This window comes from Streptomyces sp. BK239 (genome assembly GCF_004217285.1).
Lineage (GTDB): Bacteria > Actinomycetota > Actinomycetes > Streptomycetales > Streptomycetaceae > Streptomyces.
This window is the reverse complement of sequence record NZ_SHKS01000012.1, coordinates 56,005-113,675: the sequence shown is the minus strand read 5'-3', so window position 1 is coordinate 113,675 and position 57,671 is coordinate 56,005. Positions and strand designations below refer to the sequence as shown.

At 72.1% G+C, this 57,671-nt stretch carries 43 protein-coding genes (1 of these 43 running past the window's edge); 11 read left to right on the top strand and 32 right to left on the bottom strand.

Annotated features, from left to right (window positions below; translation table 11 throughout):
• Positions 1 to 33: 33 nt before the first annotated feature.
• On the bottom strand, positions 34 to 774 hold the full coding sequence (gene thyX / locus EV567_RS27675; RefSeq protein WP_130444878.1) for an FAD-dependent thymidylate synthase: 741 nt from the start codon (positions 772 to 774) through the stop codon (positions 34 to 36).
• 258 nt (positions 775 to 1,032) lie between these two features.
• Between thyX and EV567_RS27670 the strand changes: the two genes are divergently transcribed.
• Both EV567_RS27670 and EV567_RS27665 read left to right on the top strand, forming a co-directional pair.
• Positions 1,033 to 1,278, top strand: a complete 246-nt coding sequence (locus tag EV567_RS27670) for a hypothetical protein (RefSeq protein WP_130444876.1) — start codon at positions 1,033 to 1,035, stop codon at positions 1,276 to 1,278.
• Positions 1,279 to 1,369: 91 nt separating this feature from the next.
• On the top strand, positions 1,370 to 1,924 hold the full coding sequence (locus EV567_RS27665) for a hypothetical protein (RefSeq protein WP_130444874.1): 555 nt from the start codon (positions 1,370 to 1,372) through the stop codon (positions 1,922 to 1,924).
• Positions 1,925 to 2,018: 94 nt separating this feature from the next.
• Here EV567_RS27665 and EV567_RS27660 read toward each other — a convergent pair whose 3' ends face one another.
• The 5 genes from EV567_RS27660 to rpsO form a co-directional block, all read right to left on the bottom strand.
• Positions 2,019 to 2,462, bottom strand: coding sequence for a hypothetical protein (locus tag EV567_RS27660; RefSeq protein WP_130444872.1), 444 nt, complete (start codon positions 2,460 to 2,462; stop codon positions 2,019 to 2,021).
• Between the two features lie 11 nt (positions 2,463 to 2,473).
• Positions 2,474 to 3,226 carry a 4-hydroxy-tetrahydrodipicolinate reductase gene (dapB, locus tag EV567_RS27655; RefSeq protein WP_130444870.1) on the bottom strand — a complete coding sequence of 251 codons (753 nt, stop codon included), beginning with the start codon at positions 3,224 to 3,226 and terminating at the stop codon, positions 2,474 to 2,476.
• A gap of 59 nt (positions 3,227 to 3,285) precedes the next feature.
• Entirely contained in the window at positions 3,286 to 4,665 is a 1,380-nt protein-coding gene (locus EV567_RS27650; RefSeq protein ID WP_130444868.1) for a pitrilysin family protein, read from the bottom strand.
• On the bottom strand, positions 4,662 to 6,887 hold the full coding sequence (locus tag EV567_RS27645) for a polyribonucleotide nucleotidyltransferase (protein WP_130444866.1): 2,226 nt from the start codon (positions 6,885 to 6,887) through the stop codon (positions 4,662 to 4,664). The genes EV567_RS27650 and EV567_RS27645 overlap by 4 nt, the downstream gene beginning before the upstream one ends.
• Before the next feature lie 356 nt (positions 6,888 to 7,243).
• Positions 7,244 to 7,531 (bottom strand): 30S ribosomal protein S15, encoded by a 288-nt coding sequence (rpsO, locus tag EV567_RS27640; protein ID WP_130444864.1) that lies wholly within the window; start codon positions 7,529 to 7,531, stop codon positions 7,244 to 7,246.
• A 267-nt stretch (positions 7,532 to 7,798) separates the two neighbouring features.
• Between rpsO and EV567_RS27635 the strand changes: the two genes are divergently transcribed.
• Entirely contained in the window at positions 7,799 to 8,098 is a 300-nt protein-coding gene (locus EV567_RS27635) for a DUF397 domain-containing protein (RefSeq protein ID WP_130444862.1), read from the top strand.
• 61 nt (positions 8,099 to 8,159) lie between these two features.
• On the opposite strand, the gene EV567_RS27630 is transcribed toward EV567_RS27635, so the two are convergent.
• Positions 8,160 to 9,722, bottom strand: a complete 1,563-nt coding sequence (locus EV567_RS27630; protein WP_242621020.1) for a PQQ-binding-like beta-propeller repeat protein — start codon at positions 9,720 to 9,722, stop codon at positions 8,160 to 8,162.
• Positions 9,723 to 10,237: 515 nt separating this feature from the next.
• Here EV567_RS27630 and EV567_RS27625 point away from each other — a divergent pair.
• Positions 10,238 to 13,810 carry an SCO5717 family growth-regulating ATPase gene (locus EV567_RS27625; protein WP_207228864.1) on the top strand — a complete coding sequence of 1,191 codons (3,573 nt, stop codon included), beginning with the start codon at positions 10,238 to 10,240 and terminating at the stop codon, positions 13,808 to 13,810.
• A gap of 76 nt (positions 13,811 to 13,886) precedes the next feature.
• On the opposite strand, the gene EV567_RS27620 is transcribed toward EV567_RS27625, so the two are convergent.
• The 10 genes from EV567_RS27620 to rimP all read right to left on the bottom strand — a co-directional run bounded on the left by EV567_RS27620 (position 13,887) and on the right by rimP (position 26,488).
• On the bottom strand, positions 13,887 to 15,008 hold the full coding sequence (locus EV567_RS27620; RefSeq protein WP_130444858.1) for an IS630 family transposase: 1,122 nt from the start codon (positions 15,006 to 15,008) through the stop codon (positions 13,887 to 13,889).
• A 34-nt stretch (positions 15,009 to 15,042) separates the two neighbouring features.
• The gene (locus EV567_RS27615) at positions 15,043 to 15,987 is read right to left on the bottom strand and encodes a bifunctional riboflavin kinase/FAD synthetase (protein ID WP_130444856.1); all 945 of its coding nucleotides are present in this window, start codon (positions 15,985 to 15,987) and stop codon (positions 15,043 to 15,045) included.
• Between the two features lie 92 nt (positions 15,988 to 16,079).
• Positions 16,080 to 19,154 (bottom strand): trypsin-like peptidase domain-containing protein, encoded by a 3,075-nt coding sequence (locus EV567_RS27610; RefSeq protein WP_242621019.1) that lies wholly within the window; start codon positions 19,152 to 19,154, stop codon positions 16,080 to 16,082.
• A 274-nt stretch (positions 19,155 to 19,428) separates the two neighbouring features.
• Entirely contained in the window at positions 19,429 to 20,334 is a 906-nt protein-coding gene (gene truB, locus EV567_RS27605; protein WP_130444854.1) for a tRNA pseudouridine(55) synthase TruB, read from the bottom strand.
• Complete coding sequence (gene rbfA / locus EV567_RS27600) at positions 20,331 to 20,780, bottom strand: 30S ribosome-binding factor RbfA (protein WP_130444852.1); 450 nt, start codon at positions 20,778 to 20,780, stop codon at positions 20,331 to 20,333. Before rbfA ends, truB begins: the two co-directional genes overlap by 4 nt.
• Before the next feature lie 53 nt (positions 20,781 to 20,833).
• On the bottom strand, positions 20,834 to 21,127 hold the full coding sequence (locus tag EV567_RS27595; RefSeq protein ID WP_130444850.1) for a DUF503 domain-containing protein: 294 nt from the start codon (positions 21,125 to 21,127) through the stop codon (positions 20,834 to 20,836).
• A gap of 207 nt (positions 21,128 to 21,334) precedes the next feature.
• Positions 21,335 to 24,424, bottom strand: a complete 3,090-nt coding sequence (gene infB / locus EV567_RS27590; protein WP_130444848.1) for a translation initiation factor IF-2 — start codon at positions 24,422 to 24,424, stop codon at positions 21,335 to 21,337.
• 148 nt (positions 24,425 to 24,572) lie between these two features.
• On the bottom strand, positions 24,573 to 24,869 hold the full coding sequence (locus EV567_RS27585; protein ID WP_130444846.1) for a YlxR family protein: 297 nt from the start codon (positions 24,867 to 24,869) through the stop codon (positions 24,573 to 24,575).
• A 102-nt stretch (positions 24,870 to 24,971) separates the two neighbouring features.
• Positions 24,972 to 25,958, bottom strand: a complete 987-nt coding sequence (gene nusA / locus EV567_RS27580) for a transcription termination factor NusA (RefSeq protein WP_130444844.1) — start codon at positions 25,956 to 25,958, stop codon at positions 24,972 to 24,974.
• Positions 25,959 to 25,960: 2 nt separating this feature from the next.
• Positions 25,961 to 26,488: a ribosome maturation factor RimP gene (gene rimP, locus EV567_RS27575; RefSeq protein WP_130444842.1), complete on the bottom strand. Its 528-nt coding sequence runs from the start codon at positions 26,486 to 26,488 to the stop codon at positions 25,961 to 25,963.
• A 205-nt stretch (positions 26,489 to 26,693) separates the two neighbouring features.
• Here rimP and EV567_RS27570 point away from each other — a divergent pair, with 205 nt between their 5' ends.
• From EV567_RS27570 to EV567_RS27560, 3 genes are all read left to right on the top strand, one after another.
• Positions 26,694 to 27,329, top strand: coding sequence for a hypothetical protein (locus tag EV567_RS27570; RefSeq protein ID WP_130444840.1), 636 nt, complete (start codon positions 26,694 to 26,696; stop codon positions 27,327 to 27,329).
• Positions 27,326 to 27,841, top strand: coding sequence for a ferritin-like domain-containing protein (locus EV567_RS27565; RefSeq protein ID WP_165430502.1), 516 nt, complete (start codon positions 27,326 to 27,328; stop codon positions 27,839 to 27,841). Before EV567_RS27570 ends, EV567_RS27565 begins: the two co-directional genes overlap by 4 nt.
• A 144-nt stretch (positions 27,842 to 27,985) precedes the next feature.
• Positions 27,986 to 28,882 (top strand): aminoglycoside phosphotransferase family protein, encoded by an 897-nt coding sequence (locus EV567_RS27560; RefSeq protein ID WP_130444838.1) that lies wholly within the window; start codon positions 27,986 to 27,988, stop codon positions 28,880 to 28,882.
• Positions 28,883 to 29,009: 127 nt separating this feature from the next.
• Here the strand turns inward: EV567_RS27560 and EV567_RS27555 are convergent, their stop codons facing one another.
• The 3 genes from EV567_RS27555 to EV567_RS27545 all read right to left on the bottom strand — a co-directional run bounded on the left by EV567_RS27555 (position 29,010) and on the right by EV567_RS27545 (position 32,309).
• Positions 29,010 to 30,713 (bottom strand): proline--tRNA ligase, encoded by a 1,704-nt coding sequence (locus EV567_RS27555; protein WP_130444836.1) that lies wholly within the window; start codon positions 30,711 to 30,713, stop codon positions 29,010 to 29,012.
• 74 nt (positions 30,714 to 30,787) lie between these two features.
• Positions 30,788 to 31,321, bottom strand: coding sequence for a GNAT family N-acetyltransferase (locus EV567_RS27550; RefSeq protein WP_130444834.1), 534 nt, complete (start codon positions 31,319 to 31,321; stop codon positions 30,788 to 30,790).
• A gap of 139 nt (positions 31,322 to 31,460) precedes the next feature.
• On the bottom strand, positions 31,461 to 32,309 hold the full coding sequence (locus tag EV567_RS27545) for a GNAT family N-acetyltransferase (protein WP_130444832.1): 849 nt from the start codon (positions 32,307 to 32,309) through the stop codon (positions 31,461 to 31,463).
• Positions 32,310 to 32,455: 146 nt separating this feature from the next.
• Between EV567_RS27545 and EV567_RS27540 the strand changes: the two genes are divergently transcribed.
• The gene (locus tag EV567_RS27540; RefSeq protein ID WP_130444830.1) at positions 32,456 to 33,193 is read left to right on the top strand and encodes a GNAT family N-acetyltransferase; all 738 of its coding nucleotides are present in this window, start codon (positions 32,456 to 32,458) and stop codon (positions 33,191 to 33,193) included.
• Between the two features lie 351 nt (positions 33,194 to 33,544).
• Here EV567_RS27540 and ispG read toward each other — a convergent pair whose 3' ends face one another.
• The 4 genes from ispG to EV567_RS27520 all read right to left on the bottom strand — a co-directional run bounded on the left by ispG (position 33,545) and on the right by EV567_RS27520 (position 39,655).
• On the bottom strand, positions 33,545 to 34,702 hold the full coding sequence (gene ispG, locus EV567_RS27535; protein ID WP_130444828.1) for a flavodoxin-dependent (E)-4-hydroxy-3-methylbut-2-enyl-diphosphate synthase: 1,158 nt from the start codon (positions 34,700 to 34,702) through the stop codon (positions 33,545 to 33,547).
• Positions 34,703 to 34,913: 211 nt separating this feature from the next.
• Positions 34,914 to 36,206: an RIP metalloprotease gene (locus EV567_RS27530; RefSeq protein ID WP_207228868.1), complete on the bottom strand. Its 1,293-nt coding sequence runs from the start codon at positions 36,204 to 36,206 to the stop codon at positions 34,914 to 34,916.
• Between the two features lie 46 nt (positions 36,207 to 36,252).
• Positions 36,253 to 37,614 (bottom strand): 1-deoxy-D-xylulose-5-phosphate reductoisomerase, encoded by a 1,362-nt coding sequence (dxr, locus tag EV567_RS27525; RefSeq protein ID WP_407071628.1) that lies wholly within the window; start codon positions 37,612 to 37,614, stop codon positions 36,253 to 36,255.
• Positions 37,615 to 37,708: 94 nt separating this feature from the next.
• Positions 37,709 to 39,655, bottom strand: a complete 1,947-nt coding sequence (locus tag EV567_RS27520) for an acyl-CoA dehydrogenase family protein (protein ID WP_130444824.1) — start codon at positions 39,653 to 39,655, stop codon at positions 37,709 to 37,711.
• Between the two features lie 421 nt (positions 39,656 to 40,076).
• On the opposite strand from EV567_RS27520, the gene EV567_RS27515 reads away from it, so the two are divergent.
• Positions 40,077 to 41,090 (top strand): LacI family DNA-binding transcriptional regulator, encoded by a 1,014-nt coding sequence (locus EV567_RS27515; RefSeq protein ID WP_130444822.1) that lies wholly within the window; start codon positions 40,077 to 40,079, stop codon positions 41,088 to 41,090.
• Positions 41,091 to 41,186: 96 nt separating this feature from the next.
• Positions 41,187 to 43,229, top strand: a complete 2,043-nt coding sequence (locus EV567_RS27510; RefSeq protein ID WP_130444820.1) for a TIM-barrel domain-containing protein — start codon at positions 41,187 to 41,189, stop codon at positions 43,227 to 43,229.
• A gap of 64 nt (positions 43,230 to 43,293) precedes the next feature.
• Here EV567_RS27510 and EV567_RS27505 read toward each other — a convergent pair whose 3' ends face one another.
• From EV567_RS27505 to EV567_RS27480, 6 genes are all read right to left on the bottom strand, one after another.
• Positions 43,294 to 44,007 (bottom strand): GH12 family glycosyl hydrolase domain-containing protein, encoded by a 714-nt coding sequence (locus EV567_RS27505; RefSeq protein ID WP_130444818.1) that lies wholly within the window; start codon positions 44,005 to 44,007, stop codon positions 43,294 to 43,296.
• Positions 44,008 to 44,046: 39 nt separating this feature from the next.
• Positions 44,047 to 46,272, bottom strand: a complete 2,226-nt coding sequence (locus EV567_RS27500) for a glycosyl hydrolase family 95 catalytic domain-containing protein (protein ID WP_130444816.1) — start codon at positions 46,270 to 46,272, stop codon at positions 44,047 to 44,049.
• Positions 46,269 to 48,251 (bottom strand): beta-galactosidase, encoded by a 1,983-nt coding sequence (locus EV567_RS27495; RefSeq protein WP_130444791.1) that lies wholly within the window; start codon positions 48,249 to 48,251, stop codon positions 46,269 to 46,271. The genes EV567_RS27500 and EV567_RS27495 overlap by 4 nt, the downstream gene beginning before the upstream one ends.
• 156 nt (positions 48,252 to 48,407) lie before the next feature.
• On the bottom strand, positions 48,408 to 49,367 hold the full coding sequence (locus EV567_RS27490; protein ID WP_130444789.1) for a carbohydrate ABC transporter permease: 960 nt from the start codon (positions 49,365 to 49,367) through the stop codon (positions 48,408 to 48,410).
• Positions 49,364 to 50,398, bottom strand: coding sequence for a sugar ABC transporter permease (locus EV567_RS27485; protein ID WP_130444787.1), 1,035 nt, complete (start codon positions 50,396 to 50,398; stop codon positions 49,364 to 49,366). Before EV567_RS27485 ends, EV567_RS27490 begins: the two co-directional genes overlap by 4 nt.
• 27 nt (positions 50,399 to 50,425) lie before the next feature.
• The gene (locus EV567_RS27480) at positions 50,426 to 52,129 is read right to left on the bottom strand and encodes an extracellular solute-binding protein (RefSeq protein WP_130444785.1); all 1,704 of its coding nucleotides are present in this window, start codon (positions 52,127 to 52,129) and stop codon (positions 50,426 to 50,428) included.
• A gap of 384 nt (positions 52,130 to 52,513) precedes the next feature.
• Between EV567_RS27480 and EV567_RS27470 the strand changes: the two genes are divergently transcribed.
• Positions 52,514 to 55,384 carry a glycoside hydrolase family 3 C-terminal domain-containing protein gene (locus tag EV567_RS27470; RefSeq protein ID WP_130444782.1) on the top strand — a complete coding sequence of 957 codons (2,871 nt, stop codon included), beginning with the start codon at positions 52,514 to 52,516 and terminating at the stop codon, positions 55,382 to 55,384.
• A gap of 135 nt (positions 55,385 to 55,519) precedes the next feature.
• Here EV567_RS27470 and EV567_RS27465 read toward each other — a convergent pair whose 3' ends face one another.
• Both EV567_RS27465 and EV567_RS27460 read right to left on the bottom strand, forming a co-directional pair.
• Positions 55,520 to 56,965, bottom strand: coding sequence for an aldehyde dehydrogenase family protein (locus EV567_RS27465; protein ID WP_130444780.1), 1,446 nt, complete (start codon positions 56,963 to 56,965; stop codon positions 55,520 to 55,522).
• A protein-coding gene (locus tag EV567_RS27460) for a phosphatase PAP2 family protein (protein WP_130444778.1) crosses the window boundary here: on the bottom strand, positions 56,962 to 57,671 show its 3' portion. 112 nt of this gene lie beyond the right edge of the window; only the last 710 of its 822 coding nucleotides appear in the window; its start codon lies off the right edge, out of view; it ends in the stop codon at positions 56,962 to 56,964. Before EV567_RS27460 ends, EV567_RS27465 begins: the two co-directional genes overlap by 4 nt.

The following is a 57,671-nucleotide window of genomic DNA, read 5'->3' as shown; positions in this document are numbered from 1 at the left end:
TGATCCGCACATACGTCTCCCGCTGCGAGGCGGTCAAGGGGCGACACGGCCGTTGGCGTTGAAAGCGGCGTGGGTGAGGGGCATGAGGCTCGCCCACTCGGCCTCCATCCGCTCGCCCACCATCTCGATCTCCCGCTGCGGGAAGGACGGGACCTTCGCCAGCTCGTGCTGGGTGCGCAGGCCGAGGAAGTGCATCAGGGAGCGCGCGTTGCAGGTGGCGTACATCGAGGAGAACAGGCCCACGGGGAGCACCGCGCGGGCGACCTCGCGGGCGACGCCGGCGGCGAGCATCTCCTGGTAGGCCTCGTAGGCCTGCCGGTAGGAGTCCTCCATGGTGCGGGCCACGAGCTCCTGCTGGTCCTCGGTGCCCTCGACGAAGACGTACTTGCCGGGCCGGCCCTGCTGGACGAGCTTGCGGGAGGCGTCGGGGACGTAGAAGACGGGCTGGAGCTCGCGGTAGCGGCCGCTCTCCTCGTTGTAGGACCAGCCCACGCGGTGCCGCATGAACTCGCGGAAGACGAAGATCGGGGCGCTGATGAAGAAGGTCATCGAGTTGTGCTCGAAGGGGCTGCCGTGGCGGTCCCGCATCAGGTAGTTGATCAGGCCCTTCGAGCGCTCCGGGTCTTTCTGCAGCTCGTCCAGGGACTGCTCGCCGGCGGTGGAGACACGGGCGGCCCACAGCACGTCGGAGTCGGACGCGCTGTGCTTGACCAGCTCGACGGTGACGTCGCTGCGAAGGTGGATCTTGGTGTCGTCGGCGGGCCTGTCGGTCACGGTGCGGAGGTCCTTCCAGGGGCGTTCCAGGAGCGGCTTGCGAGCGGCGCCAACTCTACGGGGGTCCGCGGCGGGCGGGCGGGCCGGGGCACTCGGGCGGCCGATGGCCCGCCGCGAGAATTTTTTCCCGGAAGTCTCGTGACATGGGGCACCTTTTCGGGCACCCGCTCGTCTGAATCAGTGGCAGCGTCCACTCGTCATCGGTGGCGGCGTCCACTCGGTCACGCAGTTCGTCTACCCAGGGAGGAAGAACCCACCATGTCCCGTCGGCGCGAGCCCGTCCCCTTCGCCTTCGTCGCCGAAGCCGACACGTTCCGCAGTAACGTGGCCCCTCCGCCGCCCGAGCCGTCCTCCGCCGGACAGATAGCTGGGCGCTGGCTCCTGGCGGTCACCATCGTGGCCGCGCTCGTGGGCGCCCTGGTCATCGGGATGCCGGCGCTGAGCCTGGACCACACCGCACCGTCCCAGCAGTCCCAGGCCTCGCAGAGCTCCGAGGGGCGCTGACACCATCCGGCCCCCCGCAGGTGGTGAGCGGGGACACAGGCGGATAACCTCACCGGGCACAGCCCCAGCATGGATCGAGTGAGGACCAGCCGTGCCCCTGCCCTTCCTGACGGCCGACCGCGCATCCGAGGCAGCGGACGACGTCGCGTTGCCCTTCGAGGACCGTGAACGCTGGCGGCGCCCCTACCGTCCCGGGCCCTGGCGGGTCGCCGTGGCCGCGCTGAGTCTGCTGATCGCCTCGTACGTGCTGCTCGCCGCGGTGGTGATCGCGCTGACCGGCTCGCCGAGCGAGGCCGGTACGGTGTTCGGACTCTCGCTGCTGGTGATCGCCGCCGCGCTGCGGCTGCTGCGGATGGGCGTGTGGGTGAGCGAGCGCGGGCTGCGGCACGTGAGGTTCCTCGTGACCCGCACGGTGACCTGGAACCAGGTCGCGTCCGTGCGCACCGTGCAGCAGCCGGTGCGCTGGCTGGGGCTGCCGCGGACGCTGCAGGGCCAGGCCCTGACGCTCGTACGCCGGGACGGGTCCCCGCAGGACGCCGTGCCGTTGCTGACCACGCACGGGGCGGACTTCCTGGGTCGGATCGAGGCGTTCGACCGGGCGGCGGACACGGTCGAGGCGTGGGCCGACGAGTACCGGCAGCCCTGAGGGATCTTCACGGGCAAGCGGCGGGCCCGGCCGGCGTCATCGACGTGGGCCGGGCCCGCGCTTGTGTGCGTCGGGACGGTCGGGCCGCCGTGCGTCAGCGTGACGCCTGGTGCAGCGTGATCGCCCGTTGCATCGCCTTGCGGGCCCGCGGGGTGTCACGGGCGTCGTGGTAGGCGACGGCGAGGCGGAACCAGCTGCGCCAGTCGTCGGGGGCGTCCTCCGTCTCGGCCTTGCGGCGGGCGAACACCGCGTCGGCGGAGTCGCGGTCGATACGGCCGCTGGGGGTGCGCTCCAGCTCGTCGACGGGCAGACCGCCCTCGGCGTCGAGTTCGGCGGCGAGCTGGTTGGCCCTGCGGACGAACTGGGTGTTCTTCCACAGGAACCACACGCCGATGACCGGCAGGATCAGCACCGCCACCCCGAACGTGACGGTCAGCAGCGTGCCGGCCCGGATGAGCATGACGCCGCGGCTGCCGACCAGGACGAAGTAGAAGACCAGGACGGCGGCCGTGAGGGCGTAGGAGAGCTTGGCGCGCATGACGGTGGGACTCAGTTCAGGTCGAGGAAGTGTTCCAGGCCGAAGGTGAGGCCCGGGGTCGACACCACCCGGCGGGCGCCCAGCAGGATGCCGGGCATGAAGCTGGTGTGGTGCAGGGAGTCGTGCCGGACGGTCAGGGTCTCGCCCTCGCCGCCCAGCAGGACCTCCTGGTGGGCGAGGAGGCCGCGCAGCCGCACGGCGTGGACGGGGACGCCGTCGACGTCCGCGCCGCGGGCGCCGTCCAGGGCGCTCGTGGTGGCGTCGGGGGCGGGGGCGGAGCCGGCCGCGCGGCGGGCCTCGGCGATGAGCTGGGCGGTGCGCGTGGCGGTGCCGGAGGGGGCGTCCACCTTGTTCGGGTGGTGCAGCTCCACGACCTCGACCGACTCGAACCAGGGCGCGGCGATCTGCGCGAACTTCATGGTCAGCACGGCGCCGATGGAGAAGTTCGGCGCGATGAGCACGCCGGTCTCCGGGGACTGCGCCAGCCAGCCCTTGAGCTGCGCGAGCCGCTCGTCGGTCCAGCCCGTGGTGCCGACCACGGCGTGGATGCCGTGCCGTACGCAGAAGTCGAGGTTGCCCATGACCGAGCCCGGGGTCGTCAGTTCGACGGCGACCTGGGCACCGGTCTCCGCCAGGGTCTCCAGTTTGTCGCCCCGGCTCAGGGCGGCCACCAGCTCCATGTCCTCGGCGGCCTCGACCGCCCGGACCGCCTCGGAACCGATGCGGCCCTGTGCGCCGAGGACCGCCACGCGCAGCTTGCTCATGTCTTGCTTCCTTACCGAAGGTGACTTCCGAGGATGTCCGCCGTGGCCGGAGCGGGGTGTCAGGCCACGGCCTCGTGCAGGCGGGAGGCCTGCTTGTCCTTGAGCGGGCCGATGACCGACAGCGAGGGGCGCCGCCCCAGGACGTCGCGGGCCACCGCGCGGACCTCGTCCGGGGTGACGGCCGCTATCCGGGTCAGCATCTCGTCGACGGACATCTGCTCGCCCCAGCACAGCTCACTCTTGCCGATGCGGTTCATGAGCGCACCGGTGTCCTCCAGGCCGAGCACGGTGGAGCCCCTGAGCTGGCCGATGGCGCGGGCGATCTCGTCGTCGGACAGGCCGTGCTCGGCGACGTGGTCGAGTTCGTCGCGGCAGATCTTCAGCACGTCGTGCACCTGGCTGGGCCGGCAGCCGGCGTACACGCCGAACAGGCCGCAGTCGGCGAAGCCGGAGGTGTACGAGTACACGCTGTAGGCCAGGCCGCGCTTCTCGCGGACCTCCTGGAAGAGGCGCGAGGACATGCCTCCGCCGAGCGCGGTGTTCAGGACGCCCATCGCCCAGCGCCGGTCGTCGGTGCGGGCGAGGCCGGGCATTCCGAGGACGACGTGGGCCTGCTCGGTCTTGCGGCCGATCAGCTCCACGCGGCCGGCGGTGCGCAGGGCGCGCCGTCCGTCGCGGGGGGCGACGGGGGCGGCGTCGAGGTCCGAGAGGGCGCCGGCCTTCTCGAAGGCGGCGCGGACCTGGCGTACGACCTTGTTGTGGTCGACGTTGCCGGCCGCGGCGACCACGAGGTGGGTGGGGTCGTAGTGCTTCTTGTAGAAGCGGCGGATGCGGTCGGCGGTGAGGGCGTTGACCGTGTCGACGGTGCCGAGGACGGGGCGTCCGAGGGGGTTGTCGCCGAACATCGTGTACGCGAACAGGTCGTGCACGCAGTCGCCGGGGTCGTCCTCGGTCATCGCGATCTCTTCGAGGATCGCGCCGCGCTCGACGTCGACGTCCTCCTCGCGGATCAGCGAGCCGGTGAGCATGTCGCAGACGACGTCTATGGCGAGCGGCAGGTCGGCGTCGAGCACGCGCGCGTAGTAGCACGTGTACTCCTTGGCCGTGAACGCGTTCATCTCGCCGCCGACGGCGTCCACGGCGGCGGAGATGTCCAGGGCGCTGCGGCGGGAGGTGCCCTTGAAGAGCAGGTGCTCCAGGTAGTGCGTGGCGCCGTTCAGCGCGGGCGTCTCGTCGCGGGAGCCGACGTGCGCCCAGATGCCGAAGGTCGCGGAGCGCACCGAGGGGAGGGTCTCGGTGACGATACGAAGGCCGCCCGGGAGGGTGGTCTTGCGGACCGTGCCGATGCCGTCGTCGCCCTTGATGAGGGTTTGGGTACGGGCGACGGCCCGCGCCTTGGTGGAGGTGCGGGCCGTCGCCTTGGAGCCGTGGGACGTCACTGGTCGGCGTCGTCCTTCTTGTCGTCAGAGGCTGCTTCGTCCTCGCCCTCGATCACGGGGATGAGGGAGAGCTTGCCGCGGGAGTCGATCTCGGCGATCTCGACCTGGACCTTCTGGCCCACGCCGACGACGTCCTCGACGTTCTCCACGCGCTTGCCGCCGGCGAGCTTGCGGATCTGCGAGATGTGCAGCAGACCGTCCTTGCCCGGCAGCAGCGACACGAACGCGCCGAACGTGGTCGTCTTGACGACCGTGCCCAGGTAGCGCTCGCCGACCTCCGGCATGGTCGGGTTGGCGATGCCGTTGATCGTGGCGCGGGCGGCCTCGGCGGCCGGACCGTCGGCGGCGCCGATGTAGATGGTGCCGTCGTCCTCGATCGTGATCTCGGCGCCGGTGTCCTCCTGGATCTGGTTGATCATCTTGCCCTTCGGGCCGATGACCTCGCCGATCTTGTCGACCGGGATCTTCACGGTGATGATCCGCGGCGCGTTGGGGGACATCTCGTCCGGCGTGTCGATCGCTTCCATCATCACGTCGAGGATGTGGAGGCGGGCGTCACGAGCCTGCTTGAGGGCGGCGGCCAGGACGGAGGCGGGGATGCCGTCCAGCTTGGTGTCGAGCTGGAGGGCGGTGACGAACTCCTTGGTGCCGGCGACCTTGAAGTCCATGTCGCCGAAGGCGTCCTCCGCACCGAGGATGTCGGTGAGGGTGACGTAGTGCGTCTCGCCGTCGATCTCCTGGGAGATCAGGCCCATGGCGATACCGGCGACGGGGGCCTTCAGCGGCACACCGGCGTTCAGCAGCGACATGGTGGAGGCGCAGACCGAGCCCATGGACGTCGAGCCGTTGGAGCTCAGCGCCTCGGAGACCTGGCGGATCGCGTAGGGGAACTCCTCGCGGGTCGGCAGGACGGGCACGAGGGCGCGCTCGGCGAGGGCGCCGTGGCCGATCTCGCGGCGCTTGGGGGAGCCGACGCGGCCGGTCTCGCCGGTGGAGTACGGCGGGAAGTTGTAGTTGTGCATGTAGCGCTTGCGGGTCACCGGGGAGAGGGTGTCCAGCTGCTGCTCCATGCGGAGCATGTTGAGGGTGGTGACGCCCAGGATCTGGGTCTCGCCACGCTCGAACACCGCGGAGCCGTGCACGCGCGGGATGGCCTCGACCTCGGCGGCCAGGGTGCGGATGTCGGTGACACCGCGGCCGTCGATGCGCTTCTTCTCCTTGATGACGCGCTCACGGACCAGGGTCTTGGTCAGCGAGCGGTACGCGGCGGAGATCTCCTTCTCGCGGCCCTCGAACTGCGGCAGGAGCTTCTCGGCGGCGAGCGCCTTGACGCGGTCCAGCTCGGACTCGCGCTCCTGCTTGCCGGCGATGGTCAGCGCGGAGGCGAGCTCCGGCTTGACGGCGGCGGTGAGCGCCTCCAGGACGTCGTCCTGGTAGTCGAGGAAGATCGGGAACTCGCCGGTGGGCTTGGCGGCCTTGGCGGCGAGGTCGGCCTGCGCCTTGCAGAGCACCTTGATGAAGGGCTTCGCGGCCTCGAGACCGGCGGCGACGATCTCCTCGGTGGGGGCCTCGGAGCCGCCCTTGACCAGCTGGATCGTCTTCTCGGTGGCCTCGGCCTCGACCATCATGATCGCGACGTCGCCGTCCTCCAGGACGCGGCCCGCGACGACCATGTCGAAGACGGCGTCCTCGAGCTCGGTGTGCGTCGGGAAGGCCACCCACTGGCCGCGGATCAGCGCGACGCGGACGCCGCCGATCGGGCCGGAGAAGGGCAGACCGGCCAGCTGCGTGGACGCGGACGCGGCGTTGATCGCGACGACGTCGTACAGGTGGTCGGGGTTGAGCGCCATGATGGTGGCGACGACCTGGATCTCGTTGCGCAGGCCCTTCTTGAAGGACGGGCGCAGCGGGCGGTCGATGAGGCGGCAGGTGAGGATGGCGTCCTCGGAGGGGCGGCCCTCACGGCGGAAGAAGCTGCCGGGGATCTTGCCGGCGGCGTACATCCGCTCCTCGACGTCCACCGTCAGGGGGAAGAAGTCGAGCTGGTCCTTGGGGTTCTTGGAGGCGGTGGTGGCCGACAGCACCATGGTGTCGTCGTCCAGGTAGGCCACGGCGGAGCCGGCGGCCTGCTTGGCCAGGCGGCCCGTCTCGAAGCGGATGGTGCGGGTACCGAAGGCGCCGTTGTCGATGACGGCCTCGGCGTAGTGGGTCTCGTTCTCCACTAGCGTTTTCTCCGTTACTTGTCGTCTTTCGTCCCGTCCGCCCGTGTGGCGGGGGGACGGTGGCGGAGAAGCGCTCCGTCTGGTGCGGGCCGGTCTTCGATCGAAGCACCCGGGGCTCGTCGCCCGGGGGCCACTACCGAGGACCGGCGGCGGCGCGGTGCGCTCCTCCTGTGTCGTCGTGTGTGTCGTCCGTATTGCGTTGTGCTACCACACTACAAAGCGCGAGTGACACTCCGCATGTTTCCGTCCGACGGGTGCGTGCGTACGGCCGCGTGGACCGCTGTCGCCGTACGACCGTGTGTACGGCAAAGGGAGCGGCCCCCGATCGTCACGGGAACCGCTCCCTTCACGGCGTCTTACTTGGCGCCGGCCGCACCGCGGCGGATGCCGAGGCGGTCGACCAGCGCACGGAAGCGCTGGATGTCCTTCTTCGCCAGGTACTGCAGCAGGCGACGGCGCTGACCGACCAGGATCAGCAGACCCCGGCGGGAGTGGTGGTCGTGCTTGTGCGTCTTGAGGTGCTCGGTCAGGTCCGAGATACGGCGCGAGAGCATCGCGACCTGGACCTCGGGGGAGCCGGTGTCGCCCTCCTTGGTACCGAACTCGGTGATGATCTGCTTCTTGGTAGCGGCGTCGAGCGGCACGCGTACTCCTCGTAGTCTCTGAAATGGCCACCGAGTGCCCCCGGTCTTTGTCTCGGGGGAGCTTCCGTTACTCGGGAGGCGGGGATCCGCTGGGCGCGTCCTCCAGTGCCGAGGGCTCCGGGGGTGCGTACACAAACGGCCGACAGACAGCGTACCAGCAGGCCGGGACCGCCCTGGCCGCGGCCTGCGAATCCCGCCGCCGGGGCGGACCCCGCCGCTAGGCTCGACCGTTGGATCACCCACATGCCGGGAAGGGGTCGCTTCGCCATGGCGGAGGAAGTGAACGAGGACGTCAAGGCCCGCAAGGAGCGGGAGCGCGACGAGCTGTACGCGCTCGACATCTCAGGCGTCGAATGGACGTGCGCGCCGGGCACGGAGCAGCACGAGGAGCGCGTGGAGATCGCGTACCTTCCCGGGGGCGCCGTGGCGATGAGGTCGTCGCTCGACCCGGAGACGGTGCTGCGTTACACGGAGGCGGAGTGGCGCGCCTTCGTCCTGGGCGCCCGCGACGGGGAGTTCGACCTGGAACCGGCGCCGCACAACGGGGGGCTGGACGCCCGGAAGTGACGCCGACAGGGCGGGAGGCCGGGCTGCGCACCGGCTTGCCCCCCCCTGTCGTGTCGGTGGGTCAGGGCTGTGGCTTCTTGGCCGCGGCACTCTCGATGCCCAGTACCAGGTACACCCACTTCGGCTCGTTCGCGCCGGGGCCGCTGACCGATTTGGCGCCGAAGAACAGGCGGCCGTTCTCGACGACGATGTCGTTGAAGTCGGTCGACGTGAGCTTCTCGGCCTCGGCGGGCAGCCCGAAGTAGAAGTAGGGGGTCTCCTTGCCGGTCTTCGGGTCCAGGGAGACGAGCGCGGTGGGTGTGATGCGGTCTTCGCTGTCGCGCAGCGCGAGGAGTTGGTCGCCGCTCATCCGAACCGGGTAGAGCTGGGAGTTGGTCCCGGACTCGAACTTCCTCGTGCTGTTCCCGGTGGCAAGGTCGAAGCCGATGATCCAGTTGCCGAGGGACGCTCCGTCGGTTGTCGCCTCACTGCGCAGGAAGACCTGGCCGGCTCCGACGGCGATGGTCGGGCAGTCGTCGATGACGACGTATTCGGAGGAGGACGAGCACTCCCCCGTGTAGGTGCCCTGCTGGAGGCGGATGATGGCGCGGTCGCGGCCGTCGGCGTCCAGGGAGATCAGCTCGGTGAAGCCGATGTCGCCCGCGGCCACGGCGATGACGGCCGGGTCCGTGGACGGGATCGCGACGCTGCGGACGCCCTTCGCCTCGGAGTGGGTCCACAGGGTGCGGCCCGTGGCCGGATCCACCTTGCGAACCTTGTACGTGATCAGTTCGTGGGAGTCGACGGGCAGGGACTTGTCCCGGTTCCAGCACTCCTCCTCCACCAGGAGCGCGCCTCCGCCGGCGGCGCCGGCGTCCTGGCAGACGCCGGCAGCCTTGGTGCTCCACCGCGTCCTGCCGTGGTCCATGTCGTAGGCGACGGTTCCGCCGCCCCAGGTCACGGCGACCGTCCCGTGCGTGAGGGTCACGCTCGGGGACTCCTGGAGGTTGCCGCTGCTCGGGGCGCCCGGGGTGCCGCCGACCTTGGAGACGGGGAACTCGTGGGACCAGATCTCGCGGCCGTTGTCGAGATCGACGAAGGTGACGTGGTTGCAGTAGGTCTTCTCCTCGTGCTCCCCGACCTCCTTGACCCGGTGAAGTACGGCTGTGCGGTTGTCACCGGTGACATGGCGGGTGTAGCCGCAGATCGGGCCGTCGAGGCGCAGCTTCCACTTCTCCTTGCCGGGCGAGGCGTCGGTGCCGATGGTCAATCCGACGAGGGTCCTGTTGATGCCCTTGGCGAGGATCTTGTCGGTGGCCCACATCCCGGGCGACTCGTAGCTCTCGCCGGGGCTCAGGTCGTCCACGGAGAACCGGAAGCCCATTTTTCCGTTCGTGCTCGCGGGTTGCTGCTCCACGGTGTCGCGGATGTCGAGCCGTCCCGGGGCGTCGGCCTTCGTCTTGTTCGAGGCTTCCGCCCCCGCGTCGGGGCCGCCCCACAGAAGCCATCCTCCGGTGCCCAGCGCTGCGACCAGGGCGACGACGAGCAGGCTCAACAACAGTGCACGGCGACGGCGTTTCTTCTTCTGGCTCTCGGCGGCGAGGGCGGATTGGGTGTAGATGGAGGGGGGTGGGCCGAAGCTCACTCGGGCGTCCTTTTTCTGCGGGTGGTCAGGAAGACGACGCCCTACTATGCCCGGCGGCAGGCCCACCGGGCGGCGTGGGGTCGGGAGTTGGAGCTCGGTCCGGGCGGTCACGTCCGGCGGAGCGCCGCCAGGATCCTTGCGAAACGTGCCACTTCGGCGGTTCATCGTGACCACTTCTCTTCATGTTCTCCTCGGGTTGTTCACAGGCGCCGTTGGGAACCAGTACCGAAACGGGGGCGCGGTAGGGCACTTCGGGGCCTGCCGTGACGTGTCGGACGGGTGCTCAGGGGTGGGCGGGCCTGCCCGGGTGGGGTGGCTGGTGATTAGGCTGGGAGCGGGCGCGGCACCAGAACCCGTGGACAGGTGGCCGGCGTCTCAGGGGGAGAGCCGGTGGCCGTATGACCCGCAGCGCGGGCGTGCACTGCTCGGACTTCCTCGGCATCGAACGACTTCGGACGACAAGAACTGGTCGCCCCGGCACGGCATGAGGGTGCTCGACCACACCAGGAGGAACTGTGAGCAGCGATCGGGACGGGATCCGCGGGGGCTGGGCCACACCCGGCGATGACCAGCCCGACGCGGAGTCCGCCGTCGAGGCGACGGGCGAGTTCACCATCGACTACGCGCCGCCTGCCTGGTACACGCAGAACGCGGCGGGTGCCGGCGGGGGTTCGGGGGCGGCGTCCCCTGCGGCTTCGGAGGCGGGGGCTGAGGGGGCTTCCCCTGCGGGTCCTGCGGCGGCTCCCCCGGCTGCGGGTCCCGGGGCAGCTCACCCTGCTGCGGGTTCCGGTTCGGACGGTGGGGTGGGGTCCGGAGCTGGTTCCGGTTCCGGGGCGGGAGACGGCTCGCAGCCTGGGGCGGCTGGTCCGGGGATGCCCGGTGGGCAGTTCCCCGTCGACGGTCCCATTCCCGGGCTGGCTCCGCCGGCCCACGCGAACGTCTCGCCCGGGGCGCCGTTCACTCCTCCGCTTCCTCCCGTGCCGCCCACGCCTCCTGGGCCCGGGGCGCCCTTCGCTCCGCCGGCGGGACCCGGGGCGCCGTTCACCCCGCCCGCGGCGAGCGTGCCCGGCCCGTCCTCGGGCACCGGGGTCGAGCCTCAGGGGGTGCAGCCCGGGGCCCCGGGTGCCGACGCCTCCTCCGGTGACGCGTCGGCCGACGCCGGGAACGGGGACCTGGAGAGCGGTGCCACCATGCGTTTCTCGGCGGCCGCTCTCAAGCGGGAGATCGCGGAGAACGCGGCCGCCGCTGCCGCCGCCGGCGCTCCTGGTGGCGCCGATGCCTCCACCGAGGCGCAGGCCGCTGAGGCGGGTGCGGCCGGGGCCGCTGATGAGTCCGGTGATTCCTCTGAGTCGGGTGATTCCTCCGCCGTCTCGTCGGACCTGCCTGTGGCGGCCGTTGCCGAGGAGACGCCCGCGCCTGCAGAAGGCACCGTGGACGACGCCCAGGCTGCCGAGGGCGGGCCGGATGCGTCGGTGCAAGCCCCAGCACACGTGGACGCTGGGGCCGAGGCGGGCGGCGGCGAGGAGCCCGCGGTGGCTGCCGTCTCCGACGACGCCTCGTCGCAGGGCGACACTCCCGCCGACGCGCCGGAGATGCCGTCCGACACGGCCCCTGCGGAAGCGGTCGAACCGCAGGACGCGGCTCCCGCGGCGGCCGTCAGCGAGCCCTTCGCGCCGCAGGACACTCCGCCTGCAAGCGTCCCCGAAACGCAGGACGACCTCCAGGCGAGCGCCCCTGAACCGCAGGGTGACGTGGCGACGAACGCCGCCGCGCCGCAGGACGCCCCGCCCGCGGGCCTCCCGGACGCCATCGAGGCCCAGCCCCAAGGCACCGCGACTGCGGACCCCGGGCCGCAGCACGCCGCTCCCGCGAGCGTGGACGCGCCGGCCGCTCCGCCTGCCTGGACTCCACCGCCGGTGCCTCAGAGCGGGGTTCCGCCGCTGCCCCCGTCCTACCAGCCCGCCGCGCCGGCACCGGCCGCGCAGTGGCCGGCCCAGCCGCCGCAGGCGGACCCGGCGGCCGCCGCGCCGGTGGCGCAGCCGCCCGCGCCTCCGGCGGCCTGGGACACCCCGCCCGCGCCACCTGCCGCTCCGCAGGCCGGTTACGGGTTCCCGCAACCTCCCGCGCCCGAGCAGCCGGGGCCCGCCGCGCAGCCTCACCCACAGCAGGGTCACGGCTTCCCGCTGCCTCCGGCCGCCCCACAGCCGCCCGCCATGCCCAACTCCCAGCCCGGCTACGGCTTCCCGCAGCCCCCGCACCAGCAGGCCTTCCCGGCACCAGTGGACCAACCCCAGCCCCCGGCCCCGCAACCGCCCGCCACACCCACGCCCAACTCCCAGCCCGGCTACGGCTTCCCGCAGCCCCCGGCGGCCAACGCCCCGGACGGTTATGGCTTCCCGCAGCCGTCCGCCGCGCCGCCGGTCAACTCGCAGCCGGGCTACGGCTTCCCCCAGCCCCCGCACCAGCAGCCCTCCCCGGCACCGGCGAACCAACCACAGCCCCCCTCCGCGCCCGCGCCCAACTCCCAGCCGGGCTACGGGTTCCCGCAGCCCCAGCCGCCCATGGGGCATCCGCAGGCCCCGGAGACTCCCGGTGCTGCCCCCTGGGCCCAGCAAGGGGTCCCGCAGCCAGACGCGCCTCAGGCTCCCCCCGCCGCCCAGCCCGTGGACCCCCGTGCCGGTGCCGCGTGGCCGCAGCCCGTTCAGCATGACCAGCGGCAGATGGTCAACCCCGGTGCCGCGCCGCTCGGTTACACCGCAGCCGTGGAGCTGTCCTCCGATCGGCTGCTCAACAACAAGAAGCAGAAGGCGAAGAGCGGACGGCCCGCCGCCGCGTCCTCCCGGTTCAGGATCGGGGGGAAGCGCGAAGAGGCCGAGCGGCAGCGGAAGTTGGAGCTGATCCGGACGCCCGTGCTGTCCTGCTACCGCATCGCCGTCATCAGTCTCAAGGGCGGCGTGGGCAAGACCACGACCACCACCGCGCTCGGTTCGACCCTCGCCAGCGAGCGGCAGGACAAGATCCTCGCCATCGACGCCAACCCGGACGCCGGCACGCTCGGCCGCCGGGTGCGGCGCGAGACCGGGGCGACCATCCGTGACCTCGTCCAGGCGATCCCGTACCTCAACTCCTACATGGACATCAGGCGGTTCACCTCCCAGGCCGCCTCCGGTCTGGAGATCATCGCCAACGACGTCGACCCGGCCGTGTCCACGACGTTCAACGACGAGGACTACCGGCGCGCCATCGACGTGCTCGGCAAGCAGTACCCGGTCATCCTCACCGACTCGGGCACCGGCCTGCTCTACAGCGCCATGCGCGGGGTGCTGGACCTCGCCGACCAGCTGATCATCATCTCGACGCCGTCCGTCGACGGCGCGAGCAGCGCCAGCACGACGCTGGACTGGCTGTCCGCGCACGGGTACTCCGAGCTCGTCTCACGGTCCATCACCGTCATCTCCGGTGTGCGCGAGACCGGCAAGATGATCAAGGTCGAGGACATCGTCGGGCACTTCGAGACCCGCTGCCGCGGTGTCATCGTCGTGCCGTTCGACGAGCATCTCGCCGCCGGCGCGGAGGTCGACCTCGACATGATGCGGCCGAAGGTGCGGGAGGCCTACTTCAACCTCGCGGCGATGGTCGCCGAGGACTTCGTCCGGCATCAGCAGCTTCAGGGCCTGTGGACCAACGACGGCAACCCGCCGCCGGTCGCCGCCCCGCCCATGCCCGGACAGCCCATCCCCGGCCAACACCCCATGCAGGGGCAGCAGTTCCCCGTGCAGCCGATGCCGGGGCAGCCCATGCCGGGGCAGCCCATGCCTCCCGGCCAGCCGTACCCCCAGCAGCCCCCGCAGGCCCCGCAGGCCCAGCAGGCCCCGCAGGCCCAGCAACACCCGCAGTACCCCCAGCAGCCCGGCCAGCCGTACCCGCCGCAGCCCGGCCAGCCCTACGCCCCGCAGGCCTATCCCCCGCAGGGGCAGCCCGACCCGCAGCACTACCCGCAGCCCCACCCACCGCACCCGCACCCCGGTCACCCGCAGGGGCCGGACGGGCAGACCCCGCCCCCTCCCCCGCCGCCGCACCAGCAGTGAGCCGTGACGGGTGAAGCATGAAGGGCGGCCGGTGTCCCAGGACACCGGCCGCCCTTCCTGTGCGCGCGAGTCGCGGCTAGTGTCCTGCGCCAGAGATCCGTCGGCAGAAGCGGGCGAGGGAGTCGAGGATCTCTTGGGCTGTCTTGGTCCAGATGAACGGCTTGGGGTCTTCGTTCCAGTCCTTGACCCATGCCCTGATGTCGGCCTCGAGGGCCTGGATGTTCTTGTGTGCGCCGCGGCGGATCATCTGGTGGGCCAGGTAGCCGAACCACCGCTCGACCTGGTTGATCCAGGAGGAGCCGGTCGGGGTGAAGTGCAACTCGAACCTGGGGTGTTTGGCCAGCCAGGCCTTGATCGCGGGAGTCTTGTGGGTGCCGTAATTGTCCACGATCAAGTGGACCTGCAGGTGCGCGGGCACCTCCTTGTCGATCCGGATCAGGAACTTTTTGAACTCCACGGCCCGGTGCCGACGGTGCAGGGCAGTGATGACCTCGCCGGTGGCGACATCGAACGCGGCGAACAAGGTGGTCAGCCCGTTGCGGACGTAGTCGTGGGTACGCCGCTCGGGCATGCCGGGCATTATCGGCAGCACCGGCTGAGACCGGTCCAGGGCCTGTATCTGCGACTTCTCGTCCACCGAGAGGACCACCGCACCCTCGGGCGGGTTGAAATACAGACCCACGACGTCGTAGACCTTCTCCACGAACAACGGGTCCGTCGACAGCTTGAAGGTGTCCGCCAGGTGCGGCTTGAGCTGGAACTTCCGCCAGATCCGGCCGACGGTGGACTTGGACAGGCCGCTGCGCTCGGCCATCGACTTCCGCGACCAGTGGGTGGCGTTCTTCGGGATCTCCTCCAGCGTCGTGACCACAACCGCCTCCACCTGGTCGACGCTGATCGTGGGCGGCCGGCCCGGCCGGGGCTCGTCGGCCAGGCCGTCCAGCCGCTCCGCGAGGAACCGCCGCCGCCACTTGCGGACGGTGTCGGCGGCCACCCGCAACTCGCGGGCCACCACGACGATCGGCGGGACCTCCGGACCAGCGCACGCCAGCACAATCCGCGCCCGCAAGGCCAGGGCCTGGGCCGATGTCGCCCGACGCGTCCACCGCTCCAACTCCGCCCGCTCGTCATCAGACAGCAGCAACGGTTCCAGCTTCGGGCCCCGACGAGGAACTGACGCACCAACAGCAGAAGTCACACAACTACTAACGATCAACTACTGGCGCAGGACACTAGCCCGCCGCCACCAGTTCCCGGCAGCGCTTCACGTCCTGCGCCATCTGCTCCAGCAGCCCCTCCAGGGACTCGAACTTCGCCTGGCCGCGGACGAAGGCGAGGAAGTCGACGGCGACGTGCAGCCCGTACAGGTCCAGGCCGACGCGGTCGATCGCGTACGCCTCCACCGTGCGCTCGGTGCCGTCGAACTGCGGGTTGGTGCCCACGGAGATCGCGGCCGGCATCGCCTCGCCGCCCGCGTGCAGCCAGCCGGCGTAGACGCCGTCGGCGGGGATCGCGGTGTGGGGCAGCGTCTCGACGTTTGCCGTGGGGAAGCCCAGTTCACGGCCCCGCTGGGCGCCGCGTACGACCACGCCCTCCACCCGGTGCGGGCGGCCGAGGATCTCGCCGGCGCCGGTCACGTCCCCCTCGGCGACCAGGCGCCGGGTCAGGGTGGAGGAGAACGGCTCGCCGCCGCCCGCCTCGCCGGTCACGTACAGGTCGACGACCTCGACCTCGAAGTCGTAGACCTTGCCCTGCTCGGTCAGGAACTCGACGTCGCCCGCCGCCTTGTGGCCGAAGCGGAAGTTGGGGCCCTCGACGACCGCCTTGGCGTGCAGCTTGTCGACGAGGACCTTGACGACGAAGTCCGCGGGCGACAGCTTCGAGAACTCGGTCGTGAACGGGAGGATCAGCACCGCGTCCACGCCCAGGTCGGCCATCAGCTCGGCCCGGCGGTGGTGCGGGGCGAGCAGCGGCGGGTGGCTGCCCGGGCGGACGACCTCGCTGGGGTGCGGGTCGAAGGTGACGACGACGGAGGGCACGCCCAGGTCACGGGCGCGCTCGACCGCGTGCCGGATGATCAGCTGGTGGCCGCGGTGCACCCCGTCGTACGAACCGATGGTGACGACGCTGCGCCCCCAGTCCTGGGGGATGTCCTCCAAGCCACGCCAGCGCTGCACTGTGACCGCTCCTCGAACCCGTGTCCGTGTCGTACGTCGGTTGCTTCGTACGTGTGTTCGTCGACCGCTTACGCAGCGACCCGTACGCAGCTCTAAGAGTGCCATGCCGGGTGGCCCCGGCCCGCATCGGCATGGGTGCTGTGACTCGGCCCACGCACGGACGGGGCGTCACACGGGGACACGACGGACGGCGGACCGTTCTCCAGGGCGGCGCGGGCGGTGACACGGCGGGACAGCGCGGGTGCGCCGGCGTCGGCGAGGGCGTGCAGCAACGCGAGCGCGCCCTCGTGCGGAGTGAGCGCCCCGTGGCGACGGACCACGGCTTCCTCGTGTGGGGCGGGCGCGGGATCGGCAGGGCGGGTGAGCAGTGCGCGGGCCGCGTCGCGCAGCAGTTCGCGGTCGGCGGCGGTGCGGGCGTGGGGCGCGACGCGCAGGGCGTACGCCGTGGCGGCGACGCGGCGGACCGGCCGTTCGTCGTGCGCCCAGCGGTGCACGGCCCGGCACAGTGCGGACGGTTCCTCCTCGGCCAGGACGGCGAGGAGCTCGTCGGCGCGGGCGTGGGCGCGGTCGGCGAGGAGTTCGACGAGGTCGTCCGGCGCCGTGTGCCGGTGGGTGTGCAGCAGCGCCTGCGCGGCCGTCGCGACGGTGGCGTGCGGCGTCGCGGGCAGCGGGCGCTCGTCGTCGAACCAGAGGGTGAGCTGCGGCTGTACGGCGAGGGGGTCGGCGGTGAGGAGGCGGGCGACGGCGTCGAGGTAGCGGGGCGCGTCGGCGGCGTGCGGGGCGGCGTCGGCGACGACCAGCCGGCGCAGGAGGTCGAGACGGGCGTCGACGGGAAGCGCGAGCGCGGCCCAGAAGTCCGGGGCGAACTCGCTCGGCGGCTCACAAGACGCACCCGGCCGCTCGCAAGACGCGCTCGGCGGCTCAGCAGCCCGGCCCCACGGCCCCGCGCCCCCCGTCGGCCCGCCGGACCGCCCCCGCCACGGCCACCGCGCCACGAGGTCGGCCAGCGGGCGCAGGACGCCGAGGTACGGCATCGCGTCATGGACGCCGCGCAGGGTCTCGGCCAGCAGGCGTGCGGCCCACCATGCGTCGGGGTCGGCGCGCAGCGCGGACGTCAACTCCCCCAAGGTGTCGGAGAGTCGGCGTGGGCCGTGGTGGCGGGCGAGGAGCAGCAGGGCCTGGACGACGGGGCCGATGCGGTGGTGTGGGACGGGCAGCGGGCGGGTGTCGCCGAGGGAGCCGCGGCGGCCCCGTCCGCGCACCAGGACGTTCAGGGCCTCGTCCAGGTCGAGATGGGCGCCCTGGACCCAGTCGGCGAGCTCCTCGTGGGCGAAGCGGTAGCCGGAGCCCGCGGGCACGAACAGGCCCTCGGCGAGGACGGCGGACGCCCAGCCGGTGCCGCCGCCGAGCCGGGCGGGAGCGGGCCCCCAGGGGAACACCGCCTCGAAGGCGGCGCGGTCCAACGCTCCCTGGCCCGGCCCGAGGCTGCGCCGGGCCGCCTCGTGGACCTGTCCGGCCACCTTCGCCGCGAGCAGTCGCACGGCGGTGCCGCGCACGCCGTTCTCAGCGGCCAGCCGCACCGCGACGCGCAGGCACACCAGATCCAGGTACGCGGCGAACACGGCGTCGCGGTCCACGGGGACGCCGGGGGCCTCGGGCAGGGCGGCGCGGACCTCGGCGTAGAGGCGCAGCGTGAGGGGGTGGCGGGCGTCGGCGTCGGTGAGCTCGGCGTCCGGGGCGCCGTAGCGGGCGCGGGCCTCCCGCGCCTCGGCCGGGGTGAGATCGCCGAGGAGGACGCACGGGGGCAGTGCCGGGGCCGTACGGCCGTGCAGCAGCTCGGCGGGGTAGCGGGCCCCGGCCTCCTCCCAGTACTCGGCGCGGCACGCCACCACCAGCCGCGCCCCGGCCTCCCGCAGCCACCCGGCCGTCGCGTCGGTCCACTCCCGCAGGCGGTCCGCCGGGGCCGGGGGCATCTCCTCGGGTCCGTCGAGGAGCAGCAGCAGGGGGCGGCCGGCACTTCGGGCGAGCCGAGCGAGTCGCTCCGGGGTGAGCTCGCCGGGGTCGCCCTGGACCGGCCGGGAGGCGGTCACGATACGGGCCGCGCGGGTCAGCGCCCGCCGGGCCGCGTCCGCGATCGAGGCGTCCTCCTCCCGGAGGTCGGCGCCGCGCAGCCACAGAGTGGGCGCCGGCCGGGGGTCCCGGGCGCGACGGGCGGCGAGCGCCGCGAGTTCGGTCGTACGGCCGCTGCCCGGCGCTCCGACGAGGGCGAGCACGGCCGCCGGGCCCTCGGTGAAGTCGGCGAACTCCCTCGCGATGACGGGGCGTTCGACCGGTGGCACCGCTGTGAGGAAGTCGGACCCGACCGAGGTGGCCGTGAGCTCCAGCAGGGCCGCGGGATTGAGGTCGGCGCCGTAGGCCGGGACCGTCGCCGCGTTGCGGGCGAGCAGGTCGGCGAGGGGGCCGTCGGAGGGGGCGGGGCGCAGCGGGACGGCGAAGCCGGCCTCGCGGTGGCCGGTGCTGAGGGCGGTGCCCAGGACGGCGACGACGGCGCCGGTCGCGGCGTCGAGCACCGGGCCGCCGGCCGCACCGCCGCCGCGCCGCAGCGCGTCCCGGCCGGCCGTGCCGATCGCCAACTCCAGTGCACCGTGGAGGAGACGGGAGCCGTGCGCGGCGATGTAGGTCGCGGGGGCCGAGGCCAGCACGCGTGCCTCACGCCAGCACCCGGCGGTCAGGCGGACGTAGGCGCCCGCCTCCACGTGGTCGCGGACGGTGAGCGGCAGCGGCTCGCCGTCGAGCCCCTCGATGTGCACGAGCGCCAGGCCGAGCTCCGGCAACGCGGTCACCGCGTCGGGGTGCACCGCGTGGCCGCGCCCGTCGGCGTCCTCCACGACGAGAGGCGTCAGGCCGTCGACGACCTCGTGGCCGGTGAGGACCGTGCCGTGATGGTCGGCGAGGAACCCGACGCCGCGCGGCCGGCCCAGAGGGTCGCGGAAGCGGACGAGGGAGCGGTCGGGGGGAAGGAAGGGGCGGGCTGAGACACCCGGACGGGAGGAGGCACCCGAACGAGGGGAGACACCACCCGAACCGGAGGCGACACCCGATTCACCCGGTTCTCCGGTGTCGTCCGGGCGCGCGGTCTCGTCAGGGCGCGGGCGCCGTTCGTTCATCGTCGTACCTCTGCGCCCGTCCGCTTCCGCTGCTGTCTGCCGTCCGCAGAGCTTGCCGCTCCGCAGCCCGAACGGTAGGCCCGGAAAGATCGGCAGGACCAGCGCGCGAGGCGAACGCGCCCCCTTGCGCTCCCCGGGTTGACTCCGAGCGCCTGCCGGACGGGTGAATGAACGTGTCCCGTCGGACACAGCCTAGGGGTGGGGGAACCGAGGGGGGACCGTGGAGCGGCGGCACAGCAGGCCCCGTGTGCCGCCGCTCCACGGGCGGTCCGGGTCAGCCGAGGACGGCCAGGCTCTTGGCCTTGCCCTTCTGTTCCTCCACCAGCGCGAGGAAACGGCCCTCCGGGTCGAAGACGGCCACGGCGCCGGCACCGGCGTACTCCTCGGGCATCTCCAGTCGGACGCCGTTCATGAGCAGGCGGGCCCTTCGGGCGTCGACGTCCCAGCGGGGGAACGCGGCCGCGGCGGCCTGGGCGATCGGCATCACGCTCAGCTCCTCCTGGAGCTGGTCGAGGGTGCGCGCGGAGTCCAGGCCGTAGGGGCCGACGCGGGTGCGGCGCAGCGCGGTGAGGTGGCCGCCGACCCCCAGGTCGGCGCCGAGGTCGCGGGCGAGGGCGCGGATGTAGGTGCCGGAGGAGCACACCACCGAGACGACCAGGTCCATGACGGGGGTGCCGTCCTCGGCGACGGCCTCCCGGACGTCGTAGACCGTGAACGACGAGACGGTCACCGGGCGGGCGGGGATCTCGAACTCCTCGCCCTCACGGGCCCGCTTGTAGGAGCGCACGCCGTTGATCTTGATGGCGCTGACCTTGGACGGGACCTGCATGATGTCGCCGGTCAGCTTGGCGACGCCGGCGTCGATCGCGTCCCGGGTGACCCGGGAGGCGTCGGTGGCGGAGGTGATCTCCCCCTCGGCGTCGTCCGTCACGGTGTTCTGGCCCAGCCGGACGGTCCCCAGGTACTCCTTCTCGGTGAGGGCGAGGTGCCCGAGGAGTTTGGTCGCCTTCTCCACGCCGAGGACGAGGACGCCCGTCGCCATCGGGTCGAGCGTGCCGGCGTGGCCGACGCGGCGGGTCCCCGCGATCCCCCGCATCTTGGCCACGACGTCGTGCGAGGTGAAGCCCGACGGCTTGTCGACGATGACGAGGCCGTCGGGCGCGTTGTGCTTGCGGTTCATTCGGCGGAGTCGTCCGTCTCGTCCTCATCGGGCTTGCGGTACGGGTCGGCGCCGGCGGCGTACGCGGCGCCCGCGGACGCCTCGCGCACCTTCTCGTCGGACTGGCGCGCCTTGTCGAGGAGGTCCTCGATGGTGCGCGCGTTGTCCGGGAGGGCGTCGGCGACGAAGGCGAGCGTCGGGGTGAACTTCACGCCGGCGGCACGGCCCACCTCGGAGCGCAGGATGCCCTTGGCGCTCTCCAGTCCGGCGGCCGCGGCCTTCCGCTCCTCGTCGTCCCCGTACACGGTGTAGAAGACGGTCGCCTCCCTGAGGTCACCCGTGACGCGGGTGTCCGTGATGGTGACGTGGGAACCGAGCCGCGGGTCCTTGATCCCGCGCTGCAGCTTCTGGGCCACCACCTCTCGGATGAGGTCCGCCAGCCTCTTGGCGCGCGCGTTGTCGGCCACTGGTCCGTCTCCCGTTCTTGTTCTTCTGCTTGCGTTGTGTGGTCCGTGTCCGGTCAGTCGTCTTCCCCGTGGAAGCGGCGTCTGACCGACAGCAGCTCGACTTCGGGGCGGCCGGCGACCAGCCGTTCGCAACGGTCCAGTACGTCGGTCAGGTGCTCCGCGTCACCGGACACCACGGCCAGGCCGACGACGGCCCGGCGGTGCAGGTCCTGGTGGTCCACCTCGGCCGCGCTCACCGCGTACTTGCGCTGGAGCTCGGCGACGATCGGGCGGACGACGGAGCGCTTCTCCTTCAGCGACCGGACGTCGCCGAGGAGCAGGTCGAAGGACAGAGTCCCCACGTACATGTGTACAGCCGGTTCACCCGCCGGCGCGGGATAGATGGCCCTGCCCTCCATGGAGCAGGGGCATCAAGAACGGTACCGCGTACCCGCCGGAGGCTCGACAGAGTTTCCGGCGGGCACGCCCGCAGGCGTGGGCCGCGGCACTGCCCGTAACGGGCCGCTGGCCGACGGGACCGGAGTCCCGTCGGCCAGCAGCTTGCGCCGTGGGCGTCACACCCGCGGCTTCTCCCGCATCTCGTACGTCGCGATGACGTCGTCGACCTTGATGTCGTTGAAGTTGCCGAGGTTGATACCGCCCTCGAACCCTTCGCGGATCTCGGTGACGTCGTCCTTGAAGCGACGCAGTCCCTCGATGTTGAGGTTCTCCGCGACGACCTTGCCGTCACGGATGAGGCGCGCCTTGGTGTTGCGCTTGACCTCGCCCGAGCGGATGAGGACACCGGCGATGTTGCCCAGCTTGGACGACTTGAAGACCTCGCGGATCTCCGCCGTACCGAGCTCGTGCTCCTCGTACTCCGGCTTCAGCATGCCCTTCAGGGCCGCCTCGATCTCCTCGATCGCCTGGTAGATGACCGAGTAGTAGCGGACGTCCACGCCCTCGCGCTCGGCCATCTGCTGCGCACGGCCGGCCGCGCGCACGTTGAAGCCGATCACGATGGCGTCCGAGCCCATCGCCAGGTCGATGTCGGACTCCGTGACCGCACCGACGCCGCGGTGCAGGACGCGGATGTCGACCTCTTCGCCGACGTCCAGCTGGAGCAGCGAGGACTCGAGCGCCTCGACGGATCCGGAAGCGTCACCCTTGATGATCAGGTTCAGCTGCTGGACCTCGCCGGCCTTCAGCGCGGCGTCCAGGTTCTCCAGGGAGAACCTGCGCGTGCGCTTGGCGAAGGCCGCGTTGCGCTCGCGGGCCGCGCGCTTCTCGGCGATCTGGCGGGCGGTGCGGTCCTCGTCGACGACGAGGAAGTTGTCGCCCGCGCCCGGGACGTTGGTCAGGCCGAGGACCTGGACCGGCGTCGACGGGCCTGCCTCGGCCACGTTGTTGCCGTTGTCGTCGAGCATGGCGCGCACTCGGCCGTAGGCGTCGCCCACGACCATCGTGTCGCCGACCCGCAGGGTGCCTCGCTGGACGAGGACCGTCGCCACGGCGCCGCGGCCGCGGTCGAGACGGGACTCGATGGAGATGCCCTGCGCGTCCTGGTTCGGGTTGGCCCGCAGGTCGAGCGAGGCGTCCGCGGTGAGGACCACGGCCTCCAGCAGCGAGTCGATGTGCAGACCCTGCTTGGCGGAGATGTCGACGAACATGGTGTCGCCGCCGTACTCCTCGGCCACCAGGCCGTACTCGGTCAGCTGACCGCGCACCTTGGTCGGGTCCGCGCCCTCGACGTCGATCTTGTTGACCGCGACGACGATCGGGACGTCGGCCGCCTTGGCGTGGTTGAGCGCCTCGACCGTCTGCGGCATGACGCCGTCGTTGGCCGCGACGACCAGGATCGCGATGTCCGTCGACCGGGCACCACGGGCACGCATGGCGGTGAACGCCTCGTGACCCGGGGTGTCGATGAAGGTGATCGCGCGGTCCTCGTCGTTGACCTGGGTCGAGACCTGGTAGGCACCGATGTGCTGGGTGATGCCGCCGGCCTCGCCCGCGATGACGTTCGTCTTGCGGATGGCGTCGAGCAGCCGGGTCTTGCCGTGGTCGACGTGACCCATGACGGTGACGACCGGCGGGCGGACCATCAGGTCCTCCTCGTCGCCCTCGTCCTCGCCGAACTCGATGTCGAAGGACTCGAGCAGCTCGCGGTCCTCCTCCTCGGGGCTGACGATCTGAACCTCGTAGTTCATCTCGCCCGCGAGGAGCTGCAGCGTCTCGTCGGAGACGGACTGCGTGGCCGTGACCATCTCGCCGAGGTTCATCATCACCGCGACGAGCGACGCGGGGTTGGCGTTGATCTTCTCGGCGAAGTCGGTGAGCGACGCACCGCGCGACAGGCGAATGGTCTCGCCGTTGCCGCGAGGCAGCATCACGCCGCCGACCGACGGGGCCTGCATGGCCTCGTACTCCTGGCGCCTCTGCCGCTTCGACTTGCGACCGCGACGCGCGGGACCGCCGGGACGGCCGAAGGCGCCCTGCGTGCCACCACGGCCACCGGGACCGCCGGGACGACCGCCGAAGCCGGGACGGCCACCGCCGCCACCGCCCGGACCGCCGGGACGGCCGGCGAAGCCGCCGCCACCGCCGCCGGGACCACCGGGACGACCGGCGAAGCCGCCGCCACCGCCGCCGGGACGACCGGCGAAGCCGCCGCCGCCACCGGGACGACCGCCGCCGCCGGGACGACCGCCGCCGCCGGGACCACGGCCGCCGGGGCCTCCACCGCCGGGACGGGGGCCGGCAGCGGGACGCTGCGGCATCATGCCCGGGTTGGGACGCGGGCCGCCGGGACGCGGACCGCCCGCGCCGCCCTGCGGACGCGGCATGCCGCCCGGGGACGGACGGGCACCGCCGGGAGCCTGCGGACGCGGACCGCCGCCCTGGGCGCCGGGCGCCTGCGGACGGGGGCCTGCGCCGGGAGCGCCGCCGGGACGCGGACCGCCGGGGCCGCCCTGCGGACGGGGCGACTGCGGACGGGCCATGCCGGCGTTGCCGCCGGAGGTGAAGGGGTTGTTGCCCGGACGGGGACCGGCCGGACGGGCGCCCGGACGCGGCGAGCCGCCACCGGGACGCTGACCCTGCGCGGCCGGGCGCTGGCCCTGACCGCCCTGCTGACCCTGACCGGGCGCGGGACGGCCGCCGGGCTTGGGCGCGCCGGGGCGCGGACCCTGGGCGGCCGGCTTCGGGGCGGCCGGGGCCGCCGGCGGAGCGGTGAACTCCGGGGCGGCCGGGGCCGGACGCGGCGCGGGCCGCGGGCCCGGACGGGGGCCGGGGGCCGCCGGCGCGGGGCCCGACGGGGCGGCCGGAGCCGACGAGGCGGCCGGAGCCGACGGGGCGGCCGGAGCCGCGGGCGGCTGAGCCGTCGGGGGCTTGGGGGCGGCCGGCCGAGGTGCGGCCGGGCCCGGACGGGCCGACTGCGCCGGGGAGGGCGCCGCGGGCCTGGGGGCGGCCTTGCGCGGGGCGGGCTTGGCGGACTTGCCGCTGCCGCCGCCCTGGAAGGCGTCAGTCAGTTTGCGTACCACGGGCGCTTCGATGGTCGAAGACGCCGAACGGACGAATTCACCGAGTTCTTGGAGCTTGGCCATGACGACCTTGCTCTCCACGCCGAACTCCTTGGCGAGTTCGTATACCCGGACCTTAGCCACTTCGCTCCTTTTAGGTCCGGGTTGCGGCCGGACCGTCGCTACTTCATGGGCGTACTCATCGCGTGCTCATCGAGTGCTCATCGCAATCTCGACCTACTTCCAACTCGCGGGGTACCTGGGCCGCGCGGGGGTTCCACGCAACGCTTCCTTACGGTGTTGCCTGATCGGCAACTGTCGTCTGCTCGACGTACCGGCGCAACGCCTTTGTGTCGAGCGCTCCCGGGGCACGCAACGCCCTCGTGAACGCCCGGCGGCGTACCGCCTGGTCGAGACAGACCGAGGCGGGATGCACGTACGCACCCCGGCCGGGCAGCGTACCGCGAGGATCGGGGACGCAGGCGTCCTCGACCGCCACGATGCGCAGCAGCTCCGTCTTGGCCGTGCGCTCCCGACACCCCACACAGGTGCGTTCAGGGCAGGATCGGTCGTGCGTCCGGCCAGACACAGTTAAGTCTACCTCCCCGCGGCGTCCTCACCCCTTTGGGGCAGGATTCGAACAGTTGCCGCGCGTATAACTGACGTGATCTGAGCGTGCCGAGGCCTGGATCTATTCCCCGGCCTGCTCGGTGTCGGGCCGGATGTCGATCCGCCAGCCGGTCAGCCGGGCGGCGAGCCGGGCGTTCTGCCCTTCCTTGCCGATGGCCAGCGACAGCTGGTAGTCCGGCACCGTCACGCGCGCGGAGCGGGCCGCCATGTCGACGACCTCCACCTTGGACACCCGGGCGGGTGACAGCGCGTTCGCCACCATCTCGGCCGGGTCGTCCGACCAGTCGACGATGTCGATCTTCTCACCGTTCAGCTCGCCCATGACATTGCGCACACGACCGCCCATGGGGCCGATGCAGGCTCCCTTGGCGTTCAGACCCGAACGGGTGGAACGGACCGCGATCTTCGTACGGTGACCGGCCTCACGTGCGATGGCGGCGATCTCGACGGACCCGTCGGCGATCTCCGGCACCTCCAGCGCGAACAGCTTCTTCACCAGGTTGGGGTGCGTCCGCGAGAGCGTCACGGACGGGCCGCGCACGCCCTTGGCCACCCGGACGACGTACGACCTCAGGCGCATGCCGTGCTGGTAGGTCTCGCCGGGGACCTGCTCCTGCACCGGCAGGATGGCCTCCAGCTTGCCGATGTCCACGAGCACGTTCTTCGGGTCGCGGCCCTGCTGGACCACACCGGTGACGATGTCGCCCTCGCGGCCGGCGTACTCGCCGAGCGTCGCGTCGTCCTCGGCGTCGCGCAGGCGCTGCAGGATCACCTGCTTGGCCGTGGTGGCGGCGATACGGCCGAAACCGGACGGCGTGTCGTCGAACTCGCGGGGCTCCTGCCCCTCCTCGAGGTCGTCGGGGTCCTCCTTCGCCCACACGGTCACGTGACCGGTCTGCCGGTCGAGCTCCACGCGCGCGTGACGGCGGCTTCCCTCGGTGCGGTGGTAGGCGATGAGGAGGGCCGACTCGATCGCTTCGACCAGCAGGTCGAAGGAGATCTCCTTCTCCCTGACCAAGCCCCGCAGGGCGCTCATGTCGATGTCCACGGCTACGCCTCCTCCTCTTCCTTCATGTCCTTCGCGTCCTGCGCGTCTTGCTTGTCCTTGCGGTTGAACTCGACCTGCACGCGCGCCTTGTCGATGTCCGTGAACGCGATCCGGCGGGCGGTGGGCTTGCGGCCCTTGACTCCGGGAACCTCGACGTCGACGCCTTCGTCGTCCACGGTGAGGACACGGGCGACGAGTTCGCCCTCCTCGCGCAGCTGGAACTTCACCAGGCGGTCCGTGGCACGCACGTAGTGGCGGTGCTCGGTGAGGGAGCGCTCCGCGCCGGGGGTGCCGACCTCGAGGGTGTACTCGCCCTCGCCCATCGCGTCGGTCTCGTCGAGCTTCGCCGAGAGCGCGCGGCTCACATCGGCGATCCGGTCCAGGTCCGCTCCCGTGTCGGAGTCGACGACGACGCGCAGCACCCGCTTGCGTCCGACGGAGTCAACGGCGATCTCTTCGAGGTCCAGGCCCTGGGAGGCGACGAGGGGTTCCAGCAGTTCTCGCAGCCTCTCGCTCTGGGTGGTGCTCATCCGGGTGACTCCTCGGCCGCGTGTGCTGTTGTGGGATGGGTCGCGTGTCTGATCAAAGGGTATCGGGTCGCGGGGGGTGTTGCCGTCCACCGGGCGGTGCCGGTGAGCGGCGGGGGGCGGGGGCGCGGGTACGGTGATCACGGGTGTGCCGCGCGTGAGCGGGCCCTGATCGGTGTTCCCTTCGAGTTCCCCGAGGACGTCTGCCGTGCCGTTCCCTCCGCCGCAGCGCACCCTGTCCGGGCCGCGCAGAAGAGCCCTGCTGGCCACCGCCGCCGGGACCGCCCTGCTGATGAGCTGCTCGGAGCCCGGGGACTCCGGTGAGGAGGGCCCGGGCGGCAGCCCTTCGGCGGCGGAGCGGGCACGCGCGCGTGCGGCCCGGGACAGCGAGGCGCTGGCGGCGCGGTACGACGCCGTCCTCGCCGTGCATCCGAGGCTGGCGGAGCGGCTGACGCCGCTTCGGGCGGAGGTGGTGCGGCACACGGAGGCGTTCGGGGGCGGCGCGACGGGGGCTTCGGGACCCAAGCCTTCGAGGGCGGTGTCTTCCGGGGCTGCTTCGGCTGCCCCTTCGGGGAGGGTGTCTTCCGGGGCTGCTTCGGCGTCCCCTTCGGGGGCATCCGCTTCCGGGGCGGCCGCCGCCGGCCGTTCCGCACCGCCCGCCTCCGCGGCCGTTCCGGCGAACGAGAAGGACGCCCTCGCCGCGCTGGCCGCCGCCGAACGGGCGCTGGCCGACAGCCGGGTCGCGGCCCTGGCGGGCCTGCCGGGCGAACTGGCCCGGCTGGTGGCCTCGGTGGCGGCGGCCGGGGCGGCGCACGCGTATCTGCTGACGGAGGGGACCCGATGAGCGGCACACAGGGCACGGAGGACACCGCCCGGGCAGCCGAGATGACGGCCCTGCAGGCCGCGCTGGCCGCCGAGCACGCGGCGGTGTACGGGTACGGGGTCGTCGGCGGGCGGATCGGCGAGCAGCGGCGCGCGGAGGCCCGTGCGGCGTACGACGCGCACCGGGCGCGCCGGGACGCGCTGATGCGTCAGGTCCGCGACCTGGGCGGTGTGCCGGTGGCGGCGAGCGCGGCGTACGCGCTGCCGTTCGCGGTGCCGGACTCCGCGGCGGCGGTGCGGCTCGCCGTGGAACTGGAGGAGCGTGTCGCCGGGGTCTACTCGGACCTGGTGCGGGCGGCCGGTGGGGCTCGGCGCCGTGAGGCGGCCGGGGTGCTGCGGGAGGCGGCGGTCCGGGCGGTGCGCTGGCGCGGCGGGAGCGTAGCCTTCCCTGGTCTGGCGGAGCGGGCCGGCCCGGCCCCGGATCCGGCCGCCACGGGTGCCGGAGCCTCGGCCACGCCGGCGCCCACTCGATGACGGCGGACGCCGACCGTGCGGCGGGAGCCGCGCAGAAGCGGACCGGCGGCCGGGCGCCGCTGAGCATCGAGTACCACTGAGCAACGCACGAAGCACGAAGCACCACCGGATCCAGCAGCACGACCACGAAGGGACGGCTCGCGCATGGCTTTCGAACCGCCGCCGCGTCTGGTCAGGGCGCTCGCTGAGACGGCGCCGGACGGCGACGAGTGGCTGGCGGGGCTGCCCGAAGCGGCCCGACAGGCCGCCGCTCTACGCGAGTTGACCGTGGAGCGGGTGCAGGTGCCGGGCGGGCGCAGCAGCCTCGTGGTGCTGGTGCGGTATGCGGACGGCACGCCGGCGGTGCTGAAGCTGGCCCCGCCGCGGTTCAGGCCGGAGGCCGAGCGGGCCGCGCTCGCGCACTGGGGCGGGCTGGGTGCCGTACAGCTGAAGGAGGGGCCGGCCGGCGAAGGGGTGCTGGTGCTGGAGCGGCTGCATCCCGATGTGTCGGTGCGGTCGCTGCCGGAGGCGAAGGCGCTGCTGGAGGCGGCGGGGACGCTCAGACGGCTGTGGGTGGAGCCGCCGGCCGGGGAGCCGTTCGAGACCGTCGCCGAGCGGACCGGGCGGCAGGCGGAGGCGATGCGCGGCACCGCGGCCGGCCCCGAGGCGGGTGCGCTGGTGGACGCGGCGCTCACGGCACGTGCGGAGTTGCTGGCCGCGCCGCCCGAACACCGGCTGCTGCACGGGACGTTCCGGCAGAGCAAGGTGCTGGCGGGTGAGCGGATGCCGTGGCTGGCCGTGGGCCCCGATCCGGTGGTTGGCGAGTGCGCCTTCGACCTGGCCCGGCTGGTGCGGGACCGGGTGGAGGATCTGATCGCCTCGTCCTCCGGGGCGTCGATCACGCGCCGGCGGGTGCGCAAGCTCGCGGACTCGCTGGACCTGGACCAGGAGCGGGTGCGGGGCTGGACCCTTTTCCGGGCGGTCGAGTCCGGCGTGCGAGCCCTCAGGGTGGGACGGCCCAGGGACGCCGAACTGCTGCTGGAGTTCGCCGGCTGGCTCTAGGGCTGTCCGGCGGATCAAGTCGCAGGGAAGCAGCTCTCGGCCGTGTTCCGAGCGCATGCGGGAGCCGCCCCCCTCCGCTGCCGACGTGCTGTGCGGCGCGGGGGGAGACGGCTTCGGCGGTGGGTGCTCAGGCGGTGAGGCGGGCGATCGCCTCGTCGACCGTGAGCTCCTCGCGCTCGCCGGTACGGCGGTCCTTCAGCTCCAGGACGCCCTCGGCGGAGCGACGGCCCGCGACGAGGATCTTCGGTACGCCGATCAGCTCGGAGTCGGTGAACTTCACGCCCGGGGAGACACCGGCCCGGTCGTCGACCAGGACGCGCAGGCCCGCCGCCCGCAGCTTCTCCGAGACGTCGAGGGCCAGTTCGGTCTGGAGCGCCTTGCCCGCGGCGACGACGTGCACGTCGGCCGGGGCGACCTCGGCGGGCCAGCACAGACCCTTGTCGTCGGCGGTCTGTTCGGCGAGGGCGGCGACCGCGCGGGAGACGCCGATGCCGTAGGAGCCCATCGTGACGCGGACCGGCTTGCCGTTCTGGCCGAGGACGTCGAGCTTGAGCGCGTCGGCGTACTTGCGGCCCAGCTGGAAGATGTGGCCGATCTCGATGGCGCGGTCCAGCTTCAGGCCGGTGCCGCACTTGGGGCAGGGGTCGCCCTCCTGGACGACGACGACGTCGACGTAGGCGTCGACCTCGAAGTCACGGCCCGCGACGACGTTCTTCGCGTGCGTGTGCTCCTTGTTGGCGCCGGTGATCCAGGCGGTGCCGGGGGCCACGCGCGGGTCGGCGATGTAGGTGACCTTCTCGCCCAGGCCCTGCGGGCCGACGTAGCCGCGGACCAGGTCGGGGCGGCCCACGAAGTCCTCGGCGGTGACCAACTCGACGGTGGCCGGGGCGAAGTGGGCCTCGACCTTGTCCATGTCGACCTCGCGGTCACCGGGCACGCCGACGGCGACGATCTCGCCGTTCACCTTGACGAGGAGGTTCTTCAGGGTGGCGGAGGCCGGGACGCCGAGCGAGGCGGCGAGGGTCTCGATGGTCGGGGTGTCCGGGGTGGGGATCTCCTCGGCGGCGGGCACGCCGGCCGCGTCCACCGGGCTCAACTCGTACGTGATGGCTTCGGTGTTGGCGGCGAAGTCGCAGTTGGGGCAGTCGGCGAAGGTGTCCTCGCCGGCGCCGGCCGGGGCGAGGAACTCCTCCGACTTCGAGCCGCCCATCGCGCCCGCGGTCGCCGCGCAGATGCGGTAGTCGAGGCCGAGGCGCTCGAACACCTTCTGGTAGGCCTGGCGGTGCAGGGCGTAGGACTTGGCGAGGCCCTCGTCCTCCAGGTCGAAGGAGTAGGAGTCCTTCATCAGGAACTCGCGGCCGCGCAGGATGCCGGCGCGGGGGCGGGCCTCGTCACGGAACTTGGTCTGGATCTGGTAGAGGATGACCGGCAGGTCCTTGTAGGAGGTCGCCTGGTCCTTCACGATCAGCGTGAAGATCTCCTCGTGGGTCGGGCCGAGGAGGTAGTCGCCGCCCTTGCGGTCGTTGAGGCGGAACAGCTCGGGGCCGTACTCGTCCCAGCGGCCGGTCGTCTCGTAGGGCTCCTTCGGCAGCAGCGCCGGGAGCAGCACCTCCTGGGCGCCGATCGCGTCCATCTCCTCACGGACGATGCGCTCCACGTTGGCGAGGACCTTCTTGCCCAGGGGCAGCCAGCTCCAGATGCCGGCGGCGGTGCGGCGGACGTAACCGGCGCGGACGAGGAGCTTGTGGCTGAGGACCTCGGCGTCCGCCGGGTCGTCGCGCAAGGTCTTCGCCATCAACTGGGACATGCGCTGGACCGGTGCGTTCGCCATGGTTCTCGTACTCCTGCCGGGGTGACGGTGATGGCTAGGAGGTTAGCCGGGAGCCGGGGGTGGCCGGAAATCCGTTATCGGCGCAGCAGGGGGAGCGGGGCGCCCATCACGGCGTACGGGCGGGGGGCGCTGGGGAAGAGGACGCGGCGGGCGAGGTCCTGGTAGCCGAGGGAGCGATAGAGGGCCCTGGCGGGGCTCTCGGTGTCGATCGCGGAGAGGATCGAGCGGGGTTGGGTCGCCTCGTCGGTGATGGCGGTGATCAGGGCGCGGCCCGCGCCGCGGTTCTGGTAGGCGGGGTGGACGTGCAGCTCGGTGATGACGAAGGAGTCGTCGAGCCAGGCGTCGTTGCCCAGGGCGCGCAGGTAGGGCTCGACGACGGTGGACCACCAGTGGGCGCGGTCGTTGGGCATGCCGTAGACGAAGCCGGCCAGGCGGCCGTCGGCGGTGGTGGCGCCGAGGGCGCGGGCGCCGGGGTACGTCATGTGGCGCAGCACGATCTGCCGGCGGACGGCCACCTCGTCGGGGCCGAGTCCGAAGGCGACGGCTTGGACTTTCAGGGCCTCGTCCACGTGTGCGGAGAGATCCAGGGGGCCGATGACGAGGTCCATGCGGGGAGACTACAGGGGGCTTTGAGGCGTGCGGGCCGGTGGATCCGCTCCCGGCCGGCGGTGCGGGAACGTCTTCTCAGAACCGGGGCGTGCTTTCGGAACAGGAGGCTCGTGCTTTCAGAACAGGACGCTGGTGCTTTCAGAACAGGACGCTCATGAAGGCGCCCACCTCTCGGAAGCCGACCCTCTTGTACGTGCGCCGCGCCGCCGTGTTGAAGTCGTTGACGTAGAGGCTGACGACCGGGGCCACGTCGGCGAGGGCGTAGCGCAGGACCGCGGCCATGCCGGGCGCGGCCAGGCCCCTCCCCCGGTACTCGGGGGCCACCCACACGCCCTGGATCTGGCAGGCGTCGGGGGTCGCCGCGCCGATCTCCGCCTTGAAGGCGACCCGGCCGTGCTCGTCGAGGCGGGCGAAGGAGCGGCCGGCGCCGACGAGTTCGGCGACCCGGGCCTGGTAGAGGAGGCCGCCGTCGCCGGCCATCGGGGAGACGCCGACCTCCTCGGTGAACATCGCCACGCAGGCCGGCATGATCGTCTCCATCTCGTCCTTGCGGATGCGGCGGACGTAGGGATCCGGGGCGATGTCGGCGGGCATGCGGTCGGTGACCATGAGGGGCTGGTGGGCGCGGATCTCGCGGGCCGGGCCCCAGCTCGGCTCCAGCAGCCGCCACAGCTGGGCGGTGGCGTCGGCGGGACCGACGATGGAGGAGCAGCGGCGGCCGGCCCTTCTCGCCCGGTCGGCGAAAGCGCGTACCGCGCGCGGGGTGGCGCAGATCGGGACGAGGTTGGCGCCCGCGTAACACAGGGACGTCAGCATGCCGTCCTCGTACCAGCCCCACATCTCGCCCCCCAGCCGCCACGGGTCGAGGCCGGCGACCTGGACACGGGAGGTCACGAAGGCGTTGGTGACCGGCTCGCGGTCGAGGACCGCCAGAGCGGCGTCCAGGTCGCTCGGTTCGAGGACCCGGGAGGTGGTCTGCGTCAACAAGTGCGGGCCTCACACTGGGGTCTGCCTGATCCCCGCACTGTACCTGCCGAGAATGTGCCGCGCCGCCCCGTCCCGAAGCCACTGCGGGCCCGGCCGGTCTCCGTGACGGGCCCGGGCGTGATCGTCGCCTGTGCCAGGATCGCTCCATGATCTTGACGACCGAGCGGGCGGACGCCCGTGAGTGGCCGCGGGAGCCGCTCGCGGAGCTGTTCAGTGAGGGCTTTCCCGCGTTCATCACCGCCGACCGGCTGGTGAAGGAGTACATAGGCCGGGTCCGGGAGTGGTTCGCGGACCTGGATCTGATGCTGGTGGACGAGGACGGGGCGCCCGTCGCGGCGGGGTGGGGCGTGCCGGTCGGCTGGGACGGGCAGGTCGGCACGCTGCCCACGGGGTACACCGACGCGCTGGTTCGGGCCGTCGAGGGGCGGGAGCGAGGCGTGGAGCCGGACACGCTGGTGATCTGCGGGGCGGTCGTCACGCCGGCGTTGCAGGGGCGGGGGCTGGCGGGCCGGATGCTGTCGGCGCTGCGGGAGACCGGGCGGGCCGCGGGGCTCGAGCGGGTGGTCGCGCCGGTGCGGCCCACGACGAAGGCGCGCTACCCCGTGACCCCGATCGACGCCTTCATGCGATGGCGCCGCCCGGACGGGACCGCAATGGACCCGTGGATCCGCACGCACGAGCGGCTGGGAGCGCGGATCCTGGCGGCGGCGCCGGCCTCGCAGACGATGACCGGCACGGTCGCGGAGTGGGAGCGATGGACCGGGCTGGCCCTGCCGGAGTCCGGGGAGTACGTCATCCCGGACGGCCTGAGCGTCCTGCGGGTGGACGTGGAGGCGGACGCGGGCGTGTACGAGGAGCCCAACGTGTGGATGAGACACCACTGACCGGACGGGCGGGACGCGGCGGTGTCGACCCGGGGTTCCTCGACGCGGCCGCCCGAGGTTCCTCAACGCGGCCGGGCCGGCGGGGCCGGGGTTCCTCGACGCGGCGGCGTCGACCCCCGGGGTTTCCAGGCGCGGCCGCGCCGACTGCCGACCGGCGGCTTCCTGGACGCGGCAGTGCCGGCCCGCGGCTTCCTGGGCAGGGGCCTTGCCGACCCAGGGGTCTTGGACGCGGCGGTGTCGACCCCGAGGCTTCCAGGCGCGGACGCGCCAACCCGAGGTTTCCTCGGTGCGGCCGTGCCGACCCGGATTCAGCCCGGGTCGGTCCGCGGTTCAGCGCCGGGCGGCCTGCCTTCAGCCCGCGACGGACACCGACGGTTCGCCCGAGGCGATGCCGTCCGACTCCATCTGCTCGGCCAGCTTCATGGCCTCCTCGATGAGGGTCTCCACGATCTTGGACTCGGGGACGGTCTTGATGACCTCGCCCTTGACGAAGATCTGGCCCTTGCCGTTGCCGGAGGCGACGCCGAGGTCGGCCTCACGGGCCTCGCCGGGGCCGTTGACGACGCAGCCCATGACGGCGACGCGCAGCGGGACCTCCATGCCGGTCAGGCCGGCGGTGACCTCTTCGGCCAGCTTGTAGACGTCGACCTGGGCGCGACCGCAGGACGGGCAGGAGACGATCTCCAGGCCGCGCTGCTTGAGGTTCAGGGATTCCAGGATCTGGTTGCCGACCTTGACCTCCTCCACCGGGGGCGCGGAGAGGGAGACGCGGATGGTGTCGCCGATGCCCTGGGACAGCAGCGCTCCGAAGGCGACCGCGGACTTGATGGTGCCCTGGAAGGCGGGGCCGGCCTCGGTGACGCCGAGGTGGAGGGGATAGTCGCAGGCGGCGGCGAGCTGGCGGTAGGCCTCGATCATCACGACGGGGTCGTTGTGCTTGACCGAGATCTTGATGTCGCGGAAGTCGTGCTCCTCGAAGAGGGACGCCTCCCACAGCGCGGACTCGACGAGCGCCTCCGGCGTGGCCTTGCCGTACTTCTGGAGCAGCCGGCGGTCCAGCGAGCCCGCGTTGACGCCGATGCGGATCGGCGTGCCGTGGTCCTTCGCCGCCTTGGCGATCTCCTTGACCTTGTCGTCGAACTGCTTGATGTTGCCGGGGTTGACCCGAACGGCCGCACAGCCGGCCTCGATCGCGGCGAACACGTACTTCGGCTGGAAGTGGATGTCGGCGATCACCGGGATCTGCGACTTGCGGGCGATGGTCGCGAGGGCGTCGGCGTCGTCCTGGGTCGGGCAGGCGACGCGGACGATCTGGCAGCCGGACGCGGTCAGCTCGGCGATCTGCTGGAGCGTGGCCCCGATGTCGGACGTGCGGGTGGTGGTCATCGACTGCACGGACACGGGTGCGTCCCCGCCGACCGCCACGGAGCCGACCTGGATCTGCCGGCTCTTCCGGCGCTCGGCAACCCTGGTCGGAACGGACGGCATGCCGAGAGAAATCGCAGTCATCTGCTGTGCAACCCCAAGTCGTGGATCAAGGCCCAGGTCCCGTCAGCGGCGGGCTCCAGGCTTCGAGATTACGGCACGGGCGCGGAGCCGGGCACATCCCGCCGGTAAACCACCCGATGGGACCGGCGCGCACGCCCCGGCCCCGCCGGGACAGCGCGGGGACGGCGGACGGCCGGACACCGAGGCGCCCGGCCGTCGTGGACCGAGGCGGTCAGGAGATCTTGATCGGGTTCACCACGTCGGCGATGAGGACGAGGATGGTGAAGCAGATGAAGATCCCCGCGACCACGTAGGCCACCGGCATCAGCTTCGCCACGTCGAACGGGCCCGGGTCAGGGCGCCGGAGGACCTTGGCGACGGTGCGGCGCAGTGACTCCCACAGGGCGCCGGCGATGTGGCCGCCGTCCAGGGGGAGCAGCGGGAGCATGTTGAACAGGAACAGGGAGAGGTTGAAGCCGGCCAGGAGCATCACGAACATGGCGAGCTGCTGGGAGGCCGGGATGTCGAGGGTGGCGATCTCGCCGCCGACCCGGGCCGCGCCGACGACGCCCATCGGGGAGTCCGGTTCGCGGGGCCCGTCGCCGAAGGCGGCGTCCCACAGGGCGGGGATCTTGGAGGGCAGGGCGGCGAGGGAGTCGACGGCGTCGCCGACCCGGTCCGTCATCCAGACCACGGAGTCGCCGAAGTCCTGCTTGACGACGCCGGTGGCGGCGCTGAAGCCGAGGAAGCCGGCCTTGACGTACTCGCCCTGGACATAGGCGCCGGCCGCGTCCTTCTTCGCGACCTGGTTGGTCGCGATCGTCGCGCGCAGGGTCACTTCCTTGCCGTCGCGGTCGACGACGATGGGCACCTGCCGGCCCGCGCTGTCGCGGATGAGGTCGGACAGGGTGTCCCAGTCCTCGGTGCGCCTGCCGTCGAAGGAGACGATCTTGTCGCCCTTCTCCATGCCGGCGGCGGCCGCGGGGGAGGCGGGGTCGGACGGCTTGCAGGTGTCGCGGTTCTGGCTCTGCGCGATGACGCACGGGGAGACGGAGGCGACGGTGGTGGTCTGCTGCTGGATGCCGAAGCCCATCAGCACGATGAGGAACAGGACGAACGCGAGGACGAGGTTCATGAAGGGCCCGGCGAACATGACCACGACGCGTTTCCACGGCTTGCGCGTGTAGAACATGCGGGTCTCGTCGCCGGGCTGGAGCTCCTCGTACGCGGCGGAGCGGGCGTCCTCGATCATGCCGCGCCAGGGGGAGGTGGAGCGGGCGGTGATCCGGCCGTCCTCGCCGGGCGGGAACATGCCGATCATGCGGATGTAGCCGCCGAACGGGATCGCCTTGACGCCGTACTCGGTCTCGCCCTTGTTGCGCGACCAGACGGTGGGGCCGAAGCCGACCATGTACTGGGGCACGCGGATGCCGAAGAGCTTCGCCGTGGACAGGTGGCCCAGCTCGTGCCAGGCGATGGAGACGAGCAGGCCGACCGCGAAGACCACTATGCCGAGGATGAACATCAGGGTCGTCATGCGCGGGCCTCCGCCAGGATGAACGTAAAGGTCGTCATGCGCGGGCCTCCGCCGCCGTCTGTGCCGTCAGTTCCCGGGCCCGGGTCCGCGCCCAGGCCTCCGCTTCGAGGACGTCCGGCACGGTGAGTGAAGTTCCCGTGACCGGCGTGCCGTGCTCCTCGACCACGCGGGTCACGGTGTCCATGATGCCGTTGAAGGGCAGCGCGCCCCGGCGGAACGCCTCGACGCACTCCTCGTTGGCCGCGTTGAACACCGCCGGTGCCGTCCCGCCGAGTTCGCCCACGTGCCGGGCGAGGTTCACCGAGGGGAAGGCCTCGTTGTCGAGGGGGAGGAACTCCCAGGTCGACGCCTTGCTCCAGTCGAAGGCGGGCGCCGCGTCGGGCACGCGCTCGGGCCAGCCGATGCCGATGGCGATGGGCCCGCGCATGTCGGGGGGCGTCGCCTGGGCCAGTGTGGACCCGTCCGTGAACTCAACCATCGAGTGGACATACGACTGGGGATGCACGACCACCTCAATGCGGTCGAAGGGAATGTCGTAGAGGAGGTGCGCCTCGATCACCTCCAGGCCCTTGTTGACGAGGGTGGCGGAGTTGATCGTGATGACGGGACCCATGGCCCACGTGGGGTGGGCGAGGGCGTCCTCGACGGTGACGTGCGCCAGTTGTTCCCTGGTGCGGCCGCGGAAGGGGCCGCCGGAGGCGGTGACGACCAGTTTGCGGACGTCCGCGCGCGTGCCGGCGGCGAGGGCCTGGAAGAGGGCCGCGTGCTCGGAGTCCACGGGGATGATCTGGCCGGGTGCGGCGAGCGCCTTCACCAGCGGGCCGCCGACGATGAGCGACTCCTTGTTGGCGAGCGCGAGGGTGCGGCCCGCCCGGAGGGCGGCGAGGGTGGGCGCGAGTCCGATGGAGCCCGTGATGCCGTTGAGGACGGTGTGGCAGTGCCCGGCGTCGGAGGCGGCGAGCTGGGTGGCGGCGTCCGGTCCGGCGAGGATCTCGGGCAGCGGCTCCCCGGCGCCGTACTCGGCGGTGAGCGCCTCGCGCAGGGCCGGTACGACGTCCTCGCGGGCGACGGCGACGGTCCGCACCCGCAGCCGGTGGGCCTGTTCGGCGAGGAGGGCGACCCGGCCGCCGTTGGCGGACAGGCCGGTCACGCGGAAGCGGTCCGGGTTGCGCAGCACGAGGTCGACGGCCTGGGTGCCGATCGATCCGGTGGCGCCGAGGATCACCACGTCCTTGGGTCCGTCGCCGGTGACGGGGTCGTGGACGAGGTGCGGGTCGGCCAGGGCGCGGATCGCGGCACCGCTGAGGTCAGTGCCCGGTGCGGTGGGGGCGGCGTGGCGTCGCGGGGCGGCCGGGGTTTCCGGCCCGCGCCCTGAGAGGGCTGGACTGTCGCTCATCCCCCCATTGTCTCCGTAACGGAAGCGGGCGTGGACAGGGCGTCCCCTCGTGATCCTTCCGCTGAGGGGACGCCCTGGTGGGGGGTGTGCGGTGTCACCTGATCGGACGGTGCACGTTCTCCCGGCGGCTGGGTCCGGGGGTGGCCTCGGCGATCCAGGGGCCGTCGCCGGAGGGGTCGACGACGCCCTCCTCCAGCCATTCGTAGGTCCCGCCGAGGACGCCTTCGACGACCTTGCGGTCGACGTCGTCGGTGTTGGACCACAGGCGCGTGAACAGCTCCTCCACGCGGACGCGGGACTGGCGGCAGAAGGCGTCGGCGAGCTGGTAGGCCTCGCGGCCGTGCTCGCCCCGGCCGCGCAGCATTTCGGCCCGCACGCAGGCCGCGCTCATCGCGAACAGCTCCGCGCCGATGTCGACGACACGGCCGAGGAAGCCCTGCTTGGTCTCCATACGGCCCTGCCAGCGGGACATGGCGTAGAAGGTGGAGCGGGCCAGTTTGCGGCAGTGGCGTTCGACGTACCGCAGGTGCGGGGAGAGGTCGACCTCGTGCTTGAACTCGGCGTAGGAGCTGGGGAGCTGGCCGGGTCCGGTGACGAGCTTGGGCAGCCACCTGGCGTAGAAGGCGCCGGCGTTGGCGCCTGCTTTCGCCTTGTCCTGGAGGGATTTGTCGGGGTCGATGAGGTCGCCGGCGACGGAGAGGTGGGCGTCGACCGCCTCGCGGGCGATCAGCAGGTGCATGATCTCCGTGGAGCCCTCGAAGATGCGGTTGATACGCAGGTCGCGCAGCAACTGTTCGGCGGGGACGGCGCGTTCGCCGCGGGCCGCGAGGGACTCGGCGGTCTCGAAGCCGCGTCCGCCGCGGATCTGGACGAGTTCGTCGGCCATCAGGCAGGCCATCTCGGAGCCGTAGAGCTTGGCGAGGGCGGCTTCGATGCGGATGTCGTTGCGGTCCTCGTCGGCCATCTGGCTCGCCAGGTCGACGACGGCTTCGAGCGCGAAGGTGGTGGCCGCGATGAAGCTGATCTTGGAGCCGACCGCTTCGTGGTGGGCGACGGGCTTGCCCCACTGCTCGCGGACGCCCGACCATTCGCGGGCGATCTTCAGGCACCACTTGCCGGCGCCGACGCACATGGCGGGCAGGGAGAGCCGGCCGGTGTTGAGGGTGGTGAGGGCGATCTTGAGGCCGGCGCCCTCGGGGCCGATGCGGTTGGCGGCGGGGACGCGCACCCGGTGGAACCGGGTGACGCCGTTCTCCAGGCCGCGCAGGCCCATGAAGGCGTTGCGGTGCTCGACGGTGACGCCCTCGGAGTCCGCCTCGACGACGAAGGCGGTGATGCCGCCCTTGTGGCCCTCGGACTTGGGCACCCGGGCCATGACGACCAGCAGGTCGGCGACGACGCCGTTGGTGGTCCACAGTTTGACCCCGTCGAGGACGTAGTCGTCGCCGTCGGGGACGGCGGTGGTGGCCAGCCGGGCGGGGTCGGAGCCGACGTCGGGTTCGGTCAGCAGGAAGGCCGAGATGTCGGTGCGGGCGCAGCGGGGCAGATAGGTGTCCTTCTGCTCCTGGGTACCGAAGAGCTTCAGCGGCTGCGGTACGCCGATGGACTGGTGGGCGGACAGGAGGGCGCCGAGCGCGGGGCTCGCGGTGCCGACCACGGCGAGGGCCTTGTTGTAGTAGACCTGGGTGAGGCCGAGGCCGCCGTACTTGGGGTCGATCTTCATGCCGAGGGCGCCGAGCTCCTTGAGCTCGTTGATCGTCTCGTCGGGGATGCGCGCCTCGCGTTCGATGCGGGCGGAGTCGATCCGCGTCTCGCAGAAGTCGCGGAGCTTGGCGAGGAAGGCCTCGCCGCGGCGGGCGTCCTCGCCGGCGGGCAGGGGGTGGGGGTGGATCAGGTCGAGCCGGAAGCGGCCCAGGAACAGTTCCTTGGCGAAGCTCGGCTTGCGCCAGTCCTGCTCCCGGGCGGCCTCCGCCACCTGGCGTGCCTCACGTTCGGTGACGGTGGGGCGGGGTCGGGAGGAGGAGGTGGGTGGTGCGGACATGAGGCTCACCTCGCCGCGAATCGGGATCTTGGACCTATTCGGTTACTGACGGGTCCTACCCGATCGTATGTACCGGATCCTCGGTCGCCCCACCACCCCTGCGGCGGCGGTGGGGCCGGGGGGAAGCCGGTTCCGCCGCGGGCGCTGCCGGGCTCCGCCCGTGTCGGAGCAGGGGCGGCGCCCCGGCCGCGCCCTTGCGCCGAAGGAGTGGCACGGTGGGGCGACGGCCCTGCGCCCAGCAGGCCGGCCTCTCGGACCGCTCCCGGCGGGATCGGGTGTGAGAACGTCCGGAAAGGCGTTGTCGAAGCGCTTCGACGTCCTATGGACACCCACCCTTGCTAGAGCTACTGTCGAACCACCCTCACCCGCCCCTGTTCGCAATGCGCACTGTCGAAGCGCTTCACAAAGCTTGGAGAGCTGGATGGTCACCCTCGCCGAGGTCGCCCAGCACGCCGGAGTCTCGGCGAGCACGGTGAGCTATGTCCTCAGCGGCAAGCGGTCCATCTCCGCGACCACCCGGCAGCGGGTCGAGCAGAGCATCCGCGAGCTCGGCTACCACCCGAACGCGGGCGCCCGCGCCCTGGCCAGCAGCAGGTCGAACATCATCGCGCTGATGGTCCCGCTGCGCACCGACATGTACGTGCCGGTGATGATGGAGATCGCCATCGCGGTCGCCACCACCGCCCGCACGCACGGCTACGACGTCCTGCTGCTCACCGGCGAGGAGGGTCCCGACGCCGTCCGCCGGGTCACCGGCAGCGGGCTCGCCGACGCGATGATCCTGATGGACGTCCAACTGGACGACGAGCGGCTGCCGTTGCTGCGGGGGACGGATCAGCCGGCGGTACTGATCGGGCTGCCCGCCGACACCTCGGGGCTGACCTGCGTCGACCTCGACTTCACGGCGACGGGCGCGCTGTGCGTGGAGCACCTGGCCAAGCTCGGGCACCGGGACGTCGCCGTCATCGGCGAGGCCCCCGCCGTGTACGAACGGCACACCGGGTTCGCCGAACGCACCCTGGACGGACTGCGCTCCCGCGCCCGGGAGTTGGGGGTGCGGCTGCTGCACCGCCCGTGCGAGGGCGGATACGTCGCCATGGCCGCGACGCTCGCCCGGATCCTCGACGAGCGGCCGGGCACCACCGGTTTCGTCGTGCAGAACGAGTCGGCGGTCGAGCCGCTGCTCGCGCTGCTGCGCCAGCAGGGGCGGGCCGTGCCGGAGGACGTGTCGGTGCTGGCGATCTGCCCCGAACAGGTCGCCGTCCAGGCCTCGGTGCGGCTGACGTCGGTCGCCATCCCCGCCCAGGAGATGGGCCGGCACGCGGTGGAACGTCTCGTCGCCAAGCTCGGCGGCCGGGGCGAGAGCGAAGTGGTGCTGCTGGAACCCGAGTTGACGGTCCGGGCGAGCACCGGACCGGCGCCCGCCTCCCCCTGAACCACCCCGCGCGCCTCCCCCTCGCCCTCCGCTCCCCCGCCGCGACGCCCCGCCCTCCGCACGTCCGCACTCCTCCAGGAGCACAGGAGCCCCCTCGTGAATCAGCCTGCCGAAAACCAGCCCCAGGTCAGCCTCGCGCAGTCCTCGCCCACCGTCGGCACCTTCCGTGAGCGGGACGGCGCTCTGGAGTGGAGCGGGCGCCAGGAGACGCTGCGCGTCGAGCCGTGGGGGCCGGACGCGGTCCGGGTCCGGGCCCGCCTGGGCGGCCCCGTCCTGGACGGCCTGCCCGGCGCACTGCTGCCCCAGGCGCCGCCGACGCCGTCCACCGTGAAGACCGAGGAGGGCCTGGGACGGCTGACGGTCGGCGCGCTGACCGTCGAGGTGGACGCGGAGGGCCTGGTCCGCTTCCTGCGGACCGAGGACGGCTCCGAGGTCCTGTCCGAGGCCCGCGCCCACTTCTGGTGGCCCGGCCCCCGCCTCTACACGGCCGTCGGCAACGGCCACCACCGGCTGGAGCAGCGCTTCGCCGCCTACGACGACGAGAGGCTGTACGGCCTGGGGCAGCACCAGCACGGCCGGCTGGACCAGAAGGGGCTGGTGCTGGACCTGGTGCAGCGCAACGCCGAGGTCGGCATCCCTGTGCTCACCTCCAGCCGCGGCTACACACTGCTGTGGAACAACCCGGCGATCGGCCGGGTGGAGCTGGCCGGCAACGGCACCCGCTGGGTGGCGGACTCGGCTCGGCAGATCGACTACTGGATCACCGCGGGCGCGCCGGCCGACGCCCAGCGCCGCTACAGCGCGGTGACCGGCCGCACCCCGATGCTGCCGGAGTGGGCGGCCGGCTTCTGGCAGTGCAAGCTGCGCTACCGCACACAGGACGAACTCCTCGCGGTGGCACGGGAGTACAAGCGGCGGGGGCTGCCGCTGTCCGCCATCGTCTGCGACTTCTTCCACTGGACCCATCTGGGCGAGTGGAGGTTCGACCCCGCGGAGTGGCCGGACCCGGCCGCGATGGTCGCCGAACTGGACGAGCTGGGCGTGAAGTTGGTGGTGAGCGTCTGGCCGTCGGTGTCGCCGCTGAGCGAGAACCACGCGGTCATGGAGCAACGCGGCCACTTCATCGGCACCCAGTACGGTCCGCTGGCGCACGCCGACTGGCCGGACAAGGGAGTCGCCTCGACGGTCCAGGTGGCCTTCTACGACGCCACCAACCCCGAGGCACGCGAGTTCGTGTGGTCGCGCATCCGGGACAACTACCTCCTCCCGTACGGGATCGACGCCTTCTGGCTGGACGCCTGCGAGCCGGAGCTCAAGCCCGGCTTCCCGGAGAACCTGCGCTACTGGGCGGGTCCGGGCCTGGAGGTCGGCAACATGTACCCGGCGGAGAACGCCCGTACGTTCCACGAGGGGCTGTGCGCCGAGGGCAAGAAGGACATCGTCACGCTCAACCGCTCGGCGTGGGCGGGCAGTCAGCGCCACGGGGCGGCCCTGTGGTCGGGTGACATCGGCACCGACTTCGCCACCCTGCGCCGTCAGATCGCCGCCGGTCTCAACACGGCGCTGTCGGGCATCCCTTGGTGGAACACCGACATCGGCGGCTTCCACGGCGGCGACCCGGACGACCCGTCGTACCGCGAGGTGATGGTCCGCTGGTTCCAGTTCGGCGCGCTGTCCCCGCTGATGCGGCTGCACGGCTTCCGTGACCCGGGCATGCCGCTGGGGCCGGAGATGACCGGCGGTCCCAACGAGGTGTGGTCCTACGGGGAGGAGGCCGGCGCGATCCTGGAGCGGTACCTGCGCCTGCGCGAGCGCCTCAAGCCGTACATCCTCAAGGTGATGCGCGAGGCCCACGAGGAGGGGCTGCCGCCGATGCGGCCGCTGTTCCTGGAGTTCCCCGACGACAAACTCGCCTGGCAGGTCTCCGACGCCTACCTGTTCGGTGCGGAGCTGCTGGTCGCCCCGGTGCTGGAGCCGGGCGCGACGACCTGGACGACGTATCTCCCGGCGGGCGCCGGCTGGGCGGACGCGTGGACCGGTGAGACGTACGAGGGCGGCCAGGCCGTGACGGTCGACGCCCCGCTGGACCGGATCCCGCTGTTCCTGCGGGACGGGGCGCGGCTGCCCGTGGCGGAGTAGCCGCGCACAGGAGGGTGCGGCCGGTCCCGTAGGGGAGGGACCGGCCGCACCGTCGTCGCGTGGGTCAGCCGCCGCTGACGGTCAGGTTGTCGGTGGTGAAGTTCAGACCGCCGGCGGAGGAGGTGATCTCGTAGCCGAACTGGACGTCGCCGATGGTCTCGTCGCCGAACCAGTGCTTGGTGTCCTTGATCCACTTGACGATCGGCAGGATGTTGACGGTGCCGGAGGTCGAGTTGGAGGTGCGGATGAACGAGAAGACCTCGTTGGAGCCGTTGCTGCCCTTGTGGACGGTCCAGGTGTGGCCGCCGAGGGTGACGGTTCCCTGCGAGGAGCCCAGCGGGCCGACGGGGCCGGTCTTGTTGACCCAGAGCATGATCTCGTAGTCGTAGTCGGTGTCCCAGATGTCGTAGGACGTGTTGTACGCGCCGGACGACGGGACGGTGACCTTGTAGGTGCTGGTCAGCGAGGAGAGCGCGCTGATCCGCTTGTTGATCACCTTCTTGGAGTCGGGGTAGGACTTGATGCCGCCGGTGTTGGGGTGGTTGGCCCAGACGCCCCAGTTGGTGCCGGAGTTGGCCCAGACGCACTGGCTGCCGAAGCCGGAGCCCCAGATGTTGTTGTAGAGGGTGTAGCCGTTCAGGCTGGTGGTGCCCCAGCGGTCGCAGGAGTTCCAGACGGCGGCGGACGCGGGGGCGGCGGCGAGGGCGACGGTCGCGCCGAGGGCCAGCACCGGGGCCAGTAAGGCCGTGCTGAGCTTGCGCGGTGTGCTCAGTGCCATGGTGTCCCTTTCCATGGGTGGGGGGATTCGCGGGGGGTGTCACCACGCCTTCGTGCGAAGGACGTGGTCCTCTCCGGCGACGAGGTCGAGCACGCTCGTGCCGGAGGAAGTCCGCAGTTCGACGCGGCGGGTGCGGGTGGGGCGCAGCACCGCGTGCGTCTCCTCGGGGCTCCAGGCGAGGTCGAGCACGGCGCCGAAGCGGGTGCGGACGCCGAGGAGACGGCCTCGCGGCAAGGCCGTGGGAAGGGCGGGCAGCAGGACCAGCCGGTCGGGGGTCGACTGGACGAGGGTCTCGATCAGCACGGCGGGCAGGGTGTGAGCGGCGTCCGCGTTGTAGACGTGCCGGTTCGGGTAGTGGGCGCTCATCAGCGAGGCGTGGAAGTAGTCGCCTTCGAGGACCTGGGCGAGCGCGTGGGCGGCGCGGTCGGCGTCGCCGAGGCGGGCGGCGATCAGGGCGTGGTGGAGGTGGCCGTGCGCGGAGTCGTTCTCCGCGCCGCGCAGGCACAGGGCGCGGTGGGCGGCGGCCGCCAGGTGCGGGGTGTCGTGGGGGGTGATCTCGTCGAGGGGCCAGACGGCGTAGAGGTGGCTGAGGTGGCGGTGGTCGTAGGTGTCGTCGAGGCCGGGCCGGGCCCATTCGGCGAGGGCGCCGTCGGCGTTGACGCGGTGCGGCGGGAGGCGGTCGGCGAGGGCGCGCCAGCGGGCGGCTTCGGGGGTGTCCGGATGGTGATCGGCCGCGGTGCGCAGGGCGTGGCGGGCCGCGGAGAGGTCCATGGCGGCGTCGAGGGACCCCCAGCTCGCGCCCGTGGGGCGGTTCTCGGGTGAGTAGGAGGGGACGACGACGAGCCGGCCGTCGGCGTCGGTGCGGGTGAGGAAGTCCTCGTAGAAGCGGGCGACTTCGGCGAGAGCGGCGACGGTGCGCGGGTCGTGTCCGCCGTGGGTCTCGTCGTGGTCGACGAGCGGTTTGAGCAGCCAGTCGGCGCCGGCGGTCCACAGGTGCAGCGGGTATTCGCGGCTGAAGTGGTACGTCAGTCCTGACTCGCCGTCGGTGTGGGAGGGGGCGACGACGCCGCGGGCGCCGAAGACGGCGCGGGCGTTCTCCCGCCAGTCGTCGAGCTGGCCGTGGACCAGGTTGGCGAGGGCGGCGGTGACCTCGGGCAGGTCCGCCGCGGCGGCGGACGCCGTCTGGAGGTTGAGGTTGGCGTTGGTGGTGAACGCGCCGGACCAGGCGGTGTCCCAGTCGCCGGTCCACAGGCCGGTGAGCCGGGGCGGGAGGAGGCCGCCGGCGCTGAGGAGGTGGTAGCGGCCGGCGGCGAAGAGCCGTTCCAGCAGCGCCGGGCTGCCGGGCCGCCGGAGCAGCTCCGAGCCCGGGAGGGCGCGTTCGGCCGGGTCGGCGGCGAGGTCGAGGGTGACGCGTTCGTACGCGGTGCGGTGCAGCCGGGTGTGCCGGTCGAGGAGGGTGCCGTAGGAGAGGAGGGTGCCGTGAGTGCCGTCGGCGAGAAGGGCGCGCAGGGCGCGTGTCTCCTCGGTGACGTCGGGTTCGCCGGTGTGGCGGCGGACGCGGGTGAGCAGCAGCACGGATTCGGCGTCCTCCACGCGGACGCCGGCCCCGGCGGGGAGGGTGCGGCCGCCGGTCACGGCGAGGAGGGCGACGCCGGTGTACGAGCGGTCGCTGCCGGGGTAGCGGGCGTGGAGGGTGAGTGCGGCGCCTTCGGGGGTGCGCAGGGCGCCGCGTGCGACGCGGAGGCCGGCGGGCGCGCCCGGCAGGCGGTGGTCGAGGCTGACGTCGAGGGTGAGCCGGCCGCCGCTCACGTGCTGGACGATCACGTCGTCGGCGCGGGAGACGAAGACACGGCTGGTCCGGTCGCCGTCGGCGGTGGTGACCTCGCCGGTGGCGAAGTCGACGGCACGGCGGTACCGGCGCCGGCCCCCGGGCGCCGTGGGCGGACGCCTCAGGCGGGTCTGGAATCCGGGGTGGAAGGGCTGCACCCACTGCAGGGGGCGGCCGTCGGTGAAGTCCTCGGCGGCGGTGAGGTCCCCGGCGAGCAGCCGGTCCTGGACGTCGGCGAGTCGTGCGGCGAGCTCGGGGGGCCGGGCATGCTCGGCGCCGTTGGGGCGGACCAGGGTGTGGTGGGTGACGACGACCCGGTCGTCGTCGGGGTCGCCGAACACCAGGGCGCCGTGGTGGCCGTTGCCGCTGAGGAAGCCGTCCTCCCAGCGGGCCGCGGGGCGCGGCTCCCAGGTGCCGTGAACGGGGCCGCCGGTCATGGCGCCAGCACGGCGACGTCGTAGCGGCCGAGGGTGATCCCGTCGGTCACGCCGGCGCCGGTCAGGAGGTCGCGGTAGGCGCCCGGCACGGCGACCCTCACGGTGTCCCGCCCATGGTTGAGCAGGAAGAGGAGGTCGCCTCGGCGGAGGGCCTCGACCTGGTCCGGCAGTCCGCCGAGGACGGGGCCCGCGCCCGCGTCCGCCGCGATCCGGGCGAGCAGGTCGCGCAGGGGGTCCGGCTCCGGGAGCGTGGAGACGTACCAGGCGCGGCCCCTGCGGAGCACGGCGGGCATGCCGTCGAGGTCGCCGCCCCGGTAGCGGGCGTGGGTCTCGGCGTCGTCGCTCGGCTCGATCTCCTCCGACCACAGCGTGCCGCGGAAGCCGTCGCACTCGGTGTGCTCCCCCGCCTGGAGCGGCCACCACTCGTGCAGGACGCGGATGCCGAACAGCTCGCGCAGCCGGGCGTCCATGCCGCCGGGCCGCACCCGGTCGTCGTGGTCGGCGACGCCGGTGAGGAAGCCGCTGACCAGGGTGCCGCCGTCGCGCACGAAGGCGAGGAGATTGTCGACCGCGTTCTCGGTGAGGGCGTACAGCTGGGGGACGACGACCAGCCTGTACGGGGTGAGGTCGTGCTCGGGGTGGGCGAAGTCGGCGGTGAGGTGGGCCCGCCAGAGGGCGCGGTGCCAGGCGGTGAGGACGTCGGGGTAGTCGACCTCGGTGGAGGGGCGGCCGTCCTGGGCGCCGGCCCACCAGGAGTGCCAGTCGTGCAGCACGGCCACCTCGGCGGCGACAGGGCGTCCCGTCACATGGGGGCCGAGCCGGGCGAGGTCGCGGCCGAGCTGCTTGACCTCCGCGAAGGTGCGGCCCTGTTCGCCCGCGTGGCTGAGCATCCCGGAGTGGAACTTCTCCGCGCCCTGCCGGGACTGCCGCCACTGGAAGTAGCAGACGGCGTCCGCGCCCCGGGCCACCGCCTGGAGCGACCAGAGGCGGTTCACGCCCCGGGGCTTGGGGTGGTTCACGCCGCGCCAGTTGACCGGTCCGGCCGCCTGCTCCATCAGCATCCAGGGGCCTCGGGCCTGCGAGCGGGTGAGGTCCTGGACGAGGGCGCCGGCTTGCGCGCCGTAGGGGTCGCGGGGGTCGGGGTAGAGGTCGACGGAGACGACGTCCTCCTCCTCGGCCCAGCGCCAGGCGTCCAGCCCGGACCACAGCGGCATGAAGTTGGTCGTCACCGGGACGTGCGGGCTGTGCCGGGCGACGATGTCGCGTTCGGCGAGGTAGCACTCCAGGAGCGCGTCGGAGGTGAAGCGCCGGAAGTCCAGCAGCTGGGCGGGGTTGCGCAGGTAGTGGGTGCGGCGGGCGGGCAGGATGCCGTCCCAGGTGTCATAGCCCTGCCCCCAGAAGGCGGTGCCCCAGGCCTCGTTGAGGGCGTCGAGGGTGCCGTACCGCTCGCGCAGCCAGCGGCGGAAGGCGGCGGCGGCCTCGTCGCCGTGGTCGTACGTGCAGTACTCGTTGTTGATGTGCCACAGGGTGAGGGCGGGGTGGCGGCCGTAGCGGGCGGCCAGGTCCTCGGTGACGGCGGCGGCGTGACGGCGGTAGACGGCGCTGGAGTGGGAGAAGTGCTGCCGGCCGCCCCACCATTCGATCGCGCCGTGCTCGTCGCGGGGCAGGGTCTCCGGGTGGAGGCGGCCGAGCCACGGCGGGGGCGAGGAGGTGGGGGTGGCGAGGACGACTCCGACGCCGTTGTCGTGCATCAGGTCCATCAGCTTGTCCAGCCAGCCGAACTCCCGCGCCCCGGGCCGGGGTTCGATCCGGGACCAGGAGAAGACGCCGAGGGTGACGGAGTTGACTCCGGCGTCGCGCATCAGACGGACGTCGTCGTGCCAGGTCTCCTCGGGCCACTGTTCGGGGTTGTAGTCGCCGCCGAAGAGGATGCGGCCCCGGGTGGCGTGGGCGAGGCCGGGACGGTGGCGGGCGGGCATCAGACGGGCTCCCCGTACGGGAACTCCCGCCCGTGTGAGGCGGGTCGGGGTGTGCGGTAGGTGGCGTGCATGGGGCACCTCGGGTGTGGGAGGGGGCGGGCGTGGGCCGGGGCGGCCGACCGGGGCGGCGGGCGTTCCCTGTCGGCGGGCCGCCCGTCATCCCTTCACGGCGCCGGTCAGCATGCCCTTCTTGAAGTGCTTCTGGACGAACGGCGACAGCACGGCCACCGGCAGCAGCGCCATCACCATGACCGCCATCTGCACGGCCAGCCCGGACAGTTGGCCGGTCCTGATGGCCTGCCCGAGCCCGACCGGCGCCTCCTGCTTCTGCACCAGCTGGATCATGACGTTCTGCAGCGGCATCATGTCCTGTTCGTTCAGGTACAGCGAGGCGTTGAACCACGCGCTCCAGTACCCGACCGCGTAGAACAGCGTGATCACCGCGATGACCGCGCGCGAGAGCGGCATCACTATCTGCAGGAGGATCCGGAAGTCGCCGGCCCCGTCGATGCGCGCGCTGTCGATGAGTTCGGGCGATATGCCCATGAAGAAGCCGCGCAGCACGAGGATGTTGAAGACGCTCACCGCGCTCGGCAGGATCAGCGCGAGGTAGGTGTCGGTCAGTCCCAGGGTCTGCACCAGCAGGTAGGTGGGGATGAGTCCGGCGCTGAAGAACATGGTCGCCAGCAGGATCATCAGCAGCCAGCGGTGCCCTAGCGAGCCGCTGCGGGAGAGCCCGTACGCGCACAGCACGGACACCGTCATGGAGAACAGCGTGCCGACGAGGGTGACGAGGACGCTGATGACCGCCGCGCGGGTGACCTGCCCGCCGCTGAGCAGTTCCTCGTAGGCGATGAAGGTGACGCCCTTGGGCACCATCACCAGTCCGCCGGCCTCGTCGATGGTCTTGCGCGAGGACAGGCTGGTGACGACGACGATCCACAGCGGGAAGACGATCGCCAGGCAGGCCAGCGCCAGGGCGATGCTCTTGCCGGCGAGGCCCGCCTTGGAGGGCGGCTCCTCCCAGCCGGGCCGGGGCGGGGCCTGCCACCAGCGCGGCGCCTTCTCCGGTCCCGGATCGCTGTCCTGCCGTGGCTCCCAGGTCGCGGTGGTCACTTCTTGTACACCCCCTGCTCGCCCATCAGATGGGCCACCTTGTTCGCGGCAAGGACCAGCCCGAGGCTGACGACGCCCTTGATGAGGCCGGCGGCGGCCGCGTAGCTGAAGTCCTGGTTGCGCACGCCGTTCCACCACACGAAGGTGTCGAGGACTTCCGCGGCCCCCGGTCCCACGGCCTCGCGTTGCAGCAGGATCTGCTCGAAGCCGACCGTCAGGGCGTCGCCGACGCGCAGGACGAGCAGCAGGGCGATCACCGGGCGCAGCGCGGGCAGGGTGACGTGCCACATGCGGCGCCAGCGGCCGGCGCCGTCCATGGCGGCGGCTTCGTAGAGGTCGGGGCTGACGGAGGCCAGCGCGGCGAGGAAGACGATGATCCCCCAGCCGGCGTCCTTCCACACGCTCTCGGCGGTGATGAGCAGGGCGAAGGTGTCCGGGTCGGCCATGATGTTCAGGCCGTCGTGCCCGTTCTCGCGCAGCAGCTGGGAGAGGATGCCGGCGCCGCCGAACAGCTGCTGGAAGACGGCGATGACCAGCACCCAGGAGAAGAAGTGCGGCAGGTAGAGCACGGCCTGGGCGACCGCCCGCACCCGGGGCCTTACCACGCTGTTGATGAGCAGGGCGAGCAGGATGGGGATCGGGAAGAACAGCACGAGCTGGATGACGAACAGCACCAGCGTGTTCTCGACCGCGTTCCAGAAGGCGGAGTCCTCGAAGATCCGCTGGAAGTTGTCCAGGCCCACCCAGGGGCTGTTGAAGATGGAGACGACGCCGTTGTCGCTGATGTAAGGGTCGTACTCCTGGAAGGCGACCACGTTGCCGAGGATGGGCACGTAGTTGAAGAGCAGGACCAGGGCGACCGCCGGCAGGGTCATCAGGAGCAGGGCGCGGTCGCGTCTGAACCTGACCCGCAGGCTCGATCCCGAGGCGGGCGCCCTGCGTCCGGGGCCGGTGGCGCCGCCGGACGCCACCGGGGTTTTCTCCGTCTCGTCGGCCTCGGCCCTGCTCCGAGGCACCGTGCTGTGCGACACAGCCGTTCTCCTTGCCTCGCAGCCGGCTCAGCTCGCCGCCGAGCCGTTGTCGTCGAGCAGCTTCTTGTACCAGTCGCGGAGTTGGTCGCCGCCCTTGCTCTTCCAGTCGGCGACGAACTGCTGCATGTCGCTGACCTTCTTGCGGCCGCGGACGATGTCGTCCTCCAACTGCTCCACGTCGTTGGTGAGGTTGGTGAACCGCGTCGGCTCGGTGATCTGCATCCCGTAGAAGGCCGACTTCTTGGTGAAGGCGCCCATCCGCTGCTGCCATTCGACCTGGCCCTTGGCGACGGCCGGGAAGTCGGGGTGGGCGATGGTCGCGGCGGGGGCGGAGACGAATGTGTAGGAGTTGGCGACCTCGTTGTTGCCCTTGTCGTTCTTGACGGGCACGCCGTCCTTCACCGTGTAGTGGGTGCCCTCGACGCCGTAGTTGGTGAGCATGTACTCCTTGGTGCCGTACGGGGCGGCGGTCACGTTGGCGAGCGCCAGCGCGTCGCGGACGACGGCCTCGGAGGCCTTCTTGTTGACGAAGGCGAACATGTTGGCCGGGTTGGTGGCCCACAGGGTGGGCTGCCCGCCGTCGTGGCCGAAGAGGTCCATGCCCCAGATCTTGAAGGCGGGGTTCTGGGCGGCCTGGCTCGCGGTCTGGACGTACCAGTTGGAGATGTCGTTGTTCCAGATCAGGAACTCGCCGGCGGCGAACTTGGGCGCCGGGTCGGTGGCCTGGCTCTTGCCCAGCTCGAAGTCGGGGTGGACGACCTTGGCGGCGAACAGCTTGCGGGTCCACTCCAGCGCCTCGAGGAAGGCCTCCGTCTCGATGCGGTTGACCAGCTTGCCGTCGACCATGTCCCAGCCGAGGGGCTTCTCGCCGCCGGACAGCACGCCGAAGATGTTGAACGCCGTCCACTTCATGTCGCCGCAGGCCCACCGCTTGGCCCTGGCGTTGGTGACCTCCTTGCACAGCGCCAGGAACTCGTCGGCGGACTTGGGGACTTGGTAGCCCTCCTTGTCGAAGACGTCCTGGCGGTAGCAGGGCACGATGTTCGGGACGTACGAGGCGGGGATCGGCAGGCCCATCAGCCTGCCGCCGAAGATGGAGCGCTGCCAGGCCTCGGTCGGGATCGCCGCCAGGTTGGGGAACTCCTTGACCGCGTCCCCGGAGAGGTGGGGGCCGAGGTCGGCGAACTTGCCGATGATGGCGCTCGGTATCTTGCCGCCCATGTTCCAGCCGGGGATGACCACCATGTCCGGGACGTCGCTGGAGGCGAGGACCGCGCCGAGCTTCTGGTCGTAGGTGTTGCCGTCCTGGTTGCGCCACTGGACGTCGACGCCGGCCAGGTCGTTCATCGCCTTGTAGTAGGCGTTGTCGCCCTTCGGCGGCGAGCCCCAGAACGGGGCCATGACGGTGACCTTGCCGCCCTTGCCGAGCTTCGCCGGCACGGAGGACTTCAGGCCCGCGAGGTCGAGCTTGCCGGTGAAGCCGACCGCGGAGCCGTTCTTGGAGGCGATGTCGGGGGTGACGATGTTGCCGGCGACGAACGTCGGCAGGATCTTCTTGGCCTTCTTCCCCGAGGTGGTGCCGTCGCGCGAGCCGCCGTCCGAGCCGCCGCAGGCGGCGAGCAACGGCATTCCTCCCGCCACCGCTGCGGTGGCGACCGCCGTGGAGGCGAGGAAGCTTCTCCGGCTGGGCCCGGAAGGACCTGAGGAGGGGGAAGCGGCGTTCGGCGTCATTGCGTCAACCCTTCATGGCGCACCAGGACACCCGGCGGTGGCCGTCGGCTGCGGTGTCTCGAGTGGATCTGGCTGAGCTGAAGCGCGTCCCGACTCCCGGTCTTCCCAGGCCTGGGCGCACCCGATGGCGACTCCAGCCGCTCGTAGGATCGTCGAAGCGCTTCGATGTTGCTGCGAGGTTAAGTGAAGGGCAGGGGGTACACAAGGGTCGTTCCCAAGATTCCTCGGCGCTTCGCAGGTTCCGCCCATGCGCACAGTCGGCTTGAAATGACGCCTGGTTGTCGGACTTGTTGCGGTGGGGTCCCTTGACACCCACCCCCGAGGCGAATGAGCATCGAAGCGCTTCGAAAGCATTCTTCCGCTCCAGCGCCGAGGGATCCCCACGTGACCGCATCCATGCCGCCCACGCCGCCTTTCCGCGATCCGCAGCTGCCGTTCCCGAAGCGCGTCGACGACCTGCTGGCGCGGCTGACCCTGGACGAGAAGATCTCCTTCCTGCACCAGTTCGTCCCCGCCGTCGAACGCCTGGGGATCGCCGCGTTCCGCACCGGCCAGGAGGCGCTGCACGGGGTGGCCTGGATGGGCCCGGCGACGGTGTTCCCGCAGGCGGTGGGGCTCGGCGCGACCTGGAACCCGGACCTGGTGCGCCGGGTCGGCGAGGCGGTGTCCCGGGAGGTCCGCGCGATGCGCGCCCGCGACGAGCGGGTGGGCCTGAACGTCTGGTCGCCCACGGTCAACCTGCTGCGCCACCCGCTGTGGGGCCGCAACGAGGAGGGCTACTCCGAGGACCCGAAGCTGACCTCCGCCATCGCGACCGCCTACACCCGCGGGCTGCGCGGCGAGCATCCGACGTACTGGCGCACCGCGCCGGTCCTCAAGCACTGGCTGGCCCACAACAACGAGACCGGCCGCGACGTCACGTCCTCCTCGGTCCGGCCGCGCGTGCTGCACGAGTACGATCTGCGCGCCTTCCGCGAGACGGTCGAGGCGGGCGCGGTCGCCGGGGTGATGCCGGCGTACAACCTGGTCAACGGGCGTCCCAACCATGTCTCGCCGTATCTGCGGGAGCAGTTGCGCACCTGGACCGAGCAGGAGCTGATGGTGTGCTCGGACGCGGGCGCCCCCTCCAACCTGGTCGACTCCGAGCACTACTTCGACACGCACGAGGAGGCGACGGCGGCCTCGCTCACCGCCGGCGTGGACAGCTTCACCGACCACGGCACGGACGGTTCGCAGATCACCGCCCGGGTGCGGGGCGCGCTGGAGCGGGGCCTGCTGACCGAGGCCGACGTCGACACGGCGGTCCGCCGGCAGCTCTCGGTCCGTTTCCGCCTCGGCGAGTTCGACCCGCACCACGACCCGCACGCGGACACCGGCGAGTTCGACACCCCGGCCCACCGCGCACTCGCCCTGGAGGCCGCCGAGCAGGCGGTGGTCCTGCTGCGCAACGACGGCGTCCTGCCGCTCGCCGCCGACACCCGGATCGCGGTGGTCGGCCCGCTCGCCGACGAGTGCAAGCTCGACTGGTACAGCGGCACGCTGATCCACCGCTCGACTCCCCTGGAGGGGTTGTACGAGCGGTTCGGGGCGGACCGCGTGGCGTTCGCGGAGGGCGTGGACCGCGTCCTGCTGAAGACGTCCGCGGGCACGTTCCTGCACGTCCCGGCCGCCCCCGAGGCAGCCGACGAGACGCGTGGCGCGCAGGGCGCTCTGGACCCGGCGCTGCTCGCGGGCCGCACCGACCTCCCCCCGCTCACGGCCGGCCCCGCCGGCACGGAGCTGGCGCTCGCCGACTGGGGCGACGGGGTCCTCACCCTGCGCGCTCCCGACGGCCGTTACCTCTCGGTCGCCGAGGACGGCTTCCTGCGGGCCTCCGCCGACCGGCCCGGCGGCTGGGTGGTGCAGGAGACGTTCCGCCTGGAGGCGGCACCGGGCTCCGGGACCGACGCCCATGGCAACGGTCACCTCCTCCGGCACATCGGAACGGGTCGCCACGTCTGTGTCACCGCCGAGGGTGTGAAGGTTGCCGAGGACGAGCCCGAGGTGTTCGAGCTGGTCGTCGTCGAGCGCGGCGAGGACGCGGTGGCCCGGGTGGCCGCCGAGGCGGACGTCGTCGTGGTGGTGGCGGGCAACGACCCGCACATCAACGGCCGGGAGACCGAGGACCGCACCACCCTGCGCCTGCCCGCGCAGCAGGAGCGGCTCCTGGCGGCGGCCCGGTCCGGCGACGCGCGCGTGGTGCTCGCGCTGGTGTCGGCCTACCCGTACGCGTTCGACGCGGGGCCGCTGTCCGGGGTGCTGTGGACGGCGCACGGCGGCCAGGCCGGGGGCACGGCGCTGGCGCGGGTGCTGGCCGGCGACGTCTCCCCCGCGGGCCGCCTGCCGCAGACCTGGTACGCCGACGACGCGGACCTTCCCGACCTGCTCGACTACGACGTGATCGGCGGCCGGCAGACGTACCTGTACTTCGAGGGCAGGCCGCTGTTCCCGTTCGGGCACGGGCTGTCGTACGCGTCGTTCGCGTACGCCGATCTGAAGGCGCGCCTCGGGGACGACGGCGAGGACACGGCGCGGGTGTCCTTCACGGTCGTCAACATGGGGGACGTGCCCGCCGACGAGGTGGCGCAGCTCTACACGCGCGCGGTGGACCCGTCGGTGACCCGGCCGCGCCGTGAGCTGCTGGCCCACCGCCGTCTGACGCTCGCGCCGGGCGAGGGGGCCGAGGTGTCCTTCGAGGTCCCGCTGTCCGCCTTCGCGTTCTGGGACGTGGCGCGGGGCGGCCGGCGGCTGGAGCCGGGCCCGTACGACCTGCTGGTGGGCTCCTCCAGCGAGGACGTGCGGCTGCGGACGACGGTCACGCTCGACGGGGAGCCGGCCGCCCCGCGCCCGGTGCTCCGCGACGGGCTCGCGGCCGTCGACTTCGACGAGCAGGGCGGGACCGAGATCGTCGACCTGACCAAGGCGTCGGGCGACGCGGTGACGCCGGCCGCGGGCGGCGCGGGCGAACTGCTGTACCGGGCTTGCGACTTCGGGGGCGGGACGGCCGGCGTGAGCGTGGCGGCGGCCGGCTCGGGCACGGTGGAGCTGACCGTGGACGGCGGCCCGGTCCTCGCCGCGCTGACCCTCGCGACGCCGACGGCGGGACCGTACGACTACGTCACCCTGGACGCCCCGTTCACCGCGGCGGGCGTGCGGGATCTGCGGCTGAGGCTGCGCGGCCCCTTGCGGCTCGCGCGCGTCGGCTTCTCCGGTTGAGGGTCCGGAGGGGGCCGGCGCAGAGAAGGGGCCCGGCACCGGAAGGCCCAGGATGCGGACAGCATCCGGACGGCCTCGGTGCCGGGCCCCTTCGGAAGGGCTACGGCGTGTCTCGCACCACGCCCCGGCGTCCGCTCAGAGCGCGAGGCCGGTGAGGACCAGCACCCGCTCGTAGGTGTAGTCGTCCATCGCGAACCGCACGCCCTCGCGGCCGACGCCCGACTGCTTGGCGCCGCCGTAGGGCATCTGGTCGGCGCGGTAGGAGGGCACGTCGCCGATGACGACGCCGCCGACCTCGAGCGCGCGGTGGGCGCGGAAGGCGACCTGGAGGTCGTGGGTGAACACGCCCGCCTGAAGGCCGTACTTGGAGTCGTTGACGGCGGCGAAGGCCTCGTCCTCGCCGTCCGTCCTGCGCACGGTGAGGACCGGTCCGAAGACCTCCTCGCAGGCGATCGTGACGTCCGCGGGCACGTCGGTGAGCACGGTCGGCGCGTAGGTGGCGCCGTCGCGCTTGCCGCCGGTGAGCAGGGTCGCGCCCGCGGCGACGGCCTCGTCCACCCAGGTCTCGACGCGCTTGGCCGCCTCCTCGCTGACCAGCGGGCCGACGTCGGTCGCGTCGTCGGACGGGTCACCGGTGCCCTGGGCCTCGACGGCGGCGACGATGCGCGGCAGCAGCCGGTCGTACACGGCGGCGTCCGCAATCACGCGCTGCACGGAGATGCAGGACTGGCCGCCCTGGTAGTTGGAGAAGGTGGCGATGCGGGCGGCGGCCCAGTCCAGGTCCGCGTCGCTGGACCAGTCGCCGAGGACGACGGCCGCGCCGTTGCCGCCGAGCTCCAGGGTGCAGTGCTTGCGCGGCACCGAGTCCATGATCGCGTAGCCGACCTTCTCGGAACCGGTGAAGGAGATGACCGGCAGCCGCTCGTCCTGGACGAGGGCGGGCATCTTGTCGTTGGCGACCGGGAGGATCGACCAGGAGCCGGCGGGCAGGTCGGTCTCGGCGAGCAGGTCGCCGAGGATCAGGCCGGAGAGCGGGGTGGCCGGGGCCGGCTTGAGGATGATCGGCGCGCCGGCGGCGATGGCAGGGGCGACCTTGTGCGCGCACAGGTTCAGCGGGAAGTTGAACGGCGCGATGCCGAGGACGACGCCCTTGGGGAAGCGTCGCGTCAGCGCCAGACGCCCCTGGCCGCCGGCGTCGGTGTCCAGGCGCTGCGCCTCGCCGCCGTTGAACCGGCGGGCCTCCTCGGCGGCGAACCGGAACACGGAGACGGCCCGGCCGACCTCGCCGCGGGCCCACTTGATCGGCTTGCCGTTCTCCGCGGAGATCAGCCGGGCGATCTCCTCGGTGCGCTCGGCGAGGCGCTTGCTGACGTGGTCCAGGGCGGCGGCGCGGACATGGGCGGGGGTGGCGGCGAACTCGTCCCGCACGGCGTACGCGGCGGCCACGGCCTCCTCGACCTGGGCGTCCGTCGGCACGCTGACCTTGCCGACGAGACGGCCGTCCCACGGGGAGCTGACGTCGAAGCTGTCCTCGCCGGTGACCTGGCGGCCGGCGAGCCAGAAGGCGTGGGTGGAAGTCATGTGTCGGTCCGGCCCTTCCGTTCGGGGGTGTGCTGGGTTTCCGGGTCCACCGTAGGGCTGTGGGGGCGCGTGGGCGCTTGTCCGAGTCGTACGGGTGCGGGGCGCGGGTGCGCCGGTTTGGCGGGGTCGCTCATGGCGCGTCTCAGGAAGAGCCGCAGCGCCCCCAACAACACCACGCACAGGCACCAGCTGGCGACGACGTCCAGCGGCCAGTGGTACCCGTGTCTGACCAGCCCGAACGAGACGGCCAGCACCAGGACGACGGCGAGGGCGGCCGCCGCGCGCCGGGCGGCCGCGGTGACCAGCCAGGGCAGCAGCAGGAGCACGGCGGCCCCGTAGGCGACGCCTGCGGTCGCCGTGTGCCCGGACGGGTAGTAGCCGGTGGCGGGCGGCACGACGGGCGTGCCGGGCCGGGCCGTCCACTCCTTCAGCGGTACGACGATCAGCGCCACCAGCGTCAGCAGGACGAACGCGGTGACCGGCGGCAGCCACCATCGGCGCCGGCCGGCCGCGTTGCCCCGGCGGACGGCGTACAGGGCGGCCAGCAGCAGGGCCGGTACGGCGATCTCCACGTTCCCCAGGGCGGACAGCAGGTCGGAGGCGCGGTCGGGGTGGACGAGGGCGTGGCTGAGGCGTCCGTCGAACCGCAGCAGCGGGCCGTCCACGGCGACCTGCCAGGTGATGAGGACGAAGAGGAGGGCGGGCA

Bases quoted from the DNA above. Each gene is read 5' to 3' on its own strand.
- EV567_RS27670 (WP_130444876.1), top strand. From the start codon at position 1,033: ATGTCCCGTCGGCGCGAGCCCGTCCCCTTCGCCTTCGTCGCCGAAGCC.
- EV567_RS27660 (WP_130444872.1), bottom strand. From the start codon at position 2,462: ATGCGCGCCAAGCTCTCCTACGCCCTCACGGCCGCCGTCCTGGTCTTC.
- dapB (WP_130444870.1), bottom strand. From the start codon at position 3,226: ATGAGCAAGCTGCGCGTGGCGGTCCTCGGCGCACAGGGCCGCATCGGT.
- EV567_RS27635 (WP_130444862.1), top strand. From the start codon at position 7,799: ATGGCGGAGGAAGTGAACGAGGACGTCAAGGCCCGCAAGGAGCGGGAG.
- EV567_RS27610 (WP_242621019.1), bottom strand. From the start codon at position 19,154: ATGAACGAACGGCGCCCGCGCCCTGACGAGACCGCGCGCCCGGACGAC.
- truB (WP_130444854.1), bottom strand. From the start codon at position 20,334: ATGAACCGCAAGCACAACGCGCCCGACGGCCTCGTCATCGTCGACAAG.
- EV567_RS27595 (WP_130444850.1), bottom strand. From the start codon at position 21,127: ATGTACGTGGGGACTCTGTCCTTCGACCTGCTCCTCGGCGACGTCCGG.
- rimP (WP_130444842.1), bottom strand. From the start codon at position 26,488: ATGAGCACCACCCAGAGCGAGAGGCTGCGAGAACTGCTGGAACCCCTC.
- EV567_RS27565 (WP_165430502.1), top strand. From the start codon at position 27,326: ATGAGCGGCACACAGGGCACGGAGGACACCGCCCGGGCAGCCGAGATG.
- EV567_RS27560 (WP_130444838.1), top strand. From the start codon at position 27,986: ATGGCTTTCGAACCGCCGCCGCGTCTGGTCAGGGCGCTCGCTGAGACG.
- EV567_RS27555 (WP_130444836.1), bottom strand. From the start codon at position 30,713: ATGGCGAACGCACCGGTCCAGCGCATGTCCCAGTTGATGGCGAAGACC.
- EV567_RS27550 (WP_130444834.1), bottom strand. From the start codon at position 31,321: ATGGACCTCGTCATCGGCCCCCTGGATCTCTCCGCACACGTGGACGAG.
- EV567_RS27540 (WP_130444830.1), top strand. From the start codon at position 32,456: ATGATCTTGACGACCGAGCGGGCGGACGCCCGTGAGTGGCCGCGGGAG.
- ispG (WP_130444828.1), bottom strand. From the start codon at position 34,702: ATGACTGCGATTTCTCTCGGCATGCCGTCCGTTCCGACCAGGGTTGCC.
- EV567_RS27530 (WP_207228868.1), bottom strand. From the start codon at position 36,206: ATGTTCATCCTCGGCATAGTGGTCTTCGCGGTCGGCCTGCTCGTCTCC.
- dxr (WP_407071628.1), bottom strand. From the start codon at position 37,614: ATGAGCGACAGTCCAGCCCTCTCAGGGCGCGGGCCGGAAACCCCGGCC.
- EV567_RS27520 (WP_130444824.1), bottom strand. From the start codon at position 39,655: ATGTCCGCACCACCCACCTCCTCCTCCCGACCCCGCCCCACCGTCACC.
- EV567_RS27515 (WP_130444822.1), top strand. From the start codon at position 40,077: ATGGTCACCCTCGCCGAGGTCGCCCAGCACGCCGGAGTCTCGGCGAGC.
- EV567_RS27505 (WP_130444818.1), bottom strand. From the start codon at position 44,007: ATGGCACTGAGCACACCGCGCAAGCTCAGCACGGCCTTACTGGCCCCG.
- EV567_RS27500 (WP_130444816.1), bottom strand. From the start codon at position 46,272: ATGACCGGCGGCCCCGTTCACGGCACCTGGGAGCCGCGCCCCGCGGCC.
- EV567_RS27495 (WP_130444791.1), bottom strand. From the start codon at position 48,251: ATGCCCGCCCGCCACCGTCCCGGCCTCGCCCACGCCACCCGGGGCCGC.
- EV567_RS27480 (WP_130444785.1), bottom strand. From the start codon at position 52,129: ATGACGCCGAACGCCGCTTCCCCCTCCTCAGGTCCTTCCGGGCCCAGC.
- EV567_RS27465 (WP_130444780.1), bottom strand. From the start codon at position 56,965: ATGACTTCCACCCACGCCTTCTGGCTCGCCGGCCGCCAGGTCACCGGC.